This is a genomic window from Maricaulis maris, from assembly GCF_049116555.1.
Classification (GTDB): Bacteria; Pseudomonadota; Alphaproteobacteria; order Caulobacterales; family Maricaulaceae; genus Maricaulis; species Maricaulis maris_C.
The window spans coordinates 110,060-166,737 of the sequence record NZ_JAGDYT010000004.1 but is presented as its reverse complement, the minus strand read 5'-3'; the positions used below and the strand labels follow the sequence as shown (position 1 = coordinate 166,737).

The 56,678-nt window shown below is 61.7% G+C and carries 54 protein-coding genes and 1 tRNA gene (2 of these 55 running past the window's edge); 29 read left to right on the top strand and 26 right to left on the bottom strand.

The window, feature by feature from the left end:
- Positions 1-1,193: the 3' portion of a M1 family metallopeptidase gene (locus JXQ94_RS06695; protein ID WP_421923004.1), read on the top strand. It extends 1,243 nt beyond the left edge of the window; the window shows 1,193 of its 2,436 coding nt (coding positions 1,244-2,436); the start codon falls outside the window, past its left edge; its stop codon occupies positions 1,191-1,193.
- Between the two features lie 25 nt (positions 1,194-1,218).
- Positions 1,219-1,728, top strand: a complete 510-nt coding sequence (locus tag JXQ94_RS06690; protein ID WP_421923003.1) for a DUF6702 family protein — start codon at positions 1,219-1,221, stop codon at positions 1,726-1,728.
- A gap of 12 nt (positions 1,729-1,740) precedes the next feature.
- Here JXQ94_RS06690 and JXQ94_RS06685 read toward each other — a convergent pair whose 3' ends face one another.
- The 4 genes from JXQ94_RS06685 to JXQ94_RS06670 all read right to left on the bottom strand — a co-directional run bounded on the left by JXQ94_RS06685 (position 1,741) and on the right by JXQ94_RS06670 (position 5,542).
- Positions 1,741-2,499: an SET domain-containing protein-lysine N-methyltransferase gene (locus JXQ94_RS06685; protein ID WP_421923002.1), complete on the bottom strand. Its 759-nt coding sequence runs from the start codon at positions 2,497-2,499 to the stop codon at positions 1,741-1,743.
- A 116-nt stretch (positions 2,500-2,615) separates the two neighbouring features.
- The gene (locus tag JXQ94_RS06680; protein ID WP_421923001.1) at positions 2,616-3,347 is read right to left on the bottom strand and encodes a hypothetical protein; all 732 of its coding nucleotides are present in this window, start codon (positions 3,345-3,347) and stop codon (positions 2,616-2,618) included.
- 833 nt (positions 3,348-4,180) lie between these two features.
- Positions 4,181-5,152, bottom strand: a complete 972-nt coding sequence (locus JXQ94_RS06675; protein ID WP_421923000.1) for a caspase family protein — start codon at positions 5,150-5,152, stop codon at positions 4,181-4,183.
- Positions 5,153-5,170: 18 nt separating this feature from the next.
- Positions 5,171-5,542 carry a TIR domain-containing protein gene (locus JXQ94_RS06670; RefSeq protein ID WP_421922999.1) on the bottom strand — a complete coding sequence of 124 codons (372 nt, stop codon included), beginning with the start codon at positions 5,540-5,542 and terminating at the stop codon, positions 5,171-5,173.
- Positions 5,543-5,737: 195 nt separating this feature from the next.
- On the opposite strand from JXQ94_RS06670, the gene lipA reads away from it, so the two are divergent.
- Together lipA and JXQ94_RS06660 are read left to right on the top strand one after the other, a co-directional pair.
- Entirely contained in the window at positions 5,738-6,715 is a 978-nt protein-coding gene (lipA, locus tag JXQ94_RS06665) for a lipoyl synthase (RefSeq protein ID WP_421922998.1), read from the top strand.
- Between the two features lie 35 nt (positions 6,716-6,750).
- Positions 6,751-7,254, top strand: coding sequence for a type II toxin-antitoxin system RatA family toxin (locus tag JXQ94_RS06660; RefSeq protein ID WP_421922997.1), 504 nt, complete (start codon positions 6,751-6,753; stop codon positions 7,252-7,254).
- Here the strand turns inward: JXQ94_RS06660 and JXQ94_RS06655 are convergent.
- Together JXQ94_RS06655 and JXQ94_RS06650 are read right to left on the bottom strand one after the other, a co-directional pair.
- Complete coding sequence (locus JXQ94_RS06655) at positions 7,222-7,722, bottom strand: CinA family protein (RefSeq protein WP_421922996.1); 501 nt, start codon at positions 7,720-7,722, stop codon at positions 7,222-7,224. The two genes, JXQ94_RS06660 and JXQ94_RS06655, sit on opposite strands and share 33 nt — an antisense overlap.
- A complete protein-coding gene (locus tag JXQ94_RS06650; protein ID WP_421922995.1) occupies positions 7,719-8,873 on the bottom strand; it encodes a bifunctional 2-C-methyl-D-erythritol 4-phosphate cytidylyltransferase/2-C-methyl-D-erythritol 2,4-cyclodiphosphate synthase in 1,155 nt (384 codons plus the stop codon). The genes JXQ94_RS06655 and JXQ94_RS06650 overlap by 4 nt, the downstream gene beginning before the upstream one ends.
- Before the next feature lie 83 nt (positions 8,874-8,956).
- On the opposite strand from JXQ94_RS06650, the gene dusB reads away from it, so the two are divergent.
- From dusB to hflX, 10 genes are all read left to right on the top strand, one after another.
- Positions 8,957-9,955, top strand: a complete 999-nt coding sequence (gene dusB, locus JXQ94_RS06645) for a tRNA dihydrouridine synthase DusB (RefSeq protein ID WP_421922994.1) — start codon at positions 8,957-8,959, stop codon at positions 9,953-9,955.
- Positions 9,952-11,001 carry a two-component system sensor histidine kinase NtrB gene (locus JXQ94_RS06640; protein WP_421922993.1) on the top strand — a complete coding sequence of 350 codons (1,050 nt, stop codon included), beginning with the start codon at positions 9,952-9,954 and terminating at the stop codon, positions 10,999-11,001. Before dusB ends, JXQ94_RS06640 begins: the two co-directional genes overlap by 4 nt.
- Positions 10,998-12,263, top strand: a complete 1,266-nt coding sequence (locus JXQ94_RS06635; protein WP_421922992.1) for a sigma-54-dependent transcriptional regulator — start codon at positions 10,998-11,000, stop codon at positions 12,261-12,263. Before JXQ94_RS06640 ends, JXQ94_RS06635 begins: the two co-directional genes overlap by 4 nt.
- 61 nt (positions 12,264-12,324) lie before the next feature.
- A complete protein-coding gene (locus JXQ94_RS06630; RefSeq protein ID WP_421922991.1) occupies positions 12,325-14,556 on the top strand; it encodes an ATP-binding protein in 2,232 nt (743 codons plus the stop codon).
- 3 nt (positions 14,557-14,559) lie between these two features.
- Positions 14,560-15,948 (top strand): sigma-54-dependent transcriptional regulator, encoded by a 1,389-nt coding sequence (locus JXQ94_RS06625; protein WP_421922989.1) that lies wholly within the window; start codon positions 14,560-14,562, stop codon positions 15,946-15,948.
- Between the two features lie 21 nt (positions 15,949-15,969).
- Positions 15,970-17,343, top strand: coding sequence for a Trk system potassium transporter TrkA (trkA, locus tag JXQ94_RS06620; RefSeq protein WP_421922988.1), 1,374 nt, complete (start codon positions 15,970-15,972; stop codon positions 17,341-17,343).
- A gap of 3 nt (positions 17,344-17,346) precedes the next feature.
- A complete protein-coding gene (locus JXQ94_RS06615) occupies positions 17,347-18,750 on the top strand; it encodes a TrkH family potassium uptake protein (protein ID WP_421922987.1) in 1,404 nt (467 codons plus the stop codon).
- A 9-nt stretch (positions 18,751-18,759) separates the two neighbouring features.
- Positions 18,760-19,605, top strand: coding sequence for a D-amino-acid transaminase (locus tag JXQ94_RS06610; RefSeq protein ID WP_421922986.1), 846 nt, complete (start codon positions 18,760-18,762; stop codon positions 19,603-19,605).
- 106 nt (positions 19,606-19,711) lie between these two features.
- The gene (hfq, locus tag JXQ94_RS06605; RefSeq protein WP_075189826.1) at positions 19,712-19,984 is read left to right on the top strand and encodes an RNA chaperone Hfq; all 273 of its coding nucleotides are present in this window, start codon (positions 19,712-19,714) and stop codon (positions 19,982-19,984) included.
- Entirely contained in the window at positions 19,981-21,333 is a 1,353-nt protein-coding gene (gene hflX / locus JXQ94_RS06600) for a GTPase HflX (RefSeq protein ID WP_421922985.1), read from the top strand. The genes hfq and hflX overlap by 4 nt, the downstream gene beginning before the upstream one ends.
- A 38-nt stretch (positions 21,334-21,371) precedes the next feature.
- On the opposite strand, the gene mazG is transcribed toward hflX, so the two are convergent.
- The 7 genes from mazG to JXQ94_RS06565 form a co-directional block, all read right to left on the bottom strand.
- Positions 21,372-22,181, bottom strand: a complete 810-nt coding sequence (gene mazG, locus JXQ94_RS06595; RefSeq protein ID WP_421922984.1) for a nucleoside triphosphate pyrophosphohydrolase — start codon at positions 22,179-22,181, stop codon at positions 21,372-21,374.
- A 310-nt stretch (positions 22,182-22,491) separates the two neighbouring features.
- Positions 22,492-23,343 (bottom strand): MBL fold metallo-hydrolase, encoded by an 852-nt coding sequence (locus JXQ94_RS06590; RefSeq protein WP_421922983.1) that lies wholly within the window; start codon positions 23,341-23,343, stop codon positions 22,492-22,494.
- On the bottom strand, positions 23,340-24,122 hold the full coding sequence (locus JXQ94_RS06585) for a TatD family hydrolase (RefSeq protein ID WP_421922982.1): 783 nt from the start codon (positions 24,120-24,122) through the stop codon (positions 23,340-23,342). The genes JXQ94_RS06590 and JXQ94_RS06585 overlap by 4 nt, the downstream gene beginning before the upstream one ends.
- Before the next feature lie 2 nt (positions 24,123-24,124).
- On the bottom strand, positions 24,125-25,174 hold the full coding sequence (locus JXQ94_RS06580; protein WP_421922981.1) for a DNA polymerase III subunit delta': 1,050 nt from the start codon (positions 25,172-25,174) through the stop codon (positions 24,125-24,127).
- Entirely contained in the window at positions 25,171-25,806 is a 636-nt protein-coding gene (gene tmk, locus JXQ94_RS06575) for a dTMP kinase (RefSeq protein WP_421922980.1), read from the bottom strand. The genes JXQ94_RS06580 and tmk overlap by 4 nt, the downstream gene beginning before the upstream one ends.
- Positions 25,807-25,810: 4 nt before the next feature.
- A complete protein-coding gene (locus tag JXQ94_RS06570) occupies positions 25,811-26,956 on the bottom strand; it encodes a D-alanyl-D-alanine carboxypeptidase family protein (RefSeq protein WP_421922979.1) in 1,146 nt (381 codons plus the stop codon).
- 112 nt (positions 26,957-27,068) lie between these two features.
- Positions 27,069-27,971, bottom strand: coding sequence for a septal ring lytic transglycosylase RlpA family protein (locus JXQ94_RS06565; protein WP_421922978.1), 903 nt, complete (start codon positions 27,969-27,971; stop codon positions 27,069-27,071).
- 158 nt (positions 27,972-28,129) lie between these two features.
- Between JXQ94_RS06565 and JXQ94_RS06560 the strand changes: the two genes are divergently transcribed.
- The 3 genes from JXQ94_RS06560 to JXQ94_RS06550 all read left to right on the top strand — a co-directional run bounded on the left by JXQ94_RS06560 (position 28,130) and on the right by JXQ94_RS06550 (position 30,160).
- Positions 28,130-28,217, top strand: a tRNA-Ser gene (locus tag JXQ94_RS06560).
- Positions 28,218-28,478: 261 nt separating this feature from the next.
- The gene (gene msrP, locus JXQ94_RS06555) at positions 28,479-29,465 is read left to right on the top strand and encodes a protein-methionine-sulfoxide reductase catalytic subunit MsrP (protein WP_421922977.1); all 987 of its coding nucleotides are present in this window, start codon (positions 28,479-28,481) and stop codon (positions 29,463-29,465) included.
- A 20-nt stretch (positions 29,466-29,485) separates the two neighbouring features.
- Entirely contained in the window at positions 29,486-30,160 is a 675-nt protein-coding gene (locus JXQ94_RS06550; protein ID WP_421922976.1) for a sulfite oxidase heme-binding subunit YedZ, read from the top strand.
- Here JXQ94_RS06550 and JXQ94_RS06545 read toward each other — a convergent pair.
- Together JXQ94_RS06545 and JXQ94_RS06540 are read right to left on the bottom strand one after the other, a co-directional pair.
- Entirely contained in the window at positions 30,100-30,585 is a 486-nt protein-coding gene (locus tag JXQ94_RS06545; protein WP_421923170.1) for a hypothetical protein, read from the bottom strand. The two genes, JXQ94_RS06550 and JXQ94_RS06545, sit on opposite strands and share 61 nt — an antisense overlap.
- An 81-nt stretch (positions 30,586-30,666) precedes the next feature.
- Positions 30,667-31,002, bottom strand: coding sequence for a hypothetical protein (locus JXQ94_RS06540; protein WP_421922975.1), 336 nt, complete (start codon positions 31,000-31,002; stop codon positions 30,667-30,669).
- 61 nt (positions 31,003-31,063) lie between these two features.
- On the opposite strand from JXQ94_RS06540, the gene JXQ94_RS06535 reads away from it, so the two are divergent.
- From JXQ94_RS06535 to JXQ94_RS06525, 3 genes are all read left to right on the top strand, one after another.
- Positions 31,064-32,194 (top strand): M14 family metallopeptidase, encoded by a 1,131-nt coding sequence (locus JXQ94_RS06535; protein ID WP_421922974.1) that lies wholly within the window; start codon positions 31,064-31,066, stop codon positions 32,192-32,194.
- Between the two features lie 3 nt (positions 32,195-32,197).
- Positions 32,198-32,644 carry a YaiI/YqxD family protein gene (locus JXQ94_RS06530; protein ID WP_421922973.1) on the top strand — a complete coding sequence of 149 codons (447 nt, stop codon included), beginning with the start codon at positions 32,198-32,200 and terminating at the stop codon, positions 32,642-32,644.
- 122 nt (positions 32,645-32,766) lie between these two features.
- On the top strand, positions 32,767-34,629 hold the full coding sequence (locus JXQ94_RS06525; RefSeq protein WP_421922972.1) for a M2 family metallopeptidase: 1,863 nt from the start codon (positions 32,767-32,769) through the stop codon (positions 34,627-34,629).
- A gap of 58 nt (positions 34,630-34,687) precedes the next feature.
- Here JXQ94_RS06525 and JXQ94_RS06520 read toward each other — a convergent pair whose 3' ends face one another.
- Positions 34,688-35,272, bottom strand: coding sequence for a HupE/UreJ family protein (locus JXQ94_RS06520; RefSeq protein WP_421922971.1), 585 nt, complete (start codon positions 35,270-35,272; stop codon positions 34,688-34,690).
- 163 nt (positions 35,273-35,435) lie between these two features.
- Between JXQ94_RS06520 and kynA the strand changes: the two genes are divergently transcribed.
- The 5 genes from kynA (at position 35,436) to JXQ94_RS06495 (ending at position 39,987) form a co-directional block, all read left to right on the top strand.
- Positions 35,436-36,284: a tryptophan 2,3-dioxygenase gene (kynA, locus tag JXQ94_RS06515; protein WP_421922970.1), complete on the top strand. Its 849-nt coding sequence runs from the start codon at positions 35,436-35,438 to the stop codon at positions 36,282-36,284.
- Positions 36,285-36,289: 5 nt separating this feature from the next.
- The gene (kynB, locus tag JXQ94_RS06510) at positions 36,290-36,919 is read left to right on the top strand and encodes an arylformamidase (protein ID WP_421922969.1); all 630 of its coding nucleotides are present in this window, start codon (positions 36,290-36,292) and stop codon (positions 36,917-36,919) included.
- Positions 36,916-38,145 (top strand): kynureninase, encoded by a 1,230-nt coding sequence (kynU, locus tag JXQ94_RS06505; protein WP_421922968.1) that lies wholly within the window; start codon positions 36,916-36,918, stop codon positions 38,143-38,145. The genes kynB and kynU overlap by 4 nt, the downstream gene beginning before the upstream one ends.
- Positions 38,146-38,279: 134 nt before the next feature.
- Positions 38,280-38,546: an Lrp/AsnC ligand binding domain-containing protein gene (locus tag JXQ94_RS06500; protein WP_421922967.1), complete on the top strand. Its 267-nt coding sequence runs from the start codon at positions 38,280-38,282 to the stop codon at positions 38,544-38,546.
- A 55-nt stretch (positions 38,547-38,601) separates the two neighbouring features.
- A complete protein-coding gene (locus tag JXQ94_RS06495) occupies positions 38,602-39,987 on the top strand; it encodes an L-serine ammonia-lyase (RefSeq protein WP_421922966.1) in 1,386 nt (461 codons plus the stop codon).
- On the opposite strand, the gene JXQ94_RS06490 is transcribed toward JXQ94_RS06495, so the two are convergent.
- The 5 genes from JXQ94_RS06490 to JXQ94_RS06470 all read right to left on the bottom strand — a co-directional run bounded on the left by JXQ94_RS06490 (position 39,988) and on the right by JXQ94_RS06470 (position 46,649).
- A complete protein-coding gene (locus tag JXQ94_RS06490) occupies positions 39,988-41,049 on the bottom strand; it encodes an efflux RND transporter periplasmic adaptor subunit (RefSeq protein ID WP_421922965.1) in 1,062 nt (353 codons plus the stop codon).
- Between the two features lie 21 nt (positions 41,050-41,070).
- A complete protein-coding gene (locus JXQ94_RS06485; protein WP_421922964.1) occupies positions 41,071-44,157 on the bottom strand; it encodes an efflux RND transporter permease subunit in 3,087 nt (1,028 codons plus the stop codon).
- Positions 44,158-44,310: 153 nt separating this feature from the next.
- Complete coding sequence (locus JXQ94_RS06480) at positions 44,311-44,970, bottom strand: CoA transferase subunit B (RefSeq protein ID WP_421922963.1); 660 nt, start codon at positions 44,968-44,970, stop codon at positions 44,311-44,313.
- A complete protein-coding gene (locus JXQ94_RS06475; RefSeq protein ID WP_421922962.1) occupies positions 44,970-45,674 on the bottom strand; it encodes a CoA transferase subunit A in 705 nt (234 codons plus the stop codon). Before JXQ94_RS06475 ends, JXQ94_RS06480 begins: the two co-directional genes overlap by 1 nt.
- A 60-nt stretch (positions 45,675-45,734) precedes the next feature.
- Positions 45,735-46,649, bottom strand: a complete 915-nt coding sequence (locus tag JXQ94_RS06470) for a YihY/virulence factor BrkB family protein (protein ID WP_421922961.1) — start codon at positions 46,647-46,649, stop codon at positions 45,735-45,737.
- Positions 46,650-46,728: 79 nt separating this feature from the next.
- Here JXQ94_RS06470 and JXQ94_RS06465 point away from each other — a divergent pair, with 79 nt between their 5' ends.
- Positions 46,729-47,721 carry a helix-turn-helix transcriptional regulator gene (locus JXQ94_RS06465; RefSeq protein ID WP_421922960.1) on the top strand — a complete coding sequence of 331 codons (993 nt, stop codon included), beginning with the start codon at positions 46,729-46,731 and terminating at the stop codon, positions 47,719-47,721.
- A gap of 3 nt (positions 47,722-47,724) precedes the next feature.
- Here JXQ94_RS06465 and JXQ94_RS06460 read toward each other — a convergent pair whose 3' ends face one another.
- Positions 47,725-48,186, bottom strand: a complete 462-nt coding sequence (locus tag JXQ94_RS06460) for a hypothetical protein (RefSeq protein ID WP_421922959.1) — start codon at positions 48,184-48,186, stop codon at positions 47,725-47,727.
- A gap of 119 nt (positions 48,187-48,305) precedes the next feature.
- Positions 48,306-48,554: a hypothetical protein gene (locus JXQ94_RS06455; protein ID WP_295690856.1), complete on the bottom strand. Its 249-nt coding sequence runs from the start codon at positions 48,552-48,554 to the stop codon at positions 48,306-48,308.
- A 320-nt stretch (positions 48,555-48,874) separates the two neighbouring features.
- Here JXQ94_RS06455 and JXQ94_RS06450 point away from each other — a divergent pair, with 320 nt between their 5' ends.
- The gene (locus JXQ94_RS06450) at positions 48,875-50,041 is read left to right on the top strand and encodes a pentapeptide repeat-containing protein (protein WP_421922958.1); all 1,167 of its coding nucleotides are present in this window, start codon (positions 48,875-48,877) and stop codon (positions 50,039-50,041) included.
- A 9-nt stretch (positions 50,042-50,050) separates the two neighbouring features.
- Here JXQ94_RS06450 and JXQ94_RS06445 read toward each other — a convergent pair whose 3' ends face one another.
- The gene (locus JXQ94_RS06445) at positions 50,051-51,145 is read right to left on the bottom strand and encodes a CaiB/BaiF CoA transferase family protein (protein WP_421922957.1); all 1,095 of its coding nucleotides are present in this window, start codon (positions 51,143-51,145) and stop codon (positions 50,051-50,053) included.
- Between the two features lie 80 nt (positions 51,146-51,225).
- On the opposite strand from JXQ94_RS06445, the gene JXQ94_RS06440 reads away from it, so the two are divergent.
- On the top strand, positions 51,226-52,557 hold the full coding sequence (locus JXQ94_RS06440) for a hypothetical protein (RefSeq protein ID WP_421922956.1): 1,332 nt from the start codon (positions 51,226-51,228) through the stop codon (positions 52,555-52,557).
- Positions 52,558-52,620: 63 nt separating this feature from the next.
- Here JXQ94_RS06440 and mfd read toward each other — a convergent pair whose 3' ends face one another.
- Together mfd and JXQ94_RS06430 are read right to left on the bottom strand one after the other, a co-directional pair.
- Complete coding sequence (gene mfd / locus JXQ94_RS06435) at positions 52,621-56,136, bottom strand: transcription-repair coupling factor (protein ID WP_421923169.1); 3,516 nt, start codon at positions 56,134-56,136, stop codon at positions 52,621-52,623.
- Between the two features lie 26 nt (positions 56,137-56,162).
- Positions 56,163-56,456, bottom strand: coding sequence for a succinate dehydrogenase assembly factor 2 (locus JXQ94_RS06430; RefSeq protein ID WP_421922955.1), 294 nt, complete (start codon positions 56,454-56,456; stop codon positions 56,163-56,165).
- Positions 56,457-56,532: 76 nt separating this feature from the next.
- On the opposite strand from JXQ94_RS06430, the gene recG reads away from it, so the two are divergent.
- On the top strand, positions 56,533-56,678 hold the beginning of the coding sequence (gene recG / locus JXQ94_RS06425; RefSeq protein WP_421922954.1) for an ATP-dependent DNA helicase RecG. The gene runs 1,939 nt beyond the window's last position; 146 of the gene's 2,085 nt are visible here — the first part of the coding sequence; its start codon is at positions 56,533-56,535; its stop codon lies beyond the right edge, outside the window.

Genomic DNA, 56,678 nt, shown 5'->3' with positions numbered 1-56,678 from the left:
AGGGCGGGATGGAATACCCGATGATCACCTTCAATGGTGGCTCCTATGGCCGCCCGATGGTCGATGATGATGGTAATCTCAGCTATTCGCTGGGTTCCAAGCGCGGCCTGATCGGCGTGATCATTCACGAGATCGGCCACATCTACTTCCCGATGGTCGTCAATACCGATGAGCGCCAGTGGACCTGGATGGATGAAGGCGTGAACTCCTTCCTGCAATTCCAGGCCGAGCGTCAGTGGGAAGAAAACTACCCGGTTCGCCGCGGCGACCCGCACTCGATCACGTCCTACATGGCATCAACCAACCAGATGCCGATCATGACCCAGTCGGACTCCATCCTTCAGTTCGGACCGAACGCCTATTCCAAACCGACCATTGCGCTGGTGGTCCTGCGCGAGACGGTTCTGGGCCGCGAACTCTTCGACGAGGCCTTCCGGGCCTATTCCGAGCGCTGGCGCTTCCGGCGTCCGACGCCCTATGATTTCTTCCGCACGATGGAGGAGGTTTCCGGGGTGGATCTCGACTGGTTCTGGCGTGGCTGGTTCTACTCCACCGATCATGTCGACATCTCCCTTGATCGGGTGATCGAAGGGACGTTCGATACCGAGGACCCGGGCATTGAGAACATGCGGGCCCGTGAGCAGGCAGCCCGCGAACCGGAGAGCCTGACCCAGGTCTCCAACCGTGAGGCCGGTGTCGCGCTCTATGCCGACAGCAATCCGGAAGTGCTGGATTTCTACTCCGAGAATGATCGTCATACCGTCACCAATCGCGAGCGCGAAGCGTATGAAAGCATGCGCGAAGGGCTGGAAGACTGGGAAGCGGACATCCTCGATAGCGGTGACCGCGTCTACTATCTCGACTTCACCAATGAGGGCGGGGTGGTCATGCCGATCATCCTCGAATTCACCTTCGCGGATGGGTCCACCGAGATGGTGCGCATCCCGGCTGAAGTCTGGCGCTACAACCCGCGGAATGTAACCTGGACCTATGTCTCGGACCGCCAGGTCGTATCCGTGGAGCTGGATCCGCTGTGGGAAACGGCCGATGCCGATCGCACCGACAACTACTATCCGCCACGCATCGAACCGACCCGTCTCGAGCTCTATCGCTCGTCCAGCAACCCATCCAGCATGATGGACGATCTGGACTTGCGGGTGACCCGCGACAGCGTCGCCACGCGTCCGGAATAGGCTTGCAGGAGGGCCGCGAAACAGCATGCGCATCCGTTCAACCCTCCTGACCGCTCTGGCGGGGCTGTCCCTGGTGACAGCCCCGACCCTTGCCCACCGCATGCATGCCGGCGTCACCGAGATCGCTGTCAATGAACGCACGGGCGAGCTCGAAATCATCCACCGTGTCTATGGTCATGATCTGATGGAAGCGCTGGATCGGACCGATCTGGACGCCGACACCTTCCTGGCCACGCCCGAGGGCCTGGCTGCAGTCGGGGCTTATGCGGGCGAGTTCTTCCGCGTGGCCGATACCGATGGCGAGCTTCTCGAACTGTCCTATGTCGGCGCCGAAGCCGATGGTGAGTTCACCTGGATCTATTTCTCGTCCGCCATCCCGGCCGAACAAGCCAGTTTCATTGTCGATAATGACCTGCTAGCCGAGACCTTCGACGACCAGGTCATGATGACCAATCTGCGCTTCAATTCCGCCGTTCGCACGGCGATGCAGGGGCCGGGACGACGGGCGCCGGTTCGCGTGCGCTTCAGCGACTAGGTCATTTCACCGCTAGATCTTGTGCACCAGCGCCGGGCATCGACACGCGAATGCGCCGGCCAGATCGCCTTCCGTGCGCGTATAATCAAAGGTCACTTCCTCACCCTCTGCCAGATCACGCAGGGCCACCAGGGTGGGCAGGGCGGTCTCGGTGTCATAGATGATCTCGCAACTCGGCTCGCAGGCGTGATTGACGAAATGGCCATAGCCCGTGGGTTCGATATGGCGGCCATCATCGGTGCGGAAGGAATAGGGGGTCTGTCGGGCGCCGACGGGCCCGTAAATCCCCAGCACGGTCTCGCCCGCAGACACGGCCTCTTCCAGTACGGTGCCCCAGCCATGGGTGGGTGAGCGGTCCAGCCGCGCCGCCGGCGCATGGGCCATCACATAGGGTTGCGCCGCCGGCGCGCTGGCCTCGCCGGCCTGGGCACCGGGTATTGCCTGACCGGCAATCCGGCCGACCAGGGCAGCGCCATGGCGCCGCGCCTCAGGCGCCAGGTCGAGCATGACACCGGCCTCGGCAGGCGTTGTTCCTTCTGCAAATTCAAGCATCAAGGCGAGCTGATCGCCCATAAGGAGCCCGCGGGCCTCGGCCGGACGCGCCAGCCCGTCACGCTCGGCAATGCGGTCGACCCGGCCCGACACCCGACCATCCGCCTCGATCACCAGGGCCAGACGGTCATAGAGTCGCGTCCCGTCAGCCGCGACATGAAACCCGATCAGATGGACCGGCACAGATGCCGATCTGGTAGCCCCAAGAAACCCCACCATGCCCAAATCCCCCAACACAAACAATAAGGTGAGGCGAGGTTAGGGGATTTGCTTGGCGGAACAAGGCTGAAGGAAGAATTCTGACTATTCATGGCGGCGGTTCGGCCGGGCTCCCACTAAGGGACCGGCTCGCCGCGCTCCTCGGCCAGAAGCGCGAGGATTGTTTCGATCCGGGCCCGCAAGGCGATCATTACGAGGTGAGAATTGTCCTGGGTGATATAGGCACCCTGCAAGGCATCCATGATCTCGCCGTCTTCGAGCAGGACCGCACGATCAACGGACTCGACCCGGCCCAGTTGCTCAAAGGCCTCGGAGGGCTGGCCTGACAGCTCCAGGGTTTTCGCGCGGATAATGACCCGCCCCAGCTCGTCCACCGAGCTGGTGATTTGCGCATATTGAACGACCAGATAACTGACAATGCTGTCGTAGGCATAAAGCTGGTCCCGCAATTCCCCGCTTCTGATCAGACGCATCCGGCCCGTCGAGACCAGTTCCTGGAAAGCAACCGAGGTTCCGGGCATGGTCGCCACCGAATCCACCAGGGCGAGGTCGGACGCGAGGGTCTCCTCGTCCAGCTCGCCGTCCCTGATCCCGTTGATCAACCGACCGGTGACCTCCAGATACAATAATTGCCGCGCTATCCCGCGCTCGGTCAGGGCCAGCTGCTGCTCGAAATCACGCTCCAGCCGCTCCAGCAGGCTGTGCGCCTCGACCCGCTCCTGCCGGGTTTCATTCCAGTTGCTGACCTGCAGACCCATGAAGACACCAAACACCACGATCAGTGTCTCGATCAGCACGGTGAACCAGTCCTGTTTGCGCAGGGCGATAGCAAGACGACGCAGGATCATGAACTTCCCCCAGGGGCCAGACAGTCGGTCTCCCACAGAGCGCGTTGCAGGCCAGATGGCAAGCCCGGGTGGTCTCTACTTCCCGGGAAGTAGGACGCCAGCCCAACGGCTCGGCGAGTTCGGCGCCCATCCCCAAACATTTATCCCGGGCGAAGATCCGGGACCTACCGAGCGCCCCTGCAAGCAAAGCGTTTCCAGTAGGTCCCGGATCGCGCCGGAGCGCGCCCGGGAAAAATGCGCTTGTTGAAGCGTGCGCAGACCGGTTTTCCTCCCCATTCCAGGGGGAGGTGGATCGCCCGCCAGGGCGAGACGGAGGGGCCGCCGCAGGCGGAGTGCCCTGCACCCCTCGCCACGCTCGGCCCCATCGACCCGACGCTGCGCGCCGGCCCACTTCCCCACGAGTGGGGAAGAAAAGAGTGGCGCGTCTTAGCCTCTTTGGGGAAGTCGGAAAACAACACAGCGGTTCGGAGATTCCCGCGGCCATCCCCCACCATTTTTCCCGGGCGAAGACCCGGGACCAACTGACCCTGCCGGTCAGCGCTGAGTCCCCCGTCGGTCCCGGATCGCGCCGACGCGCGTCCGGGAAAAATGCTCTGTTGGGGGGAACGCGTGACCGGACTTCCCCGCCTTCAAACACGCGCCCCGGGCGCACACCGCACCCTAAACCCCTTGCCGGGAGATCGCCGTATCCGGTTCTTCAGCTCAAGGGGCATGCCCGCCACGCGGCCCGTCGGGGCGTTGAGCTGGAGAACCGGGTAGGCCTACTGTCTGGCATGGGGGGTATGGGGTGGGGTGGGCGCGAACGTGGTGGTAGCCATTTTTTGCCCAGATCCTCAGATAAGCGCTCCAGCAACGAGGCGACGATAGTGCTCACCTAGCACCGTAAGCTTGCATGATTTGCTTTGCATCGCAGCGTGCCACATATGCGGTGCATCGCACGGAACCACCAGATTCACCCGATTGAATTTTTGTAAAATTTGAAAAATTGCATTCTTCTTGGGGTCCGGTTCAACGTAGTCGGCCGCAGCCTTTTCGGCTTCTGATCGCTCTGGTTCGAAGGCTGGATCCAGCGCAAATTGATAGCCTGGATCAGGAAAAAACTCCCCAATTCGCCGCAATTCTTCGAGCGGAAGGACCGGATTTGCCTTTCGCAGCGATACGAATGACTTCACATTTGTTTTGAATACAGGTCGCTGGGCCCACGGCCCTAAAGACTGGTCAATATGAGCATACACGGCACCTGGTGTCACGTCGCCGACAAGATTGGCGGCCGCGCCGGCTAGACCGTCTACGAGCAGGTCAGTGAAAACCCCCGCTCCGTTCACCTCCGATGCATATTGCTCTGCTGTAGAAGCGGTCAGTATCGTAACTCCCTCACTTAATTCGGAAGTTGGCGAGAGAGCACTCTGACCGGCTATACCGCTATGGCAGCTATCAAGCAGAACGATTCTATTACGAGCATTGGACTTGTTCGCTAACGTCATGATCTCGCTGAGGGCAAGGCCGTCGTCGCCGCTTGCGCAGTCTGATGGGCACAGATACCCACCCGTAGATTCAACATAACCGTGCCCAGCAAAGTAAAATAGCGCGGTCTCACAATCGCCCTCGAAAAGCTGTTTTACCGCCTCCCTTAGCTCGGCGCGGTCAAGTCCGTCAGTGCCTGCAAGAAGATTAACCCCGAAATTCACGCTACCATCAGCGTGACGTTCAAGAATCCCCTTGACTTGGTGAGCATCGTTCACACATCCGTAGAGTGGGCCAATATTTTTGTAATGGTCAATGCCGACGATGAGTGCTTTTTTCATAGACTTGTTGATTCCGAGTTAGAGGCTATCAATAAACGCCGCGATGTTTGCCCAATTCCAAACTTTTGTATTTACACCCTCAATATTCGTCCGATCATCCGTGTAAGCCCAAATTCCGCGCACGGGAACGCCTTCCTCTTTTGCACACTTGATCTCCCACTTCTGCCCGCTTGATTTCAGAGAGTTTTTGCTAATAAGAGCAATAACACCGTTGGATCGCTTGATCCGCGTTCGAACTTTGTCTTTCCAGTCTTTATCATAGGCCTTTTTGACCGACATATCGATATACTCGAACGGGGATGAGGTATTGAGTGACTGCCCCTTCAGGAAATCTCTCTGCTTCTCATCTTCAATCGCAAACGCGATAAATACTGTTTTCTTGTCCGCCATAATTTTCGACCTTTCAGAAAATTTGCAAGCTTAGGTAGCCATCAGGCTAGGCTATTGCAAGGAGTATCAGACAAGTACGAACCCGTTTGTTGTACCAAGTTGTCCGCTAAGCAGTCTTGGGTGGGCGATACTCCGCCCCCCCCCACCACAGCCCCAAACCTTGCCACATCGCGCTTGTCATCATACATCGCCCCCATGGCCAATCTGATCGACACCACCACCCGTTCTGCCGCCTCTGACGCACGCGCGGCGCGGCATCCGGAGAAGCAGAAGCGGGCGGATACGCCGGTGCTTCGCAAGCCGGACTGGATCCGGGTGAAAGCGCCCCTGGGCAAGACGTTTTCCGAGACCCAGAAAATCGTCAAGGATGGCGGTCTGGTGACGGTGTGCGAGGAGGCGGGCTGCCCCAATATCGGTGAGTGCTGGGAGCAAAAGCACGCCACTTTCATGATCCTGGGCGATACCTGCACGCGGGCCTGTTCCTTTTGCAACGTCAAGACCGGCCTGCCGGCCGCCGTCGATACCGACGAGCCGCGCCGTGTGGCCGAGGCCGTCGCGCAGATGGGGCTCAACCATGTCGTGATCACCTCGGTGGACCGCGATGACCTGGATGATGGCGGGGCGCAGCATTTCGTCGATGTGATCGAGGCGATCCGCGCCGCGACGCCCTCGACGACGATCGAGATCCTCACCCCGGATTTCCTGCGCAAGCCGGGCGCCGCCGAAGCGGTGATCGACGCCAAGCCGGACGTGTTCAACCACAATCTGGAAACCGTGCCGCGGCTTTATCTCTCGATCCGTCCGGGCGCGCGCTATTTCCATTCCCTGCGGCTGCTGGAGCGCGTCAAGGATCGCGATCCGTCGCAATTCACCAAGTCGGGCATCATGGTCGGCCTGGGTGAGAGCAAGGAAGAGGTGATGCAGGTGATGGACGACATGCGCTCGGCCGGCATCGATTTTCTCACCATCGGCCAGTATCTGCAGCCGACCCGCAAGCATGCCGCCGTTGACCGCTTCGTTCACCCGGACGAGTTCAAGGCCTATGAGACCATCGCCCGTGCCAAGGGTTTCCTGATGGTCTCGGCAACGCCTTTGACCCGGTCCAGTCATCATGCCGGCGATGATTTCGCCAAGCTGCGCGCCGCGCGCGAGCAGATGATGGCACGCGGCTAGACGCCGTTTCGGTCGGGCGGAGCAGGGGGGCGAGCATGGTTGTTGAAGTCCGCGAACGCCTGCGTCTCTTTTATGCGCCCGACGATCTGTTCGCCCTGGTCAGCGATGTCCGGCGCTACCCCGAATTCATTCCCCAGATCACCGCCATGCGCCTGCTGGACGAGCGCGAGGTGGGCGATGTCCGCCACATGACCGCAGAAGCGCGCGTGCGGTATAAATTCGTCACCGAACGCTTCACCTCGCGCGCCATGGCCGATGCCGGAGCGCGTACGATCGCGGTCAGCTTTGTCGCCGGGCCGTTCCGCGTGCTGGAGAATAACTGGCGATTCATTGCGCTGTCGGACGGGTCCTGCCTGATCGATTTCTCGATCCGGGCCGCGTTCAGGAATGCGATCCTGCAAATGCTGCTGGAAAGCAATCGCGAGCGCGCCGGTCGGGTGCTGATCGAGAAATTCTCCGCCGAGGCCAAGCGTCGCTATAGCGCCACCGGCGACCCCGCGCTGGACCTAACCGAAGAGATCAACGCCCTCGGCCAGTAAATCGAGCGCCGTGGCGACACTGGCCAGGCGGACGGCATCACGGCCCCGATCGCCGAAACGGCTGACATGGGTCTTCGTCGTGCCGTCACGCCGGGCCATGGCAAAATGCACCAGGCCGGCCGGCTTGTGCTCGGATCCGCCCGGACCGGCAATGCCCGTGATCGACACCGTGATGTCGGCGTTCGAGCGCAGCAGGGCTTCTTCGGCCATCCGCCGGGCCACCTCGACCGAGACCGCGCCATTGGCCTCGATCACCCGGGCCGGAATGCCCAGCATCTCGGTCTTGGCAGCGTTGGAATAGGTCACGAAGCCACGATCGACGACATCGGAGGCGCCGGGTATTTCCGTCAGCAGGGCGCTGACCAGCCCGCCCGTACAGCTTTCCGCCGTCGCCACCATCACGCCGGCCGTGCGGGCCCGGTCGATGAGGGTTTCGGCCTGGTCAATCAGGGAATGGGTGAAGATCATGAGGTCAGTCTCGCTGTGATGATGGCCTGGGCTGCGAGGCCTTCGCCGCGTCCGGCAAAGCCGAGTTTTTCCGTCGTCGTCGCCTTGATATTGACCCGCTGCAACGGCAGGCCCAGCAATTCGGCGACGCGAGTTCGCATGGCGTCACGATGAGGGCCGATCTTGGGCCGTTCGGCGATCAGGGTCAGGTCGGCATGGACTATCTCGCCGCCGGCTTGCGCCAGGCGCGTCAGCGCGTGTTTCAGGAACGCATCCGAGCGGGCGCCCTTCCATTGCGGGTCGGAGGGCGGGAAATGCTGGCCTATATCGCCAGCCCCGGCCGCGCCGAGAACGGCATCCGTGAGAGCATGCAGACCGGCATCGGCATCGGAATGCCCGACCAGGCCCAGCCCGGCGCGGATCTCGATCCCGCACAGCCACATCACCTCCGCCGCTTCCAGCCGGTGGACGTCAAAACCCTGCCCGGTGACGGTGATTGACTCGCTCATCAACATCCTTTCCGCGCGGATGAAGTCCTCCGGCGTGGTCAGTTTGAAATTGTCCGCCTCACCGGCCACCAGCGCAACCTCACCACCCGCCGCGCGGACAACCGCCGCATCATCGGGCAGGGCCGTCGCGCCGAGTTGCGCATAGGCGTCGAGCAGCGGCGCGAGATGAAAGGCCTGCGGCGTCTGCGCGGCCTGGAGACCATCCCGCGATACCGGCGCATCCATCACGCCACCATCACCGACACGACAAAGCGCATCGCTGACCGGCAGGGCCGGGATGACCGCCGGGTGGCGTTCGAGCGCATCGACGAGCCGGTCGATGAGGGCGGGCGACACGAAGGGGCGGGCGGCGTCATGAATGAAAACCGCGTCGGCACCGGCCTGGGAAGCCGCTTCGAGCCCGGCGCGGACCGAGGCGGTCCGGGTGGCCCCGCCGGGGATCACATCCAATCTGAAGCCGAGTTCGCGCTCGACCGCGTCGATGTGCTCACGATCGAGCGGGTTGACCACGACGATGAGGCTCATGAAGACACCACAATGATGCAGACGATAAACACACCGTGCGAGCACGCGCCTTCCGGCCAGCTCGCGATACTGTTTGGGCACACCGCCGCCAGCGCGTTCCCCGCGTCCGGCAGCGACAATGACAGCAGCGATCTTCATCTACAGGCCTCGTGGATTGCCGCAGCGCAGCATACTCGCTAGCCTTCGGCCATACGACGCACACGAAGGATTTGTCCAGCCGCATGCGCTTCTCGATCGACACGCACAGCATTGAAATCCCGGCCATACTTGCACCCATGTCCGGGGTCACAGACCTGCCTTTCCGTCGCCAGGCCCAACGGTTTGGGGCTGGGATGGTCGTGTCCGAAATGGTCGCGTCAGATGCCCTGGCAGCCGGTCGTCGGGACATGATCCGCAAGGCGGCGCTGGACGCGTCACTCAAGCCCTGTGTGATCCAGCTCGCCGGCCGTGAAGCCCGCTGGATGTCCGAGGGCGCCCGGATCGCCGAGGATGCAGGCGCAGAAGTCATTGATATCAATATGGGGTGTCCGGCCCGCCAAGTGACCAGGGGCCTGTCCGGATCCGCCCTGATGCGGGATCTGGACCATGCGCTCACCCTGGTCGACGCCACGGTCGCCGGGACCAGCAAGCCGGTCACGCTGAAGATGCGCCTGGGCTGGGATCATGACAGTCTCAACGCGCCCGACCTCGCCCGCCGGGCCCGTGATGCCGGAATACGCCTCGTCACCGTGCATGGTCGAACCCGCCAGCAATTCTACAAGGGCGAGGCCGACTGGTCCGCCGTCAGGGCGGTGGTCGAGGCCGTGGATATCCCGGTCGTGGTCAATGGCGATATTCACACCATCACCCATGCCCGTGAAGCCCTGGAACAGTCCGGGGCGCACGCAGTGATGATCGGCCGTGCCGCCCAGGGTCGGCCCTGGCTGGTCGGAGAGATCGGCCGCGAACTCGCTGGATTGTCCCCGCTTGAAACCAGCTGGAATGACAAGATCAACGCTCTGTCGGATCAGTTCGAAGACAGTCTCGCCCACTATGGTCCCCACCTGGGCACCCGCATGATGCGCAAGCATTTTGCCAGCTTTTGTGATGTTGAATGTGGCGAGGGTGATCGCGACTGGGTCCGTGCCCAGCGCGCCAGCCTGTGCCGCTCGGATGAAGCCGCCGACGTCCATGCCGCACTCGATGGCCTGCGTCAGCTTGATGGACGCGCGGTCGCATGACGACGCTCGATCCCCCGGGCCCGGCCAATCTGGCGGCGGACCAAGCGGCCATCCCGATCCTGGTCTTCTGTGCCGAAGCTCGCTGTGTGTGGGCCAATACCCAGGCGGAAGAATGGCTGGGATTGTCGCTCCGGCACATGCGCAAGGGGCGCTTCGGGATTCTGTCCCCGGTCTGCGCTCATCTTGCCGACATTATCGAACAGGCCTGCGGCACCCACCGCACGGTGGTTGCGCTTGGCCGGATGCTGGGTGGGGACGGGCCATTTGACGTTCATGCACGCTGGTCTGACGAACAAGAACAGCTGACCCTGTCTGTCCTGCCGCACCAGGAGGTGGGCGCCAAGGCGTCCGAAGCGCCCGCACTCGGCTTTGGCCGCATGCTGGCGCACGAGCTCAAGAACCCGCTCGCCAGCGTCCGCGGCGCGGCGCAGCTCATCCGGCGCGAGACCGATATTGATGGGGCTCGCGACCTTGCCCGCCTGATCATCCAGGATGTCGACCGGATCACGCGTCTGGCGGATCACTGGAGTCGGGTCGGTGATATCCAGCTGGGACCGCGATCCGAGATCAATCTCAATCTGTTGGCCGTCAGTGCCATGGACAGTCTGCACCGCGCCGATACCGCGACGCGGGGCGTAATGCGTGACAATTTCGATCCATCCCTGCCAACGATAGCGGGCGATCCGGACCTGCTGATGCAGGCCGTACTCAATTTGCTGCAGAATGCCTTCGATGCCGTACGCACTGATCCATCGGCGGAAATCGTGGTAGAAACCCGCTTTGATGCCGGCCCCAAGAGCCGAACGGGCGGCAATCCGACGCCCCTTGTCCTGTCGGTGCGTGATAATGGTCCGGGCATTCCCGAAACGCTGGGATCGGGTATCTTCACCCCCTTCGTGACCACAAAGCCGGCCGGTGAGGGGCTCGGATTGGCCGTCTCAGCCCGGATTGCGGCCCTGCATGAGGGTCAGATTGATTTCGAAAGCCAGGCGGGTCGGACCGTCTTCAATATCCGATTGCCCATTGCCCGGAAGGATCCAAAGTGAGCGCCAGAATTCTGCTGCTGGAAGACGATGAAAGCCTGAAACTCATCCTGTCACGGGCACTTGGGTCGGCGGGATACCAGGTCCGGGCTACCGCCTCGCCGGACACGGCGCTGAACTGGATCCGGAATGGGGAAGGCGACCTTCTGCTGGCCGATGTGCTTCTGGACGGCTCGAACTTCCTGGAGAATCTGGGCCTTGTCGCGCGCCTGCGTCCGCAAATGCCGGTTATTGTGATGAGCGCGCAGGCGACGGCTTCGACGGCCATCAATGCGGCCAAGGGGGGCGTGTTCGAGTATCTCCCCAAGCCTTTTGACCTCGACGACATGATATCGGCCGTTGGCGCAGCCCTGGGTGATGAGGCCAAGACCGGGCGCTCGAAGGCAGCGGATGAGCCCACCGGTTTTATCGGTCAGTCCGCCGCCATGCAGTCGGCCTTCAAGGCGATTGCCCGCGCCGCCACCAGCCAGGCGCATGTGATGATCATGGGGGAACCCGGGGTCGGGAAGCGCCAGGCCGCCGAAGCCCTGCTTCGGGCGCGCGGCATCTCCGCTGATGACGCCGTCGTGGTAACGCCGTCGAACACCGCGACCGAGATTTTCGGTTCGACCAAGGCCGCCCGCCAGGTGGTCTGGCTGCGGCTTGAAGAATGGAATGCCGAGCAACAACGGGCGGCCCGCGACGCGCTGGATGCCGGGATTGGCCGCGTCATCGCCACTGCCTCCCATTCACCGGACGCCGGACTGGACACACGCCTGGTTGCGCGTTTGTCAGAGTGCGTCATCGCCGTACCGCCCTTGCGGGAGCGCCGCAGCGACATCCCGGCCTTGTGTGAAGCTTTCCTCGCCCAGTTTGCCCGGCGCGACAAACAGGACCGGGTCCGGCTCTCGAAAGACGCGGTCCAATACCTTCAGGGCTCCGCCTGGACCGGGAATGTCGTGGAGTTGCGATCGGTGTTGTCCCGGCTGTCGCTCGCAACGCGCGGTCGGGTTGCCGGTCTCGATGATGTCCTGGTGGCCTTCTCGGCCGATGCCGGGGATTCGCGCGAGGACCTGGATGTCCATGCCAATGCGATCGCAGCCCTCTCCCTGAGCCGAAAGAATGCCCGCAATGTTGCCATCGACGCCGTTGACCGTGCGCTTTTCAGCCAGGCGCTGGACCGCTGCGGTGGAAACCGGTCCCGGGCAGCAGAGATTTTGGGCCTGAACCGCAATACCCTGGCCCGGCGATTGGCCGAGCTGGACGGCGAACCGGACGACATGTGACCTGTGCATCACGGGTGTTGATTATTTGCAACAACAGGGTAATGATGCCGTTCTGCAACATGTGAGCTCACACTTGCCGAACACTCTATCGAAGCCCCTGATCCGCAACATCTCTCCGCGATCCGCCGCGCTTTTTGGCATCGGCTTCGTCACATCTGCGATCCTGCTCACCATCGCCGCTACCGGATTGCTGGGCGATAACGGGCTCATGCGCCTCAATGATCGCAATGCGATGGCGCTTCTGGTCGGCAATGCGGTTCTGATACTCGGTCTGGGCGGCGTGGTGGTTGTCCGCTTTGTCCGCCGGGTGAGGGCGCGCCGGTTTGGCGAGCCGACGCCGCGTCTACACCTGCGCTTTGTCGCCTTGTTCTCCCTCGCTGCGGCAGCGCCGGCAGTCCTCGCCGCCCTCTTTCTGGGCGCCGTCCTGAATCGCGGCGTCGACTATTGGTTCGGAGAGCGGATTGCGACCGTCGTCGACGGGACGGCCATCGTGGCGGGCGAAATCTATGAGCGCGAGGTCAACGCAGCCGGCAACCGATTGAGCGCGATGGTGGAAGCACTCAACCAGCCGGACGCGGTCGAGGCGTTCAGCTCGAGCCGGATCCAGTATGTCTGGGGGCTGAGCGCTCTTGCGGCACAGCAGAATTTTTCGGCGGCCTATGTGGTCGACGGTCGAGGCAATCTGCTGGCCCGTACGCGCTTTCAGGAGAATGAGCCCTATGTTGTGCCATCGCCGCGCCTCTACGAACTGGCCAATGAAGGCGGGGGCGGAGTTGCCGTATCCACCCCTGAATTCACGCCTGTCGGCACGGATGTGGTTCGCCTTCTGACACAACTCAGCGGGTATGAAGACGCCTTTCTCTACGCCTCCATTCCGATGAATGTGGACCTGTTTCGGCAAATGGAGGAGGCGCGGGTTGCCCTGCGTCGGGCGGACGAGCAGGAGACCTCGATCCGCCAGACTTTCTTCCTGCTCTATTTCGAGGTTGCTGCCCTGATCCTGATCGGCTCGGTCTGGCTGGGATTGAGTGCCGCGACGCGGGTCGTCACACCGATTTCGCGCCTCGTCGCTGCCGCAGAGCGGGTGCGGCGAGGGGATCTCGAAGCACGTGTCCAGATGGGGCGCGATGATGACGAGATTGCCGCCCTGGCACGCGCATTCAACCGGATGACTCGGCAATTGCGGAGCCAGCGTCGTGAGCTGATCGAGAGTCATGCGGAGAGTGAACAGCGCCGGGCCTTCATCGAGGCCATTCTGGCCGGCGTTCGCGCCGGCGTGATCGGCCTGGACAAGGACGACAAGGTCACCCTGATCAACCGCTCGGCCATCGGGATGCTGTCGGCGGGTTCGGATGATCAAATCGGCATGCAACTTAATGATATCACGCCCGCTCTGAGTGATTTGGTGACGGATGCGCGCCGTCGCCCCGGCGCCGTCGCCGAAGCCCAGATTGACCTGACCATGCCCGATGAGCAGATCCGCCATATTACCGCGCGCGCGTCGATGGATGAGGAGGCTGGCCTCGTGATCACCTTCGACGACGTCACCCGTCTGGTCACAGCCCAGCGCAATGCCGCATGGCGTGAGGTAGCTCGCCGCATCGCCCATGAAATCAAGAATCCGCTCACACCCATCCAGCTCTCCGCCGAGCGGATCCGTCGCAAATACCGCGACGAAATCGAGAGCGATCTGGAGACTTTTGATCGGTGCACCGAAACAATTATCCGACAGGTCAGTGATATCGGCCGCATGGTGGATGAATTCTCATCCTTTGCCCGCATGCCTCAGCCCAAGGTCGAGGAAGTTGAGCTGGGCGAATTGACGAAATCGGCGGTGTTCGCGCGACGGGTGGCCTCGGCCGCGATGGAGGTCCGCTTCGACAAGCCGGATCAACCAGTCATGGGTTTGTGTGACTCGCGGCTTTCCGGTCAGGCGCTCGCCAATATTCTCAAGAATGCCTCGGAAAGCGTTGAAGCGCGTATGGAAAAAGACGGTGAGGCGGGTGCGATATCGGTAGAGTTGACCGAAATCGACGGGTTCGCGGTGATCGAGGTAAGCGATAACGGGCTGGGTTGGCCGACTCCCAATCGGGAGCGCCTAACCGAGCCCTATATGACGACGCGCGAGAAAGGGACCGGTCTCGGCCTCGCCATCGTCAAACGTGTGATGGAAGACCATAAGGGGCGGCTCGAGCTCGATGTGCCCCGTGAGGGAAACGGTGCCGTCGTACGGCTGATTTTCCCGCTCGCAGACCAGACAGAACAAGACATTCAAAGCATACAGGAGGCCTGATCCATGGCTCGCGACATTCTGATCGTGGATGATGAGGCAGATATCCGTGAATTGATCGGGGGGCTGCTGGAAGATGACGGGTATGAAACCCGCGAAGCGGCGCACGCAGACGGTGCCCTCGACGAGATCAGGGCCCGCAAACCGTCCCTGGTCATTCTCGACGTCTGGCTGCAGGGTAGTCGCCTGGACGGGATCGAATTGCTCGATGAATTCCGGGCTATTGACCCGAACATGCCCGTCATCGTGATTTCCGGTCATGGCACGATCGAGACCGCCGTCGCGGCGATCCGGAAAGGTGCCTATGATTTTCTCGAGAAACCCTTCAAGAGCGACAAGCTGCTCCTGACCGTGACGCGCGCGCTGGAAACGAGCCGATTGCGGTCGGAGAATGCCGAACTGCGCGCTCGCAGTGAGGCGCAAAGCTCGTTGATCGGTGATTCCAGTGGCATCGTTCAGGTCCGCCAGCTGATTGATCGCGTCGCACCGACCAATAGCCGTGTCCTGATCCGCGGACCGTCGGGCGCCGGCAAGGAATTGGTGGCGCGTCTGATCCACGAAAGCTCGCCGCGCAATGAAGCTGATTTTGTGGCCGTGAGTGCCCCTGGCATGTCGCCGGAGGGGGTCGAAGAGGAGCTTTTCGGGCGCGAGAACGAGGATGGCAGCGTCAAGCATGTCGGCCTGCTCGAGCGGGCGCATGGCGGTACGCTCTATCTGGATGAAATCGCCGACATGCCGAAAGATACGCAGAGCAAATTGCTGCGTCTTCTTGTTGAGCAACGCTTCCGTCGGATTGGTGGCGCCGCAGATGTGCAGGTGAATGTCCGGGTGATCTCCTCGACCGCCCAGGACCTGGCCGGCCGGATCCAGGGCGGATTATTCCGCGAGGATCTCTATCACCGTCTGGCGGTCGTTCCGGTGCAGGTTCCGCCACTCGCCGATCGCCGCGAAGACATTCCCGCACTGGTCACCCATTTCGTCGAACGCCTGACCAATTCGGCCGGCTTGCCGCGCCGTCGGTTCGGCGATGATGTCATGGCGGCCTTGCAGGCACATGGCTGGCCGGGCAATGTCCGTCAATTGCGCAATAATATCGAGCGCCTGCTGATCCTGGCGACCGGCGCGATGGAAGAGCCGATCACCCTCGATTCTCTGCCATCGGAAGTCGTGACCCGGGAAAATCAGGAGGTCGGTTTTGATGCCGAAAAGATGATTGCCCTGTCGCTGCGCGAGGCCCGGGAGAATTTCGAGCGTGAATACCTCAAGGCCCAGATCGACCGTTTCGGTGGCAATATCTCGCGCACTGCCGCCTTCATTGGCATGGAGCGCTCGGCCTTGCACCGTAAACTCAAATCTCTCGGGGTTGGCAGCCCGCAACGCGAAGGCGCGGCCTGACGCCGGCGGGAGGGAACTGACATGAAAGCGATTGTCTGCGGAGCCGGACAGGTCGGTGTGGGTATCGCCCGCGCGCTCGCCCGTGAAGGAAATGCGGTCACAGTCGTCGACTGGTCGACCGAGCTGATCGACAATGTCGTCACCGACCTCGATGTCCAAGGCGTCGTCGGGCATGGCTCCCATCCGGATGTCCTGGAGCGCGCAGGAGCGCGCCAGGCCGATCTTCTGGTCGCCGTTACGCATTCGGACGAAACCAACATGGTGGCCTGCCAGGTCGCCCATTCGCTCTTTCAGACGCCGATGCGGATCGCGCGTGTCCGCGCCCAGAACTATCTCGACCCCGCCTGGGGTGATCTGTTCTCGACCGGGAATATGCCGGTTGATGTCGTCATCTCGCCGGAACTGGAAGTGGGCCGTGCGATCCTTCAGCGAGTGGAGACGCCGGGCGCTTTCAATACGGCTGTTTTCTCCGGCGGCCGGGTCCAGTTGCTCGGACTCCGTCTGGACGAAAATTCACCGGTCGCGGGCTCGACCACCGAACAGGTCATGGAGCTCTTCCCGGACCTGCGCCTGGCCGTGGTTGGCGTGCAGCGTGAGCAGACGCTTTTCATCCCCAAACTGCACGACCCGCTCCTGGCAGGGGATGATGTCTATATCGTCACCGAGAGTCGCCAGGTCCGCCGAATTCTCGACATTTTCGGGCGCAATGCCGAGCAGATCCGGCGCGTTGTTGTCGTCGGCGCTGGCAATATTGGCGTCTATGTCGCCCGTGCGCTTGAACGTGCCGGCGGCGTGAAGGTCCGGCTGATCGAGGCCAACAAGGCAAGGGCTGAGGCTGCCGCGGAGCGGTTGAAACGCACCGTCGTGCTGCACGGGGACGGGCTCGACGCACGCCTGTTGCACGAGGCCGGCGTCAGCGAGGCCGAGCTGGTCGTGTGTGTGACCAATGACGACAAGGTCAATATGCTTTCCGCCGTGATGGCCAAGCGGGAAGGGGCCGAGCGGGCGCTCTCCCTGATCAATGACCGGGCCTTCGAGAGCCTTCGTGACGCGCTGGATATCGACGTCCTGATCGATCCGCGCGCGACAACGGTCTCGACCATTCTTCAGCACATCCGGCGTGGTCGGATTACCGGGCTGCAGAGTCTGGGCGGCGGGCAAGCCGAGGCCGTGGAAGGCGTCGCGCTTTCGACCTCGCCCCTGGTCGGCAAGACGCTGGACGAGCTGGAATTGCCCGACGGCGTTGCATTGGGCGCTGTGGTCCGCGGCGACAAGGTCATCCTGCCTTGCGATGAAGGTCGCATCCGCGAGAATGATCGCGTCCTGCTCTTTTGCAATACGGCCCTCATTCCCAAGGTCGAGCACCTCTTCCGCGTCAGTCTCGAATACTTCTAGGCCATGACGCCCGTCGCCTTTCTCCGGCCGCTTGGCGCGCTCTGGGTCCTGTTCGCGGGCGTGGCCCTGTTTGCCGCATTTGTGGCGGCAGCGGTCGGTGAGCCGCATCTCGCACCCCTGTTCGGGACGACGGCATTGATCGCCTTCGTTCCGGGCATTTTCATCCTGACCGCGACCCGCGGGCTGAAATCAAGGGCCAGCGCTCTCGATGCCCTCGGCCTGGCGCTGCTGTCATGGATCACGGCACCAGCAATGGCGGCGCTGCCATTCTGGCTGACCGGGTATTTTGATCCGATCGATGCGGTCTTCGAAGCCTATTCGGCGGTGACCACGACCGGTGCGACACTTCTGCCCGCGGATGACCTGCCTCGGTCTCTCATTTTCTGGCGGGCCATTCTCGGCTGGCTGGGGGGCTATGCGACGCTCTTGCTGGCGATCGGCGTTTTCGCCGCGCTGGACAGGGATGTCCCGGCAATCCGCAAATCGGCCCTGCTGACCCTGCGCTCGGACAATGTGTTCTCGCATCTCCCGCTCGCCGCCAAACGCGTCGCAATCATCTATTCCGTGCTCACCTCTCTGGTCTGGCTGGGCCTGTTGTTTGCCGGCAACGGCCTGTTCAACGCCACCGTCCTGTCGATGAGCGCGATTTCCACCAGTGGCTATACGCCGACGGATGGCGGGCTGCTGGAGAGTATCGGGCCGATCTCAACCATCTGGGTCATGGTGGGCTGTCTCGTCGGTGCCCTGAACATCGCCCTGTTCTGGGATGTCCTCCGCGACCGGTCCGTCCTCCGTGATCCGGACATCCTGGGGATATTCGCGCTCATTGTCGGCCTGGGAGGCTTCTTTGTCCTTGCCCGACCGGGCACGCCGTTCTCGGATGTACTGGATGCGACCTTCATTGTGACAACCAGCGGGTTCTCGGCCGGAGGCGGGGTCATTCCGGCGCTGGCCGCGTCAATCTTCGTCGCCCTTATCGGCGGAGCGGCGGCATCGACGACAGGCGGGATCAAGGTCTCCCGCATCCTCTTGCTGTGGAAACGAATGGGCGCCGAGCTTGCCGTCCTGTCCGACCCGCGCAGCGTTGTGCCGGTCAGCTTCCGCGGTCGCCGCGTACGGGAAAGCGCGCTGGTTGGTATCTGGGCCTATGTCCTGGCTTTCGTGGCCGCGATCGGCGTCGGAACAATTGCCCTGGCCTCGGTCGGACTTGATTTCGAGACAGCCTTCCTCGCGATGACGGCCGCCCTTGCCAATATCGGTCCCTTGCTGGATCAGTCGGATGCATTGACCAGCTGGCGCCAGATACCCGACGAGGCCAAGCCGATCCTTATTTCAGCCATGATCCTCGGGCGTCTGGAAGTGTTGGCCGCGATCGCTGCCATCTGGGCCCTGTTCAAGAGGAAGTAACGGACGACGATGCGCTTTGCCTATGTAAATGGCCGGTTCTTCCCGCACGGCGAGGCCTCGATCCATGTTGAGGACCGTGGTTTCCAGTTTGCCGATGCCGTCTATGAAGTCTGGAGCGTCCGCAAGGGCGAACTGATGGACGCAGACGGACATTTTGCCCGGCTTGAACGCTCACTGGGCGAACTCCGGATAACCGCGCCAAGGAGCCGGGCGGCTCTGGAACACATCATTGGTGAATTGCTGCGACGGAACCGGATCCGCAACGGTCTTGTCTATCTCCAGATTTCCCGCGGCCAGGCGCGTCGGGACCATGCCTTCCCGAAACAGGCGGTGACACCCACCATCGTGCTGACCTGCAAGCGACTGGATCTCGCGGCGGCGGACGCACGAGCTCAGTGCGGAATTGCCGTTATCACCGTGCCGGATCAACGCTGGGCGCGCTGCGACATCAAAACCGTCAACCTGTTGCCAAATGTCCTCGCCAAGCAGGCGGCCCACGAAGCAGGGGCTGTCGAGGCCTGGCAGGTCGATCGGGACGGGCGCGTCACGGAAGGTAGCTCGACCAATGCCTGGATTGTTACCAAGGCCGGGAAACTGGTCACCCGGCAAGCCGATCAGGGCATCCTGCACGGCATCACGCGAGCTCGAATTATCAAATGTGCTCAAGATGTTGGACTGGAAATCGAGGAGAGGGGATTTACCCCGCAAGAGGCCTATGAGGCACGCGAGGCCTTTCTGACATCTGCCACATCCTTCGTGACCCCGGTTGTGTTGATTGACAATCATATCATCGCCAATGGGGAGCCGGGCTCGCTGACCCTGTCCCTGCGCCAGGCCTATCTGGGGGAGGCTTGAGCGCACGCTCCCGCTTCCCATGCAAAATGAAGTGGTTGCAGCCTCAGGCAAGGCCTGTATACCCTTGATACGAATCGCTGATCAAAGCGACGCATGCGGAGCCAACATGTCGCACGATAAAAAACAAAATCTCCAGGATGTCTTCCTCAACTCTGTGCGTAAAACGAAGACGCCCCTGACCATCTTCCTCGTCAATGGTGTGAAGCTGCAGGGTGTCGTCACCTGGTTTGACAATTTCTGTGTCCTGCTTCGTCGGGACGGGCTTTCGCAGCTCGTCTACAAGCACGCCATTTCGACCATCATGCCGGCCGCGCCGGTGTCCTTGTTCGAAGACGACAAGGCGGATGAGGATGCGGCGGAAGAGAGCGCCACGGATTGATTGAGCGCGAGGCGCCGGTTTCACGCGCCCTTGTCATTCATCCCGCCAGCCGAGACACGATGGGCCGCGCCGAGGCGCGCCTGGAAGAAGCCACCGGACTGGCTGAAGCCCTCGACCTTGTCGTCGGGGACGCTTTCATATTGCCCATGCGCAAGATCGATGCGGGTCGCTATTTCGGACGCGGCAAGCTGGATGAATTGCGTGACATGCTTGTCGAGCTTGAGGCCAATGTCGCGGTAATCGACGCAGCGTTATCGCCGGTCCAGCAACGTAATCTCGAAAAAGCCCTGAATGTGAAAGTGGTCGACCGGACGGGTCTGATCCTGGAAATCTTTGGGCAACGCGCCCGCACCAAGGAGGGCGTGCTGCAGGTCGAACTGGCCCGCCTGGCCTATGAACGCTCACGCCTGGTCAGGACCTGGACGCATCTCGAGCGCCAGCGGGGCGGTGGCGGCTTCCTCGCCGGTCCGGGTGAAACCCAGATCGAGACCGACCGTCGCTTGCTGAGCGAGAAGATGTCCAAATTGCGCCGCCAACTTGAAGACGTCCGGCGGACGCGCTCCCTTCACCGTTCCAAACGGCAGGATGTCCCGTTTCCCACGGTCGCACTCGTCGGCTATACAAATGCTGGAAAGTCCACGCTTTTCAATAAGCTGACTGGCGCCGGCGTTTTTGCGCAGGATATGCCTTTCGCGACACTGGATCCGACGGTGAGGGCGGTTGACCTGCCCGGCGGCACCCGAATTCTCCTGTCCGATACGGTGGGATTCATTACCGATTTGCCGACTGAGCTGATCGCGGCCTTCCGGGCCACGCTCGAAGAGGTTCGTGAGGCGGATCTGCTTGTCCATGTGATCGATTCCTCCGACCCGGACCGTGAGGGACGTATCGAGGATGTGGAAGGCGTGCTCGACGCGATCGAGGCCGGCCCGGTCCACGAGCAGGCCATGCTGGAAGCGTGGAACAAGGCAGACCAGTTGGACGAAGACGGTCGGGAGGATCTCGGAATCACCGTCCAGATGGCCAATCTCAAGGCAGGGCGACCGATCAAACTGGCCCTGTCAGCGGTGACAGGGGAAGGTGTTGAAATCCTCGTCGAAGCCATTGAACGCGCTCTGTCGCAAGAGAATGAGCGCCTGGAAATCACCATTCCGCCGCAGGACGCGCGCGCGCTCGCCTGGCTTCACGCGCATGGTGACGTTCTGGCCAGCAAGATGGACACCAGGACAGGCGCCAGCACACTTCAGGTCCGCTTGCACCCGGTCGAGGCTGGGCGGTTTCGGTCTCAATTCCCCGATCTGGCTATTCCCCAGGGGATTGGCGAGATTGAAGATGAGGATGATTTCTAGCCTTCGGACCTGTCCGGGGTAGACAATCAGGCCGGGTCCTACACGCCCTTTTCAATCTTCTTGGCTTCATCCCAGAGTGCTTCCATCTCGTCCAGTGTCGCGTCGGATGTTATCCGGCCCTGTGACGCAAGCGTTTGTTCTATATGCCGAAACCGGCGCTCGAATTTGGTGTTGGCGCTGCGCGTGGCTGCCTCAACATCGACCTTCATCTTGCGGCCCAGATTGGTGCAAACGAAAATCAGGTCGCCGATTTCCTCGGCTACAGCCTCCGCATCGCCCGCCGCCATCGCTTCACGGACTTCGGCCAACTCCTCGTCGACCTTGTCCAGGACCCGGTCCGCTGTCGGCCAGTCAAAGCCGACCGTCGCTGCCCGCTTTTGCAGCTTTTGCGCACGCTTCAGCGCGGGCAGGGCAATGGGGACGTCATCAAGCAGGCTTTCACCCTTGTTCGACTCCTTGCGTTCGGCGGCCTTTAGGGCCTCCCATTCGGCGGTTTGGGTCACACTGTCCCGCGTGCTGGCATCGCCAAACACATGCGGGTGCCGACGCACCATCTTGTTATTGATCGCCCGGGCGACGTCGTCAAAACCGAACAGGCCGGCCTCACGCGCCAACTGACTGTGAAACACGACCTGCAGGAGGAGATCGCCAAGCTCGTCCTTCAGCTCATCATAGCGTTTGCGCTCGATCGCGTCCGCGACCTCATAGGCCTCCTCGATCGTATAGGGCGCGATGCTCGCGAAATCCTGTTCCAAATCCCAGGGGCAGCCGCCGTCGGGATCACGCAGCTTCGCCATGATCGCGAGGAGGCGTTCGATCGGGGGCAGGGTTTCAGACGGCGCGGACATGTCGGGCTCCCGTGGCAGGCGCAAAACTGCGTAACCCGACCATAGTCCGATTTGCCGCTGTGTAAGCCCGCCCGAGATACTTAAAGCAGGATGGAAATCCCGACCTCTCATACCACGCGAACGAAAACCCCGATAATCCTGCACATGAAGCAGGGGCCGGAAGCTACTGCATTCAAACAAATTACTGGAGAAGTCGGTGGGCGAGGTCGCGACGAGCGGGCCCGCTACGCCATATCAATATCGCGCATAATAAATATTATGAGAAACAATGCGTGGGGAGATCTCGAAGCCGAGTGCCCGGCGTTACGCATCAATCACGGATAAGCACGGTCCCGTTTCGGGTTTCGATTGAGAGACCGTCATGGGCTGGACGAACACCATCCGGCAACCGGGCGGCAAGCGCTGCGTGATCGAGCGTGATGTGGAGATTGGTCAGAACCGCCTGCGGGACGCCGATCCGTTTGATCGCAGAAAGCGCGTCATCAACATTGAAATGTGTCGGGTGCGGTTCATCGCGCAAGGCATCAACGACCCAGCACTGGATTCCCTCGAGGATCGCAGCACTGTCATCGGGCAAAGCGTTGATGTCGGCCGAGTAAGCCAGCGCGCCAACCCGAAAACCCAATGAACGGATTCGGCCATGTTCCTGGTCAAAAGGAATGATCGCCACGGAACCGCCCGGCCCGTCGATTGTAACCGTCTCACCGCAAGCCGGCATCGGCTTGCGGTCAAGGATTGGAGGATATCCCGATCCCGGCGGTGCCTGGAAGGTGTAGCTGAAGCGGTTGGTGAGACTGTCAGCGGTCGGCTTGTCCATCCAGACGGGAATTCTCTGGCGTTGGAGATAGGCAAAGGCGCGCAGATCATCGATGCCATGCGTTTGGTCCGCATGATCATGGGTCATCACCACACCGTCGATCCGCCTGACGCCGGCAGACAGCATCTGTTCGCGGAAATCCGGCGAAGTATCGATGACAACCCGCGTGACCGCCTCACCGTCCGCCAGCGCAGACTCGGTGGCGGCCTGTTCGATCAGGGCGGCGCAGCGGCGGCGGCGATTCCGTGGATTTTCAGGATCGCAATCACCCCAGTCACCATTGGCCCGCGGCACGCCGCCTGACGAACCGGTCCCCAACAGGGTCAAACGCGCTACGCCGGTCATGGTCTCGTGACCCGGTCAAACAGGCGGAAAAAATTCTCGGTGGTGCGCTGCTCGCATTCCTCATCCGTCCAGCCCTTCACCTGGGCCAGGCCATGGGCAACATCCGGCAGGAAGGCCGGCTCACAACGCTTGCCGCGGTGCGGGACTGGCGCGAGATAAGGGCAATCGGTCTCGACGATCACCCGGTCATCGGCGACCTCATCGCGAAACACCGCGCGAACATCCTCGGCCTTTTTGAAGGTGATGATCCCGGACGCAGCGAAATAGGCGCCGAGTTTGGAGGCCCGATGGGCCAGTTCAGTCCCGCCAGTATAGCAGTGCAGCAAGGGACGGAAGGCCCCCTTCCCCATTTCGTCTTCCAGCACGTCCGCCATCGCCTTGTCGGCTTCGCGAGTGTGGAGAATGAGCGGAAGATCAGTCCGGCGCGCGGCGTCGATATGGGCAGCCAGGGACTGGAATTGTTCGTCCCTGGGTGAGTATCCGTAATGGAAATCGAGCCCGGTTTCCCCAATTCCCACGACTTTGGGGTGCCGCGCGATCTCGACCAGCTCATCGGCGGTAATGTCCGGGCGATCCTTGGCATGATGGGGATGCGCACCGATCGTGCACCAGATATCTTCATGAGCGTCAGCGATCGCGGAAACGGCTTCAAAATCAGAGAGCTGGCAACAAATCGTGATCATTCGGCCGACGCCAGCCGCACGGGCGCGATCGATGACGGCATCGAGATCCTCGGCAAATTGCTCGCCGTGCAGATTGACGTGACTGTCGATATACATGCTCAGGCGCCGGCCTTTTCCTTGCGCGCGACATCGCGGACCTGGCCGAGCGCGCTCAAGATGGTTTGTCTCGGGTCGAGATAGAGCGCGTTGGCGTCGCGGACAAGCGCATTGAGGGCACGCCAGCTGTCCAGCCAGGCGGTGGGATCGCGACCGGCTTCAGCGCGCTCGCGGGCCTGACCGCGAATGGCATTGGCAAGAACCTGGTAAAACAGGTCGCGCATCTCCTCCTGTCCTTTCAGGCTGAGACGTTCGGCAATCTTGCGAATATCGACATCACTGGCAGTCGCGCCGCGGTCGACGAGAAGATTGACCTCGGCCGCCAGCGCCACGCCGCCTCCGGAAATCAGCGCCAGGGCTCGGCCCGGTGCGCCGCCGGCAAGACGCGCCGCCGCAAGCGCTGCACCAGCATCCGCAGCCGCACCTGTCTGCTCCAGCCAGGTGGCAGTCGATTCTGCCGAAGGTGCGCGCAGATTCAAACGGCGGCAGCGGGACCGGATCGTGGCCGGAAGCCGACCCGGGGTATGGGCGACCAGAAACAGCACGCCACGATGCGGCGGTTCTTCCAGTGTTTTCAGCAGGGCGTTCGCGGCATTGTTATTCATGTCGTCAGCGCAATCCACGATACAGACGCGCCAGCCCCCGCCACCGGAACTCATTTCGAAGAAATGCGGCGCACGTCGGGCTTCCTCGACCGTGATCTCTGCCCGCCAGCGCTTGCGCTTGTCGTCCCAGGGGCGGCGCAGGAGCAGGAGATCCGGCGTGGCCTGGGACTCGATCAGTTTACAGACCGGGTCCTGGGCACTGGCGCCGAGCGGGCCGGCCTCCGGCATCGGTCGGGCCCCCAGCACACGCCGCGCCGCCCGCCAGGCGAGGCTCGCCTTCCCGACACCGCGGGGTCCGGTGATCATCCAGGCATGGTGCAGCTGCCCGCTCTCCCAGGCCGAGGCAAACGCCTGTTCTGCCGCGTCATGCCCGAACAAGTCATAGCGCTCACGCGGTGGCAGACAGCCCGGCTGAACATCAGACCCGATATCGGGATCCGTGCTCATGCCGTTGAAAACAAGCGGGTACGAACGGCGGCCAGGGCAGCGGTCAGGACGGCTTCGGTCGACTGACTGCCATCGAGAACAACACAGCGCTCCGGCTCTTCCTCGGCAATATCCAGAAAGGCCTGGCGCAGGCGCTCGTGATACTCGGCGTCGAATTTCTCGAAGCGGGTGATCTTCTCGCCGCGCTTGATCGTGCGCTCAAGACCGATCGCCGGCTCAAGGTCGACGATCAAGGTCAGGTCAGCATGGAAGTCATTGAGCGCGAAATGCTGAAGTTCGGCCAGGTCTGCGGCCCCCAGACCACCGCCGACGCCCTGATAGGCACGGGTGGAATCCGCGAAGCGGTCACACAAGACCCAGGCACCGCGATTCAGGGCCGGCTTGATGCAGCGTTCGACATGATCAACCCTGGCGGCATACATCAACAGCGCTTCGGTACGGGATGACCAGCGCTCGACATCACCATTCAAAAGCAGGTCGCGAAGAAGCTCTGCGCCGGGCGTTCCCCCGGGTTCGCGCGTCACAAGCGTAACAATGCCGAGATCGGCCAAGGCATGGGTCAGGCCGCGAATAAGGGTGGTCTTGCCTGCGCCCTCACCGCCTTCCAGCGTGATAAACTTTCCCCTGGTCATGCCTTCAGCCCCGCAGCATGTGGGCAATCGCCGCGCCAATTCGTCCCATCAGACCCTTCTCGGACACACTTTCCGCGGCCAGGAGGTCATATTCGCGGGCTTCATAGTCAGGAGCCTCGACGATCAATGTGCCAACCACATCACCTTCCTGGATCGGCGCAACCAGCGGTCCGTCATAGCTGACCGTGACAGTCAGGTCACGGCGCGCGCGGCGGTGCAGGCCGGCGGTGACATCATCGGCGACCCGCAAGCTGACCGTGTCGCTGTCGCCCATGAAGACTTCGGCCCGGTGATCGACATCATCGCCGGCGGCAAAGAGGTGATACAGGCTGTAATCGCTGAGCGCAGCGCGCATCATCCGCTCGGCTTCCGTCGCGCGCGCCGAGTTCGAGTCCATGCCATTGAAGACGATGATGCGGCGTTCGCCATCCCGTTCGGCCGACCCGACAAGGCCGTAGCCGCTCTCCTCGGTGTGACCTGTTTTAAGGCCATCGGCGCCGGAAAACACGCCCAGGAGCGGGTTGCGATTATACTGGCGGATCCCGTTATAGGTGAATTCGCGCTCGGCCCAGATCCCGTAATACTCGGGATGGTCCTCGATCAGGATGCGTGCCAGCCGCGCCAGATCAATGGCGCTGATCCGATGGTCGGGATCGGGCCAGCCGGTCGCATTGGCAAAACTGGCGGAAGTCAGACCGAGCTCGTGGGCACGGTCGGTCATCATGTCGGCGAAAGCCGCTTCCGTCCCGCCAATGGCTTCCGCCAGCACGATGCACGCATCATTGCCGGACTGGATGATCACCCCGCGCAGCAAATCCTCGACGCGGGCGCGCGAATTGACCTCCAGGAACATGGTCGAGGAGCCGGAGGCGGCGCCACCTGTGCGCCAGGCATGTTCGGAAACCGGCAGTTCATCGTCCAGAGACAAGGAGCCGGCTTCAAGCGCTTCAACCACCATCAGCACGGTCATCATCTTGCTCATGGATGCGGGCGGCATCGCCTCATCACCGTTGAGGGCGTAGAGGGTTTCCCCGGTTTCCACGTCCAGGATGGCCGCATGACTGGCCTCGGTCTGGTATGTGTTCTGCGCCTGGCTGGGCGCAGTGATCACAAGCGAGATGAAGAAGGCTAAAGCTGAAAATGCGCGCACGTCGAGACGCTCCCTGGCCGGAATCGGTAGTGGTTCGAGGCGAAGGAAGCATTGAAGCGCGGCAAGACGATGGCGTCCAGCGTCGCGGTCACGATGGGGGCAGTCTTTCTGCTCAGTCCGTGGTCACGATGCGGGCATCATAGACGCCCCAGTCCGCGAGCGTGCCCCGGGCCGCGTGGGCAGAATTGCGATCGGCCCATCGACCGACGAAGACGCGCCAGACCTGACCGGCCTGGGAGGCGCCGGGTTCAACCCAGACATCCCCGGCCCCGTCCAGACGCCGTGCGAAATCCTGAGCATTGCCCGGATCGGAAAAGGCGCCAACTTGCAAGGAGAATTGCCCGCCCGGAGCAGAGCTTGGCTGCCATGCCGGCGTCGGTTCAATCGTGGCCGGTTCAGCAACCGCGAGCTGGGCAGGCTGCGTCCGAACGGCAGGCGTTGGCGACGCATCGGCCTGATAGACCCGCTCCGGCGGAGCACCGTGCTCGTGTGCCGGTCCGAGATAACGTACCCGTACATGGGCCAGACCCGCGCCGATGTAATCGAGTTCGGTTGCTGCCGCGCGGCTGAGATCGATCAGTCGATTAGCCACGAAGGGCCCGCGATCATTGATCCGCACGATGACGGAGCGGCCATTCTCGAGATTGGTGACCTCGGCGATCGAGGGAATCGGCAGCGTCGTGTGGGCCGCAGTCATCGTATGTTGGTCAAAGACCTCACCATTGGCGGTCGGACGCCCGTGAAAATTCGGGCCATACCAGGAGGCAATCCCGGTTTCGTCATAATTATCATCGCGTTGAGGGCGATATGTCCGGCCGGCAACTGTGTAGGTTCTGCCTATTTTCTGGTGCTCGCTGGATGCGGCGATCAATCCGCGCGCATCAACCGGACGTGCGGCGCGCGTGGAATCGCTCGAGGCCGGCGCCCAGCCCCCAGAACGGCTCGGCGCAGAACCGCTGCCGGAATAATGGCGCATCTGATCCGGGGTCGAGGAACAGGCCGCAACTAGGCTCAAAGCCAGTCCTGCCAGTATTAGTCGCCAGTTCTGCACGCCGTTTCCACTCCTGTCCGGCCCCCCGACCTTCACCCTGTTTAGCGCAGAATGGTGAAAGGAGGGTAAGCTGCAAGTAGACAGTTGCGCTGACCGGTCATTGCCCGCTAAGTGAAGCGGACGGAGGGGTGGCAGAGTGGTCGATTGCGGCGGTCTTGAAAACCGTTGAGCCGCGAGGTTCCGGGGGTTCGAATCCCTCCCCCTCCGCCATCATTCTTCCGGACTACACAATCTTCAGTGTGCCAGGCTTCAGAGTGCCGGGCTTCAGAGTTCCGGGCTTCAGAGCGCCGGGCCGGCTGGAACCGCCAGGCTGGACAAGCCTGGCAGGACTGATCGCCTCACACCCGGCCTCCGAGACCGGCTCAAGCGAGGGTCACTTCATCCCGCTATTTCATCACGAAACCGTTGAAGGGGCAGACGTCCCGGAAAATTGCCCTAGGTTCTGTCCAGAGCAGGCACGGATATCGACACATGTTCATTCCCAAAAATCGCCCCTGGCAAAGTCCCGAAGCCGATGTGACCCCCAAGGGTCTCTATCTCAACCGCCGCAAGATCATCGCCTCGGGCGGGGCGCTTGCCCTCACGGGCTTGAGCGCCTGCGAGGCACAATCGGGGCAGGACAGCTCCGCGGCGGCGGCAACGGGATCGAGGCCAACCAGTGGCGAACTCGCGCATCGGACGACAGACTATCAAGTCGCCGACCCCCTGACGCCTTATCCCGCTGTGACCGGCTACAATAATTTCTATGAATTCGGCATCGGCAAGGATGATCCGGCTCGCTATGCCAGCGCGCTCACAACTGATCCCTGGTCGATCGAAGTCGAAGGCCATGCGGCTCGAACAGGCCTTTTTGCGCTGGAAGATGTGGTCGACTTTTCGAATCTGGAAGAGCGCATCTATCGCCTGCGGTGTGTCGAGGCCTGGTCGATGGTCATCCCATGGATCGGCGTCTCGCTCGCGTCTGTCCTCGCGAGTTTCGAGCCGACATCCGATGCCCGCTATGTCCAGTTTGTCACGGATCTGGACCGCGACGAGATGCGCGGCACGCGTTTCCCGGTGCTAAACTGGCCGTATGTTGAGGGTTTGCGCATGGATGAGGCGATGAATGAGCTCGCCTTTCTCGCAGTCGGCCTTTATGGCGAGGTCCTGCCGAACCAGAACGGCGCCCCGATCCGCCTCGTCGTGCCGTGGAAATATGGCTACAAATCGATCAAGTCGATCGTGAAAATACGCTTTGTATCCGAGGAACCCGAGACCAGCTGGAACCGCTCCGCCCCGCACGAATACGGCTTCTATTCCAACGTCAATCCGAACCGCGCGCATCCCCGCTGGAGTCAGCGTTCGGAGCGTGTGATTGGCGGCAATGTCTTCGCGCGCCGGGATACCGAGATGTTCAATGGCTATTCCGAGCAAGTCGCGCACATGTATGCCGGCATGGATCTGATCGAGAACCACTAGCCGGCATCGAGCTCCAACCCATGGCCCGCAATCCGCTGCTGCGCACCGTCAGCCGTCACTTCCTGAAGCCGCTCACCTTCTGGCTCCTCGCCCTGCCGGGGCTTTGGCTCGGCTGGCAGTGGGCCATGCTGCTCAATGGACAGGCGCACGGCCTTGGCTTCAATCCGATCGAGGCCACGCATCGCTTTCTCGGCGACACTGCGATCCGGGTCCTGTTGATCTCATTGGCTGTAACGCCCATCCGGGATCTGACCAAATGGGGTCCGATCATGATGGTCCGCAGACGGATCGGCCTGGCGGCCTTCTGGTACGCCCTGCTGCACATCCTCGCCTATCTCGGGCTCGACCTCTTCATTGAGACGGGCACGGTAACCGGCGCCCTGGCCGGCTTGTGGCGGGATGTCACCGACCGAATCTACATCACGCTGGGCATGAGCGCCTTTGTCTTGCTCATTCCGTTGGCGATTACCTCATTCAACCGGATGCAGCGCTGGCTGGGCGCGCGTCGCTGGCAGGGCCTCCATCGTATCGTCTACCCGTTGGCCATTCTGGCTGTCCTCCATCATGGCTTCATGGTGAAAGGATTCCAGCTTGCCCCGTGGATCCATGGCGCCATCCTCGCCGTGCTTCTGGCCTATCGGTTGGTCGGGATGAAAGCGCGAAAAACACCACAACCCAGCGCCAGCAAGTCCTGACGCTTGATCGCCAGCAGGATCACGCAAGACAGCCAGACCAGGCAGGCCGCGACGAAAAGGCCACCACCATCCGCGTTCGGATCAATCCCAAGCGGCGTGAAGAGATGAAAGCTGATTGCCCCGGTCATGATTGCGAGTCCGAGTGCGCTTCCGGCGACCTGAAAACGCCGCAGAGCAGGCACAAACCCAATCAATAGCATTGCAGAAGCAATGAGTTCTGCGGAACCTATCATGTATTGGCTGAAGAGGCCGCTGTGGTCGAACAGGCCCGCCGCGCCGAAACTGGCCGCCCAGCCATCAAGCCTGCCGAAGATTTCCTGTGTCTCCGGTGCGTCGGTGAACTTGTATCGTAGCGAGTCCAGGAAAATCGCTGAAACAAAGAGTGGCAGTCCGAACCGGACGATACGCGATAGCCAGATCATCATGGTATTCAACCTTTATTCCAGTGGGCTTGATGCCCGACGCCATTCTGGCCGGAAAAGGGGACATCCCTCGCCGCAGCCTCGTCAGCAAAAACACCGGCTCGAATGCCCGGAATCCAGCCCCCGGTCACGGTCACCATTTCCAGGATCGTGGCGTTCGGGGTCGAGCGCGTAAACCGTAACGCCAATCATTGGCGCCTGTCGCTGCATGTCATCAATCGAACGGATAAGGTCCTGCGCCTGGAAAAGCGCATCACTTTCGCTGACAAGCGCGAGACTATGCGTGGCCTCGTTGGTCCTCGCCTGCTCGACGGGCTTCTGACTTGCCTTGATCAACATTTCACCTGATGTCGCGCCCCAGTGGCGTTGGATCCCCAGCTTGTTTGGTGCATCGACGTGTGTTTCATACCCGTCACCCATGTCATTCCCACGGCCCGAGCGCGCAGTATTGCAGTCGCCACGGATTTGAAAAGGTCGCTTCATGCCACTTCACATCACAGACGCCTTCGACAGCGGCAATATCGAGGTTCTGGACGCGGCCGCCCCGGGACGGGTCCGGCTGGAGATTCGCCCGGACAAGGACTCTGACTTCTATCAATGGTTCCATTTCCGGGTGACCGGCGCGATGGGCGAACAACTCACCATGGCGATCGAGAATGCCGGTGGCGCGGCCTATCTGGAAGGCTGGCCAGACTATCAGGCCTGCGCCTCTTATGACCGCGAGACCTGGTTCCGGATCGACACTGACTATGCCGACGGCATCCTCACCCTCCACCATATCCCCGAAGCCGACACAGTCTGGTTTGCCTATTTCGCACCCTTCTCCATGGAGCGTCATCAGGATTTGATCGCCTGGGCCCAGCTGCATCACGCGGTTGAATTGGAGGTGATTGGCGAGACGCTGGATGGCCAGACCATGGACTTGCTGACGGTGGGCGAGGCCGACAGCGCGACGCGGACGATCTGGGTCACGGCGCGACAGCACCCCGGCGAGACCATGGCAGAGTGGTGGATGGAGGGCTTTCTCGCCCGCCTGCTCGACGATGATGATCCGGTCGCCCGCAAGCTGCGCGAACACGCCGTTTTCCATATCGTGCCCAACATGAATCCCGATGGCTCGAAGCGCGGCCACCTGCGCACCAATGCCAAGGGCGTCAATCTGAATCGGGAGTGGGACAAGGCTTCGCTGGAGAATTCACCGGAGGTCTTCCACGTCCTCAATCGCATGCGCGAGACTGGTATTGACCTGGCGCTCGATGTCCATGGCGATGAGGCCCTACCCTATAACTTCATCGCCGGTGGCGAAGGGGCTCCGAATTTCGATACACGTGGCCAGGAATTGCTGGACAGCTACAAGGACGCGCTCTGCCTCGCCAGCCCGGATTTCCAGACCGAGCATGGTTATGATGTTGATGCGCCGGGCACGGCTAACCTGTCCGTCTGTACGAATTATCTCGCCAATGAATTCAAATGCCTGGCGATGACGCTGGAAATGCCCTTCAAGGACAATGCCGACCTTCCCGATCCGGAGTTCGGCTGGTCGCCAGAGCGGTGCCGCAAGCTGGGCGCCGCCAATCTGGATGCCATGCTGGCGCTGGTTCTCGAGCTTTAGATCATGACCATCTATGTCGATGCCGATGCCTGCCCGGTGAAGGAAGAAATCATCCGTGTTGGTGAGCGTCACCGATGCGAGATGCTCTTTGTCTGCGATGGCGGACTGAGACGTCCCAATTCGCAGTGGGCGCGCCTGGTGATCGTCGAAGGCAAGCTTGATGCCGCCGATGACTGGATCGCCGAGCATATCGGGCCGGGCGATGTCTTTGTGACAGCTGATATCCCGCTGGCTGATCGTTGCATCAAGGCTGGCGGGATCGGCATCGATCCGCGCGGCAAGCTGTGGACAGAGGACAATATCGGCGCCTCGCTGGCGACTCGAAATCTGATGACTGATCTCCGGGAAACCGGTGCCGTAACCTCTGGCGCCAAGCCCTTTGGCCCGAGAGACCGCTCCGCCTTTCTTGACGGGATGGAACGCGTCATGCGCTCAGCGGCAGCTCGATAGCCGCCAAGGCCCCGTTATGCGCACACATTTGCGTAGGAACGTCTTGACGTGCACGGGAGGGCCCTCAGGATAGCAAACGATAGCCAATCCTGCCTTGAGAAGGCAGATGGGGAGAAATGATCATGAAACGATTGATGGCAGGCGTCGCATCCGGCGCCGTTTTGGCCGTACTGGCCGGTTGCAGCGCGCCGACAGACACTCCAGCCGGGGGCGATGAGAGCCAGGCTGCGAGTACACCGAGTGAGACGGCCGTGACCGTGGCCGATGCCGCCCGCTTTCTGACCGATGCTGAAAGCGAGCTGCGGGAGTTCAGCGAATTCGGTGCCCGCACGGCCTGGGTGCAAAATAACTTCATCACCTATGACACCAACTGGCTGCTCGAACGCATGTCGACCGAGGGCACGGAAATGGCTGTTCGTCTGGCCACCGAGACCGCGCGCTACAATGAGCTCGAGCTGTCAACCGAGATGGCGCGCAAGATGAATGTTCTCCGGGCCGGCATCACCCTGCCCGCCCCGTCGGACAGCGCCGCCGCAGCCCGCCTGTCCGAGCTGACGACACGCATGGGCTCGGCCTATTCGACCGGCTTGATGGAGATCGACGGCGAGATGGTCGATCACAATGAGCTGGAAAACATCATGCGGACCAGCCGGGACCCTGAATTCCTGTCCCACGTCTGGGCTGGCTGGCGGGACAGCTATGCGCCTGATCAGATGGCGACGGATTATGCCGAAATGGTTGAAATCGCCAATGCTGGCGCCCGCGATCTGGGCTTCTCCGACCTCGCGGAAATGTGGCTTTCCAACTACGACATGCCGGCCGCCGAGATGGAAGCTGAAGTCGAGCGTCTCTGGGGTCAGGTTGAACCGCTTTATGAGCAGCTTCACTGCTATGTCCGAGACGATCTCAGCGAGCTTTATGGCGAAGAGGTCCAGTCGGCAGAAGGCCCGATCCGGGCAGACCTGCTCGGGAATATGTGGGCCCAGTCCTGGGCGTCGCTCAGCGATGTTGCCTCGGTCAGCGATGCGGGTCCGGCTTATGACCTGACCCAGCTTCTGGTCGATGCCGAGTATGATCCGATCCGGATGACGGAAACCGCTGAGACCTTCTTCACGTCACTGGGAATGGAAGCGCTTCCGGACACGTTCTGGGACCGTTCCTTGATCGTCCAGCCGCGCGATCGCCAGGTCGCCTGCCACGCCTCGGCCTGGAATCTGGACAGCGAGGAAGATCTGCGCATCAAGATGTGCACCCGCGTCAATGCGGACGATTTCGTTACTGTGCACCACGAGCTGGGCCATAATTTCTACCAGCGTGCCTACAATGATCAGGACTTCCTGTTCCAGGGCGGCGCCCATGACGGCTTCCACGAGGCGATTGGTGATTTCATCGCCCTGTCGGTGACGCCGGATTATCTGGTTCAGATCGGGCTGCTTGATGCCGCTGATGTCCCGGACGCCTCCGCCGACCTCGGCCTGCTGATGGATACGGCGCTCGACAAGATCGCCTTCCTGCCCTTCGCGGTGATGATGGATCAGTGGCGCTGGCGTGTGCTGCGCGGCGAGATCCAGCCGGAAAACTACAATGAAGCCTGGTGGGAATTGCGCGAAAGCTATCAGGGCATCGTCCCGCCGGTGGATCGTGGCGCCAACGCCTTCGATCCGGGTTCGAAATACCACATCGCCAATAACGTGCCCTATCTGCGTTATTTCCTGAGCTTCATCATGCAGTTCCAGTTCCACGAAGCAGCCTGTGAAATGGCTGGCTGGGAAGGGCCTCTGCATCGTTGCTCGATCTACGGGAATGAAGAAGTCGGCGCGCGCTTCAATGCAATGATGGAAATGGGCGCCAGCCAGCCCTGGCCGGACGCGCTGGAGGCCTTTACCGGCACCCGCGAGATGGATGGCTCCGCCATCATCGCCTACTTCCAGCCTCTGATGACGCATCTGGAAGAACAAAACGCCACGCGCGATTGCGGCTGGTAAACGACTTCCATCGACACGCTGAAAGGCGGCTCCTCCCGGGGCCGCCTTTTTGCGTGGGCTATCCGCCCAGGAAGACTCGTTCGATGCTCCACCACAGGGCCATCAGGGCAATGGCCCCGGAAGTGATCCGTACCAGCCATGGATACCAGGCGGCGTCGGCAAACCGGTGCAGTGCCAGCCAGCACGCGGCAATGATTGACAATTGCCCGGCTTCAACGCCGACATTGAAGCTCAGCAGCGAGGGAAGGATCTGATCTTGCGGCAGGCCGTAATCGGTCAGCACCCCGGCGAAACCCAACCCATGAAACAGGCCGAAGGCAAAAACGATCGCCGGGCGCCAGCGAGGCATGTCCTTGAAGACCAGATTCTCGATCGCCACAAAGGCGATGGATAGGGCAATGATCGGCTCGACGATCGCGGCATCGAGGCTGACATAGCCTAGGACGGCAAGGCCCAGCGTGATCGTGTGCGCGAGGGTGAAAGCCGATATTTGCCAGATCAGCGGCTTCATGCGTGTTGAGGCAAAAAAGAGCGCGAGCACAAAAAGGATATGGTCCAGTCCGCGCGGCAGTATGTGGATATAGCCCTGCTGCAGATAGAGACCGATAACATCCCAGACTGTCTGTTCACTTGCGGCTTCCATCGCCACCTCCCCGGCAGTTCCGCGGCAAGCTAGGCAAGCCAAGCGTCGGCTTCAAGCGTCGCGCGCGGTTGCCAGTACGCCGACTTAACCCCTACACCTTCGGCAACGACGACGGTGCCGGTGAGTCGCTCGGGCTTGCGGCCGGAGAACGGGGAGTATCGGTATGAGCGAGACGTTTTCGTCCCGTGTAGACGTGTCCGGCGAGGACATTCACTGGGACTTCAAGGACGAGATGTCCTATGGCGGCTATCTCGCGCTGGACACCCTGCTCGCCGCGCAAAAGCCGATGACCGATGAGCATGATGAAATGCTGTTCGTGGTCATCCATCATGTCGCCGAGCTCTGGATGAAACTCGTGCTCCACGAGACCGAAGCCGCGCTGGGCGATCTGTGCCGGGATGATGCGGGGCCCGCGCTGAAGAAATTTGCCCGCGTCAGCCGTATCCAGGAGCAATTGATCCAGGCCTGGGACGTTCTCGCGACCATGACGCCAGCCGATTATCTGGCCTTCCGGGACAAGCTTGGCGCATCGTCGGGTTTCCAGTCCTTCCAGTATCGAACGCTGGAATACCGGCTCGGCAACAAGAACGCCGCCCTTGCCCGGGTCCATGCCAGCAATCCGCCCGCGCGCGCGATGGTGGAAGGCGCCCTGAACGCGCCGAGCCTGTGGGATGAAACCCTGCGCTGGCTCAGCCGCAAGGGTTATGACATCCCCGCTGACAAGCTCGAGCGTGACTGGTCAGAACCCTATGAGGCAAGTGAGGACGTCGAAGACATCTGGCGCACCATCTACCGGGATAGCGACACCCATTGGGAGGCCTATGAGCTGGGCGAAAAACTCGTCGACCTCGAGCATAAATTCCAGCAATGGCGTTTCAACCACATGAAAACCGTTGAACGGATCATCGGCTATCGCCGCGGAACGGGCGGGACAGGCGGCGTGTCCTACCTTGTAAAGGCGCTCGATCTCCGCTTCTTCCCGGAAATCTGGACCGTCCGGACCTCGCTCTGATCGCCATGGCCAAACTCTGGGACATCTCTCAAACCCTGCGCGCCGGTTTGCCCGTCTGGCCCGGCGACACCGCTTTTGCCTGCGATGAAGTCTGGACGATTGGCCCTGATTGCCCGGTCAGGGTCTCGCGCCTGACCTTGTCGACTCACAGCGGTGCCCATGCCGATGCCCCCAGCCATTACGACCCTGACGGGGATGACATGGCGGCGGCGGACATCGCCCTCTATGTCGGGCCCTGCCGCCTGATCACGGCGCAAGGCAGCAGCGCCCATGTCCGTCCGGAGGATATTGATTGGGCCGCTATCGGCGCGGCGGAACGCGTACTGATACGCACCTATTCGCTATTCCCCCATGAGACATGGGACAGCCGGTTTCGGGCCATCCACGCGGACACGATCATGGCACTGGCCGCCGCCGGCTGCCGGCTCGTCGGATTGGACTCTGCGTCGCTGGACCCTGAAGCCTCCAAGACAATGGATGCCCACCATGCGGTGAAGCGGCATGGCATGCGGATATTGGAAGGGCTCGTCCTCGACGGCGTGCCGGACGGCACCTATGAATTGATCGCCCTGCCCCTGAAAATCGCCGGCGCCGATGCCGCGCCGGTCCGGGCTGTGCTGAGAGAGCTGACATGAAAACACGTGACGACATCCAGGCCCTCGACGCCGCCGACCCTCTGACCAGCTTCAAATCCCGTTTCGACCTGCCCGATGGTGTCATCTATCTGGACGGCAACTCGCTCGGCGCGCGACCTGCCAGTGTCCCGGCCCGCATGGAACAAGTTTTGCGACAGGAATGGGGCGAGGACCTCATCCGGTCCTGGAATACGCATGACTGGATCAATGCCCCGCGCCGGCTGGGTGCCAAAATTGCCAGACTGATCGGCGCCAGCGACGATGAAGTCCTTGCCGGCGAGTCTACTTCCGTAAATATATTCAAGGCTTTGTGCGCCTGCCTTCAACTCGCGCCGCAGCGATCCGTCATCCTCTCGGAAACCGGAAATTTCCCGACGGACGCCTATATGATGGAGGGGCTGGCAACTCTCTCGGGCGGCCGCATCCGGCAGCGCCTGGTCGAAACATCCGAGCTCGCCAACGCCTTCAACAACGACGTCGCTGCGTTGCTTTTGACGCACACGAATTACAAGTCGGGACGCCTTCACGACATGAAGGCATTGACCCGTCTTGCCCAGGCCAAAGGTATTCCGGTGATCTGGGATCTCAGCCATTCAGCCGGCGCCCTTCCCGTTGAACTCAATGATTGCGGTGCCGATTTCGCCGTGGGCTGCGGCTATAAATACCTCAATGGAGGCCCGGGTGCGCCAGCCTTTCTCTTCGTGGCCAAACGCCATCAGGAAACCGTGTCGCCCGTTCTGTCCGGATGGCTGGGCCATGCCCGCCCCTTTGCGTTCGAGGAGCATTACGCGCCCGCACCGGGTATTGACCGCTTCCAGTGCGGAACACCGGCCATTCTCGGCATGGCAGCGCTGGAGTGCGGCCTCGACATCATGCTGGAAGCCGACATGGACGCGATCCGGGGCAAATCGCAGGCGCTGGGCGATCTTTTCATTGAGCAGGTCGAAGGCAGGCTGGACGGGTTCGAGCTGCGCAGCCCGCGGGACCCGAAGCAGCGCGGGTCACAGGTCTCCTTCGCCCATCCCGACGGTTATCCGATCATGCAGGCCCTGATCGCGCGCGGCGTGATCGGTGACTTCCGCGCGCCGGATATTCTGCGCTTCGGATTCACGCCCCTCTATGTGGGCTATGAGGATGTTGCCCGGGCGGTGGATCATCTTGTCGAGGTCATGACGGCGCAGGAGTGGCGAGAACCGCGCTTCAACCAGCGAGCCGCGGTCACCTGAGTCCAGCCGAGTTTCGCACTGGCGAAGGCTCGTCGAGCCTGTCACACAGGCGCTTCAACCGGCCTCGACTTGCCGATACTGTCCCACCTGCCATGCCGCTTTGATCGCGGCCGCTTGAGCCCGAGGAGATTTCCATGCGCCAATTCTACGTCTTCATCAAATGCGAGCTCGGACACACCTATGACGTCGCGGCCAAACTCGTCGACAATCTCGACGAGGCCCCCATGGTCCACTCGATCTCCGGCGCGTTCGACTTGCTGGCCCGCTTCACGCTTCAGGACGAGACCGATATCGGTCGGTTTGTGAATCAGAAGGTGCAGACCATCGAGGGCATCAAGGATACGCAGACCATTATCTGCTTCAACGCTTTCACGCGTGATCAGGGTCTGGGTGACGACTAGTCGAACCTCAACGACGCGGCCCTGCCGTCTTCATCGCAACTCAGCGAGTACCGCCATGCATTTCGGTGTTTTCGACCTTTTCAAGATCGGCGTCGGCCCATCCAGCTCGCACACTGTCGGGCCGATGAAGGCCGGCAAGGTTTTCGTTGAGCGCGTGATGGCGGAAGAGGCGCAGCGCCCGATTGCTCGCCTGCAGACCGAACTCTATGGATCCCTGGCCCTGACCGGGCTGGGCCATGGCACAGACACGGCGGTCCTACTGGGACTGGAAGGCCATGATCCGGCGCGCATCAATCCGGACACCATCCCCGATCGGTTGGCGCGTATCCGCTCCGAACACACACTCCGCCTGAGCGATGGTCGCCAGATTGCGTTCGAGGAACGCAAGGATCTCGATTTCCGCGGGGATATCCGGCTTCCCTTCCACTCCAATGCGCTCAAATTCCGGGCGCTGGATGAAACCGGTGAAATCATACGCGAGGAGATCTGGTATTCGATCGGCGGTGGCTTCGTGATCGACGAGCACGAGGCGGGGCGCAATTCCGCCGCTGATGTGAAGGAAGGCGAACCCTATCCGTTCAACTCGGCCGCGGAACTGCTGGAGATCGGCGAACGCACAGGCCTGTCCATCTACCGCATCATGCTGGCCAATGAACGGACATTCCTGCCCGACGACACGATCCGTGCCGGTATTGAAGGCCTTTGGCGAGCCATGGAGGACTGCATTGATCGCGGTCTCAAGCAGGATGGCGTCCTGCCTGGCGGCCTCAATGTGAAGCGTCGCGCGCCCAAGATGAATCGCGACCTGATTGCCGAGCCGGTCGATCCCAAGACGGACCCGCTCGCCGCCATGGACTGGATCAATCTGTGGGCCATGGCCGTGAACGAGGAAAACGCCGCCGGAGGTCGTGTGGTGACCGCCCCCACCAATGGCGCCGCCGGGATCATCCCGGCCGTCGCGCGCTATTTCGACAAATATCACCGGGACCAGGATGATGAAGAGGCGCTGCAGCGCTTCTTCCTGACCGCCGCGGCGATCGGGTCTCTTTACAAGAAGAACGCCTCCATCTCCGGTGCTGAGGCCGGCTGTCAGGGCGAAGTTGGCGTCGCCTGTTCCATGGCCGCTGCCGCGCTCGCGGCTGCCATGGGGGCCGATAACGCCCAGATCGAGGACGCCGCCGAGATCGGCATGGAGCACAATCTCGGCCTGACCTGCGACCCGGTCGGCGGTCTGGTGCAAATCCCCTGCATTGAACGCAATGCCATTGGCGCCATCAAGGCCATCGATGCCGCGCGCCTTGCGCTTCGAGCGACCTCATCGGACATGAAGGTTTCGCTCGATCAGGTCATCGAAACGATGCGCCAGACCGGTGTCGACATGCAGGAAAAGTACAAGGAAACGAGCCAAGGCGGACTGGCCGTGAACGTGGTCGCGTGTTGATCAGGCGTCTTCACCCAGCTCGCTGACCGTGCGGCCTTCGGACAGCGTTTCCGCGCCTGAGACCACGACACGCTGGCCAATCTCAACCTCGCCATCGATCGCAATATACCCGTCTGTCCGAACGCCGGGCTCGACCGCTACCTGGTGCGCAATATCCTCCTCATCAACGACAAAGACGAAATTCCCGTTTGCTCGCAGGATAACCGCATCATATGGCGCGGCAAGTTGTGTACGGGGCGTCTCGGTGGGCAAGGCGACCCGGGCCGCCGATCCGATGATCCAGTCGGAGCCCTCCAGATCTATGCGAACTTCAAAAGTGCGAGAGACGGCATCGCCGACCGGGATGATTGCGCGGATCGGCGCACGCACTGACGTGCTGTCCGACAAGGACAGTGTCACATCCATCCCGACCTGGAGATACGGCGCGACAGCCACCGGGACCTGCGCCACGGCTTCCTTGTGCTCGATATCCACCAGGCGAGCGATATCACGCCCTGGCGCCGACAATTCACCGACCTGGATCAGGCGCTCTGCCACCCGTCCGGCGAAGGGCGCACGGATCTGTGTGCGCTCCAGAGCCAGTTCGGCGCGATCGAGCGCCGAACGCGACTCGCGAGCGTCCTGGACCGCCAGATCACGGGCCAGCTCGACCTCACGCAAGCGCGTGGCCGGAACTGTGCCGTTTTCTGCCAATTGTTGGTAACGCGACGCCTCGGCATTCTGGTAGCTCGCATTGGCCGCGGCGCGGGTATGGCGCGCGCGTGCGGATTCAAGCTCGATGCGGGCCTGGCGATCGTCCATCTGGGCGATCAATCCCCCCTCACCGACCTCATCACCTGGTTCGGCAATGAAGGTGATCCGGCCGGACGCCTCCGCGGCGATCTGGGCATCATTGCGCGACATGACGCTCGCCGGCGTATTGATCGTCCGCGCCATGTCGAGCGAAACGACCTCCGAGGTTCGAACGACGGCCGGTGGAGGTGCCTGTTGTGCCAGAGCAGCCGGGCTGGCCAGGGCCAGGGTCAGCGGCGCGAGCGCCAGGGTGAGAGTACGAGCCAGCATGGTGTGTCTCCGCTGATCAGCCTATTCGGCCGGTTGGATTTGAGGGTCAGCTTGTGTCAGGCGCGCTTTTGCACCCTCGCCAAGCCTGAGAAGGCAGGGGATCAGGATCAGGGTGAAAACGAGGCTGATACTCATCCCGCCCACAATTGCCGCGGCCAGACCGCGATAGATCGCACTGCCGACTCCGGGAACAAGCAATAGCGGGAGCATTCCCAGAAGGCTCGTCATGGTCGACATGAAGATCGGCCGCAAACGCATGCGCAGCGCGGCCTCGACCGCGTCGCGGCGCCCAAGCCCCTCACGTTCGCCCTGACGCGTCTGATCGACCAGGAGAATGGCATTGTTGATCACCAGGCCAAGAAGGATCACGAAGCCCATCATGGTCAGTAGGTCGAGCGGCTGTGTGACGAAGAGGTTGAGAATTTGCAGCATTGCAATCCCGCCCACTCCGGCCAGCGGGATCGAGACCAGGACGAGCACCGCGTCCCGCAAGGAGCGGAACATGCCGGCGAGGATCAGGAAGAGGATCACCATCGCCATGCCCATATTCATCAGCATGGTGTTGATCGCACGATCCAGACTGTCCGCACTGCCCCCGTAAACAACAGACCCGTCTGCCGGCAGCTCGGCGCGGATGGCCGGTTCAACCTCTTCCTGGACAACGGTCAGGATTTCCTCGAGCGAGACGCCATCCGGCTGATTGATGTTGATGGTCACCGTCCGGCGACGGTTGAGGCGTTGAATGCCTCCCACACCCACCTCCTCGCGGATCTGAACCAGATCGCCCAGCGGCACGACGGCACCAGTCGGCGTAGCGATCGGCAGGCCGGCCAGCTGATCCGGCGTGTCCCAGCCCTCCGAGCGGAGAATGATATTCATCCGGCTCTCACCGTCGAAATACTCGCCAATGAACTGGCCGTCCCCCAGCATGGAGATCATGCCTGCCACATTGCGCCGGGCCCAGCCAGCCTCCTGGATCCGACGATCATCGGGTACCAGGGTCAGGCGCGGCTGGGTCGATTGCGGCGGCGGATTGGCATTGATGTTCACGCCGGGGAAGCGCTCCCTCAGCATTTCCAGGCCGACCTGGGTCGCCCGGGCACGGGCGCCCTCATCCGAAGACTGGATATTGACCTGGATATTGCCACCCTGGGCGAAGCCGCCGAAGAGATTGCCCTGCTGGGCAAAGCCGATAACGTCCGGAATCCCGGTGATGATTTCCTCGCGGACGATACGTTCCAGTTCGCCGACACGTGACTGGTCCTGCACACGAATACCCGCAGTCGCGCCGCCGCCACCCGGGAAGGTCCCGAAATAGTAATTCCGCAAGGCCGGTTCGCGCTCGCCGGTCATATAGGGCTCAAGCCGTTCGATGACCGTCGCCGCCACTTCCTCCTCGACCCAATCGAGATTGGAACCGGGCGGGAACATGAAAAAGGCGTCGACCGCATCGCGGCGAACCGGTGGGAGATAATCCATGTCCGGACGCTGGAACCAGCTGAACACCATCGGCAGGACGATCAAAGCGGTGACCATACCGATCCGGCGACGCGGACTATCGCTGACCATAAGGACAAAATCAGCAACCCGATTGAGGATGGGCTGGGCGGTGACCGTCTTGCGGTCCCTCACCCAATGCTTCACTGCAACCGGCAGGACCGTCACCGCCACGACCATCGAAATGGCGACCCCCACCGCAATGGTGACCGCGAGATCCGCGAAGATCTGCCCCTCTGCGCTGCGCGTGAAGATGATGGGCAGGAAAATGGCCACGGTCGTTGTCGTTGACGCAAGCAAGGCGCCCCAGACTTGTCTGGCGCCCTTGTCGGAGGCGGTATCGGGGTCTTCGCCCGCCTCCCTTCGCCGGATTATGTTTTCCAGCACAATGATCGCGGCATCCATGACCATGCCGGTGGCAAAGGCGAGACCCGCCAGTGAAATGACATTGAGCGAGCGGCCAAGGAGGAAGAGGACGATCAAGGTTGAAAGCAGCGAGACCGGGATGGCGAGCGAGATGATCAGCGTCGCCCGCGCCCGGCGCAGAAAGAGCCAGAGACCGAAGATTGCCAGCACCACGCCCAGAAGCAGATTGGTCCGCAAAAGATCGATCGCCCGCATGATGAAGACGGAGGCATCAAAGGATGGCGCCATGACCAGCTGTCGTTCGGCCAGCAGGGTTTCGTTGATCTCGGCAACTTCCGCCTTCACGGCATCAAGCGCGGAGAGAACATTCGCGCCGGGTTGCCGACGCACTTCAATCCCCATGGCCGGATTGCCGTTTTGGTAGGTGAAATTATTGCGCTCGCCGTAATTGACCTCGACGGTCGCCACATCGCCCAACCGGACCGGGGTCCCGTCACGCCAGACAATGACAAGCTCATCGAGTTCCTCCGGTTCGAACTCGCCTTCAAAACGCATTTGGTAGGAGCGCCTGCCGATCTCGGCATTACCGCCCGAGACGTCGGAATTATTGACAATGGCGCCTGAGATCTGCGGCAGGGTCACACCCAGCGCGGCGGCGCGGTAGGGGTCAATCGTGACTTGCAATTCCTCTGGACGCTGGCCCCAGCCGATCTGCACGCTGGCCACCCCGGGAATGGCCTCCAGGCGGGGAATGACGGTATCCTCGACGAAGGCGGAATAGTCGTGGATCTCGTTCGGATTGCCCGGCAGGGCCTGCATGAAGAACCAGATCAGGCTCTGCTGCGCGTCGCCGCCGAAGCCGCCGATATTGGGCCCGACAGCATCGCGCGGCAGAGGCGGTAATTGCGACAGGCGGTTCGAGATATCGATCGCCGTCTGCGTCATGTCGGTTTCGAGCGCGAAGGTCAGATTGATGAAAGCTGAGCCCTCACCCACAAAGACCCGCATTTCCTCGAGCCCGGGCAGACCGGTGAGCAATTGCTCCTGCGGCTCGATGATCTCGCTTTCCATCTCCAGCGGTGAGGCCGAGCGCCAGAAAGTCGCAATATTGACTTGCGGTCGCTCCGTATCCGGGAAGAGCTGGATCGGCAGTCGAGTGAAGGCGACCACGCCCATGAGCGCGATCAGCGCGATACCGACAAAAACGGCGGCCGGATTATTCAGCGACAAGCGTGTTAGTGGCATGTGAGTCTCCCTCGCATGCCGGTCCTAACCGACCCGACCTGTCCGCCATGATGAAACCCAGATTAAACAATGCTAAGGCGGCTCACGCATTGGTGAACCGCCTCAGAAATTCTCAACATTCAGGCGGCTGCCCGCCCCTGTTTGTTAGCTGTATCAGGCCGCTTCGTGCGCGATTAGATTGTCGGCAACGGTATACTTCGCCTCGGTCTGCTCGGCGACGAGCTCCAGAGTGGCACCCGGTGCGAGCTCGAGCAGCTTGAGACCATCCTCGACAACATCGAACACACCCAACGTGGTGATGATGCGGTGGACACAGGCCTGACCGGTCAAAGGCAGCGAACAGGCCTTCAGCAACTTGGGCTCCCCCTTCTTGTTGGCGTGATCCATGATCACCACCACCCGTTTGACGCCGGCAACAAGGTCCATCGCGCCGCCCATGCCTTTGACCAACTTGCCCGGAATCATCCAGTTGGCGATATCGCCACTCTCGGAGATCTCCATGGCGCCCAGGATGGACAGGTCGATATGGCCGCCGCGGATCATGGCGAAACTGTCAGCCGATGAGAAATAGCTGGTCCGGCGCAGCTCGGTGATCGTCTGTTTGCCAGCATTGATCAGGTCTGCATCAACATCATCGTCATAGGGAAAAGGCCCCATACCCAGCATGCCGTTTTCCGACTGCAGGGTGACGTCGATATCATCGGCAATGTGATTGGCGACCAGAGTCGGGATGCCAATGCCCAGATTGACGTAGAAACCATCCTCAAGTTCCCGGGCAGCGCGGGCTGCCATTTCATCACGTGTCCAGGCCATTATGCGACCTCCCTTTCACGAATGGTGCGTTGTTCAATGCGCTTCTCGAAACTGCCGACAAACAGGCGCTGGACAAAAATGCCAGGCGTGTGGATTTCGTCCGGATTGAGCGCACCGAGTTCGACGATTTCTTCGACTTCGGCCACGGTCACCTTGCCGGCAGTCGCCATCATCGGATTGAAATTACGAGCAGTTTTCCGGAAGATGAGATTGCCTTGCGGGTCAGCCTTCCAAGCCTTGACGATGGCGACATCCGCTTTCAGGCCGGTCTCCATGATATAGGTCTCGCCGTCAAATTCGCGATGCTCCTTGCCCTCGGCGATCAGGGTGCCGACTCCGGTCTTGGTGAAGAAGCCCGGAATGCCTGCACCACCCGCACGGATACGCTCGGCCAGTGTGCCCTGCGGATTGAATTCCAGCTCAAGCTCGCCGGACAGGAATTGGCGCTCGAACTCCTTGTTCTCACCGACATAGGAGGAGACCATTTTCTTGATCTGCTTGGCATCAAGCAGAACGCCGAGGCCGAAACCGTCGACGCCGCAATTATTGGAAATCACGGTCAGGTCCTTGACGCCGGCCTTGTGCAAGGCGGCGATGGAATTTTCCGGAATGCCACACAGGCCGAACCCGCCAGCCATCAGCGTCATCCCGTCGAAGACCAGGCCATCCAGTGCGGCCCGGGCGTCGGCAAATACCTTTTTCATGCGAACCCCGTCTCGAAATTGATATTCGGTTCATGTTTATATCGCGCACGCAGCAAATAGCTAGCCCGCGGCTGAAGTCCCCTCGCCATCATCGCGCGCGGCGCGCACACGATTGTCGATCTCGATGGCAAGTGCACCACCGAAGAAGACGGCATAGGCGGACCAATAAATCCACAGAAGGAAGACGACAAGTGCACCTAGCGAGCCATAGACGCTAAAATCTATCACTTCTCCGACATAGGTTGAAAATCCCTTCGACAAGCCCAGCCAGAGTGATGTGGCAACAAGGGCGGCCACGGTCGAGGCTCGCCAGCTAACGGCCCGTTTCCGCTTGCGCATGGTCACACGGTAGAGCAGCTCAAGCGCCACGAACATGAAAGCGGCGGCCACACTCCATTCATTGATCAGGGAATCGAGATTGAGCGCGTCCAGACCGAGCGCGTGGAACAGACGCGCCAGCAAGACCGGAATCAAGAGAACAGCGAGGTTGGCCGCAGTCAGCAGCGCGCCACCGACCAGAACGCTCATCATGGCCAGAATGTTGAACTGCAGGATATTGCGGATATCCCGATCTTCAGCGAGATGATTGAGCCCGGCGATCATCGCCTTGGCCCCGCGCGAGGCGGCGAACAGCGCAATAATCAGGGCGATGAATCCATTGAGCGACAGGGCGGCGATCGGCGCGTCGGCAAGACGGCCCATCTGCCCCAGCACAAAATCCTGGGCGCCGGCCGGCATGATCTCGGCGAAACGGGCAATCTGCTGTTCGGCATCGGAGGCGGAAAAAATCAGTCCATAGACCGACATGGCGAGCGCGATTGCCGGAAACAGGGCAAGCATGCCGAAAAAAGAAGCCCCTCCCGCAAACAACATCACATCCCGCGCCATTGAGCGTGAGATGGCGGCGATGATGACACCGATGACCCGCAAGAGCGGATGGCGGTGCGGCGGGTCCGGCTTGAGTGCGTCGTCCATGTCCTGTCGAATGCAATTCACACGCCGCTGAGTCTATCAGATCGAGAGCTGTCGCGGCGAAGGAATTCAGGAAAGAACCATGTCCTTCTCGAAAGCGGTCGACCTACTTCGCCTGGCCCGGCTTGCCAGCAATTATGGCGGCGTCTCGCTGACTGAGATCGAGCGCGAGTTCGAATGTGTCCGTCGAACCGCGCAGCGGATGACCCAGGCGCTGGAGCAAGTCTTCCCGGACACCGAGGATTACGTCGATGGAGATGGGATAAAGCGGTGGCGGGTTCCGCGTCGGCGTGTCGGAGAATTCTTCGCGCCGCAAGCCGATGAAGTCGCGGCGCTGGAACTCGCGATCTCGGCGCTCGAGCGCGAGGGCCTGAAGCGTGAAGTCAGCCAGCTGCGCAGCTTGCGTCAGACCATTGACTTGCTGATGCCGGACAAGCGGCGGGCCGGCCTGGAGGCCGATGAAGAAGCCCTCCTTGAAGCGATGGGACATGCGGCGCGACCCGGACCGCAACCCGCGTCGAATCCAACCGTCGATGCCGCCATAGCGCAAGCGCTCAAAGGCCCCTTTGTGCTGAAAATCCGGTATCGCGGTCGCCGGGACGAGGCGTCCCGCGAGCGCTGGATTGAGCCCTATGGGCTACTCTTGGGCGCTCGCCGCTATCTGGTCGGACGTGACCGCGATCGCGACGACGGGCATATGCGCCATTTCCGCGTGGAGGATATCGAGGCCGCCGAAACCACCGAGGACTGGTTCGCGCGCGCTTCGGGCTTCGATTTCGACGACTATGCCCAACGCGCATTTGGTGTGTTTCAGAATGATCGGGAGTTCGGCGAGGTCGTCTGGCGCTTTACGGCAGACGCCGCCCCTCACGCCGCGCGCTACCGCTTCCATCCTGGTCAGACCAGCGAGACCGGCCCCGATGGCAGCCTCACAATTCGCTTCGAGGCCTGTGGCTGGCTGGAAATGTGCTGGCATCTCTATGCCTGGGGTGACCAGGTTGAGGTCCTGGCTCCCGCCGAACTGGCCGACATGGTTCGCGATCACCGCCGCAGCGATTTCCCGGGCCTGCCCTAGGCTCTAGCTGTCAGGCGTGAACTCAAGCGCGACAACGTTCGGGAGCAACAGATCGTGAACCGCATCACCGGTCACACGAGTCCAGATGATACGTACGGTGTGGACCCGCTGCCCGTCGAAAACACCCGTCCACCGGACCTGCCCGCCAGAATCCAGTGTGTATTCGGCGATGAAGATACACTCATCGCGCTCGACAAATATCCGGTAAGCACCGCTCTCGGTTTCACCTTGCGTGCTCCAAACAAGGTCACCACCCACAAAAGACAGCGTCCCGCGCACCCGCACCAGCCCGAACAGTCCGCGCGCTCGAACGGTTCCAGGGTAGCTGGAAGCATCCAGCAGGTCGGCTTGGTGACACTGGGAGGATTGCGTTCCATGGGTGACATCGAGTTCATCCTGCGCACCCACATGAGGGCCTGATGACACACAGGCAGCGCATACGACGGCGATCAGGGCGCCAAACATGCTGAACGCCTCCGGACCGCGTCTCATTGACTGGCTGCAGCCTGGCAGTGAATCCCGTTCAGTCAACGGGCCCATTTGCAGCAATCACCTCCCGGTAGCGATCACGCGATCAGCCCGGCTTAGCGAATGGCGATACGGACGCTCTCAGGCTTCTGCCAAGACGGCATGGAATGGCCGTCCGCCGTGCTCATGGCGAGCTGGTAACCCTTGTTGAGATAGCGACAAACCGAGCGCAGATCTTCGACATGAAGGCAGTCGATCTCGTCGCCGGGGCGCTGCATGCGGTAGAAGCCGTCCCGAAACCGGTGAGGCACCACATTGCGCAGGCCGCTGACACCGTCGACATAAGCATTGATTGCAATCGCCATCCTGATTTCTCCATCGCGCATCGCTTCGTTGATGATCACAATGACGGCCCGACAGGACAAAACCTGTCACCCCCAAAATTCGCTGGCCTGAGCCGCAAAAAGAAACGCCGGTCATTGGGGGTGACCGGCGTTTCGGGGGCTATCTTTACGATATTGAGTCCAGCGTACGAGCGAGGGACTAAAAAAGTTGTCCGCTGACCTCGAGATTGAAGATGCGGTATACGCCCTGAACCCGACATGAACGCTTTCCTGAACGGCCCCCACTCGTCTATTCTGTGCGGAAATCTCCCTGTATTCCTCTATTCCGAACCGGTCCGCGCTTGTCTCAATCTGCCTCGTCCCCGATCGACCAAACTGCGCTTGATCGCATTTGCGACGCGCATCGTCGCCTGCTTGAAGGCAAGAATGGCGGGCATCTGGCCAACCTGGCCGGCGCCGATCTGTCAGGTCTGAGCCTGTCCGAACGCGATTTGCGTGACGCCGATCTCAGCGAGGCGCGCCTCGATGCGTGTGATCTGACCGATGCCGACTTGCGAGGGGCTCGTTTGTCCGGTGCATCGCTGACCGGCGCGACACTCGTCCGCTGCCAGCTTGATGGCGCAGACCTTCGCGGCTGCGACCTCACGGATGCAGACATGAGCGCCGCCCGATGCGCGGGCGCGGACTTCCGGGAATACGCCCTGCCCGCACCACCGGGTAGTGGCGGAAACGCCGCGTCGAAAATCACGCGCCTGGACAAGGCCAGCCTTGCCGGATCTGTCCTCGACCGGGCGCGCCTCGCGGGCGTCAGCGCCCGCGGCGCGCGGTTTGATGAAACCAGCCTGTCCGCCGCCCGTTTCAACCGGGCCGATCTCGAAGGCGCGGTTTTCGTCAACGCGATCTTCAGCGGGACCGGGTTTGGCAGCGCAAATCTGACCGATGCCGACTTCCGCAATTGCGACGAATTGGCCGCGGACACCGCGATGGCCACGACAAAAGGTCTGCTGACCGGCATCCTGCCGGACGAGACCGACTTTCCAGCCCTGGAGCCCGACACGGATCCACGTACGCCGCAGCAGCGCTTGGACGACCATGCGAAACGGGTCAGGACTGGCGGCAAGGAGGGCCAGCCGGCCCGGCTGGACGGGCTCGATCTTCGGGGTGTTGAACCACTGACAGGCGCTGCACTGACCGCGCTTCAGGCTGTGCGCGCCAGTTTTGCCGGGCTCGACATGCGCGAAGTCGAGTTGCAGGGCGCCCGCCTGACCGGCGCCGATCTGCGTCGATGCGACCTGCGGGGTGCCGATTTGCGCGGAGCCGACCTGACGCGTGCCAATCTCGCCCATGCCGACATGCGAGGCGCCATTCTCGGGCCACTCAGCCTGGGCGCGGATCGCCAGATTCCGGTCAATCTCGCCGGCGCACGATTGCGCTATGCTGATCTACGCGATTGCGACCTCTCGACCGCGAGAACAGACGGGCTCGACACAGAGCATGCCCGACGCTGAATCGATCGGTCAGGTCTCGCTTAGCCAGTCGCTCAGAACCGCATCCTGATCGGCACCAGGCACCGCCGCAGGCCCCTGAATCGCACCCGGGGTGACCGAGAATCTGGGTGCAGGAGCCGGCTGTCGGACGCCATCCAGTTCTGCGTGCACCGCGCGTTCGACCATGTGCGGGTGTCGCGCCGATTCCTCATAGTCCAGCACCGGCGCGAAACAGGCATCCGACCCTTCCAGCAGCGTGCACCAATGGTCGCGAGTCTGACTCTTGAACATGCCTGCCATGGCGGCCTTGGCTTCAGGCCAACCCTTGCCGCTCCAGTCAGCTGGCCAGGTCTGCCCGTCAAACCCGGTCTTCTCGCACAGAAGCGCGTAGAACTCCGGCTCGAGCGGCCCCACGGATATGAAGCCGCCATCGGCGCACTCATAGACGCTGTAAAAATGTGCCGCGCCATCGAGCAGGTTTGTACCCCGCTCCGGCGACCAAAGGCCGAAGGCGGCAAGCTGATATTGGGAGGCCATCAGGGAGGTCGCGCCGTCGACTATGGCCGCGTCCACAACCTGCCCCTCACCGCTCGCCCGAGCATGATGAAGAGCCGCCAGGACACCGAAGCCGAGATACATGGCCCCGCCCCCGAAATCGCCCACGAGATTGAGAGGGATGGCCGGTTTCTCGCGATCACCGATTGCGCCCAATGCCCCGGTCAGGGCGATATAATTGAGGTCATGGCCAGCGGCATGGGCGAGCGGGCCATACTGACCCCAGCCGGTCATGCGGCCATAAACGAGCGCCGGGTTTCGCGTCAGCGCGATGTCCGGCCCCAGGCCCAGACGCTCCATGACACCCGGGCGATAGCCCTCCAGCAAGATGTCTGCGCTTGCGATCAGGCGGCGTGCCGTTTCCAGGTCCGCCTCATCCTTCAGATTGAGGGCGATGGATCGTCGACCGCGCGCGAGGACATCGGCCGCGCCGCCACCCAGCGCACCCGGTCGGTCAATGCGGACAACATCTGCACCCATATCAGACAGCATCATGCCGCAGAATGGCGCGGGTCCCAGGCCAACAAACTCGAGCACTTTAACGCCTTTTAGAGGACCTTGGGCTTTCATGGGGGCTCACCTCGCGAATCAATCTTCGTGAAAGCGTGGCACTTGTGGCAATCTCACGGAATACCGGAGGACCGGCGACGATGACTGGGGGACGAATGGGACGCGAACTGGACGTGCTCGTATTTGGCTTGTCCGAACGCGTGGAATCCCTGACCGAACAGCTCGGGAAGCTGTCGTTGAAGTCCCGTCTCGTCCGCGCCGACAGCCCGCCTGCCCGTCGCCATCACGACTGGGCGGTGGGCATCATCCTCGCGGAATGTGACCGCGATGTCGAAGACGGCATAAAGGCCTTTCAGCGCTTCGCGCCCGGCGAACGGCCTCTGCTCGTCGTGGGGCCCGACAATTTTGGCTCGCCCAACCAGGTGGACGCATGGATCCGCGAGCCCGCACCGGCGGTCCAGATCGCGGCCCGGATACGCGCCCTATTTCGACTCCACACCATGGAAATCATCGCCCGCCGCCGAACTGAGGTCAGCGCGCTCTACGGCCAGAAACCCGGTCTTGTGGAACGCCAGGATCAGCCACCCTGCGTGCTCTATGTCGGGGACGCTTCGCCTCGCTTCATGGCCCTGCAACACACCCTGGCGTCAGTCGGTGCTGATATTGTTGCGGCCTTTTCATCCTATTCTGCCTTCGACTACCTGCACGAGCGCCCATTTGACGCGGTCGTCCTGAACGCAGCCGGCAAGCGCGATATCGCCTTCACGATTTCTTCGGCCATGCGCCGCAATGCACGGCTCTATCATACGCCGGTCTTGTTGCTGACCGATGATGTCGACGCGACCGCGGCCGAAGAGGCCTTCGCACGCGGGGTCTCCGATCTACTGCCGCCGGGTACCGATGATGACGAACTGCGTGAACGGGTCCTGACGCTGACAGACGAACGTCGTCGTCGCCGTGAAGCGAAGGCAATCCTGGAGTCCTGCCGCGATACGCGGTCGCTGGACATCGAAACCGGCCTCTTTCATGCGGCCTTTCTCACAGCTCATGTCGAGGACCTGCTTCAGGCGAGCGCGCGGGACGAGCTGAGTTTTTCGATGATTGCGCTACAGGTCTTGCTGCCCGAAGGCAGTGAGCGCCCTGACGACGTCTCAGCCGAGAAGGCCCGCCGGCAATTTGCCGCCATGCTGCGTCATCTGCTGCGCACCGAGGATGCGGCCGCCCGTTTCGATGAGGACGTCTTTCTGGCAGTCCTCCCCTTCACCAATGCGGTCGGGATCGATTGCGTGGCAGCCCGCGTGGCTGCGATAGCGGAATGCACGGCCTTCGAGAGCGATGACCCGCTTCGCCCCTTCCGCCTGAGCGTACGGGCCGCACCGGTTCAGACCCGACCGGGCGAAACGGCCGATGCGCTCATCGAGCGTGCGCGCCGCTGCCTGATACGGCCAACGCCGGTGATCGCCAGCGCCTGATCGGCACCGCTTTTAGCTGAACTTCCGCAAGATACCCGTAGTCCGCAAGGGTTAAAGGCCCGGCTAGGACGTTCCCGGGTTTGCCGCCTTTGCCTTCACGGAAAGATCGGCCAGGGGAGCCATGGCACGTTCGATGGCGCGCAGGCGGTCTTCCGGTTCATCCCATTCCGCACGCAGCACCAGCTTGTGATCCGGGCGCACCTTGAACAGGGCCGGATTGGCGGAAATGTGCGCAATCAAGCCTGGTGGGTCCGCGAACCTGTCATTGCGGAAGTGGATGACGGCCCCTTTGGGACCCGCATCCACTTTCTCGACGCCGGCGCGTTTGCACAGCGCTTTGACCGCGACCACACGAAGCAGTGTCTCCACTTCGCTCGGGAGCGGACCGAACCGATCGATCAGCTCGGCAGCATAAGCTTCGCGCTCAGTCTTGCTGTCCAGCGATGAAAGGCGGCGATAGAGCTGTAGGCGGACATCCAGATCCGGGACGTAATGGTCGGGGATCAGCACGGCACCGCCGGCATTGATCTGCGGTGACCATTCGCCTTCGTCTTCCTCGCTGCCCCCGGAGCGCAGGGACGCGACCGCTTCTTCCAGCATGGACTGGTAGAGCTCGACGCCGACATCCTTGATATGACCGGATTGTTCTTCGCCAAGCAGATTGCCGCCACCACGCAAGTCCAGGTCATGGGACGCCAGGGTGAAGCCGGCTCCCAGGGAATCCAGCGACTGCATGACCTTCAAGCGCTTGTCCGCACTGTCCGTAATCTTCTGCCGCATGGGCGTGGTGAGATAGGCGTATGCGCGTGACTTCGAACGACCGACCCGCCCACGCAACTGATAGAGCTGGGACAGGCCGAAACGATCGGCGCGATGCACGATGAGCGTATTGGCGGTGGGGATGTCGATCCCCGACTCAACGATGGTGGTCGACAGGAGCACATCATATCGGCCCTCATAGAAAGCCGTCATTATGTCTTCGAGTTGTGACGCCGCCATCTGGCCATGAGCCGAAACGAAGGTCACCTCCGGCACGCTTTCACGCAGGAAAGAGATGGTTTCTTCCAAATCCGTGATCCGGGGCACGACAAAGAAAGCCTGTCCGCCGCGATACTTCTCTCGCAGCAAAGCCTCCCGGACACTGACCGGGTCGAAGGGGGCGACATAGGTGCGGACGGCCAGCCGATCGACCGGCGGCGTCGCGATGATGGAGAGGTCCCGGATGCCCGTCAGGGCCAGCTGGAGTGTCCGCGGGATAGGTGTCGCCGTGAGGGTCAGCACATGCACGTCCGACCGCAGCTCCTTGAGACGCTCTTTGTGCTTCACCCCGAAATGCTGCTCCTCATCGACCACAAGCAGACCGAGATCCGAGAATTTGACGGTCTTGGCCAATAGTGCGTGAGTCCCCACAACGATTTCGACTTTGCCGTCAGCAAGCTCCTCGCGCGTCGCCTTGGCTTCCTTCGCAGAGACCAGGCGGGACAGCAGCCGAACCTTGACCGGCCAGCCTCTGAAACGGTCCGTGAAAGTCTTGTAGTGTTGACGAGCCAGCAAGGTCGTCGGCGCAACAATTGCCACCTGCTGGCCACTCATCGCGACCACAAAGGCCGAGCGCAGCGCGACTTCAGTCTTGCCGAAACCGACATCACCGCAGATCAGGCGGTCCATCGGCCGACCCTTGGCGAGGTCGGAGAAGACATCATCGATCGCGTTCAACTGGTCATCGGTTTCCGGATAGGGAAAGGCGGAGCAGAATTCGTCATAAATCCCGCTCGATGCTTCGATCGGGTCCGCCTTGCGCGCCAGACGCTCGGCCGCAATCTTGATCAACTGGTCCGCCATATCGCGCAGGCGCTTTTTGGCCTTGGCCTTGCGCGCCTGCCAGGCCACGCCGCCCAGCTTGTCGAGCTGCGCCGTCTCGGACTCAGCGCCATAGCGTGACAGCAGCTCGATATTCTCGACCGGCAAGTAGAGCTTGGCCTGACCGGCATATTCCAACTCGATACAGTCGTGCGGCGCATCCTGGACCGGCAGCGTTTTCAGTCCGATGAACCGGCCGAGCCCATGATCGGCATGTATGACCAGATCGCCCGGCGAAAGCGACCCGGCTTCGACGATGATGTCGGCGGATCGACGCTTCTTGCGGGGACGGGCGAGCCGGTCGCCCAGTATGTCCTGCTCGGACAGCACCGCCAGCGTCTCGGTTTCGAACCCGCGCTCAAGCGGCAGGATCGCGCGACAAATACCGCCTTTCCCGTCCGCAGGTACCGCCGTCCAGCTGTCCATCAGCGGAATGCTGTTCAAGCCGTGCTCACCGAGAACACTGGCCAGGCGGTCCGACGCGCCACCGGTCCAGGAGGCCAGCATGACTGTCTTGCCCCCTCGGGTCAGGGCCTTGATATGACTGGCAACCGCATCGAAGACATTGGTGTTCTCGGCCGTGCGTTCCGCTGCGAAGCCGCGCCCCTGCTTGCCGCCGATATCAATCGTTTGCGGGCCTGGCTCGCGAAAAGCGGTAAAGCGGCGAACCGGGCGATCAGCCAGCGCGCCTTTCCAGTCAGCCTCGGTGAAATAAAGCGCATCGGCTGGCAGCGCGCGATAGGTTGGCGCTGACAGCGCGGATTCATGACGCGCCTCGCCCGCCGCGATCCGGGCTTCATAATAGTCCGCGACCTGACTCAGCCGCTCATCCAGCGCTTCATCGGCAAGATGATCGATCGCGACCAGCGCACCAGCGGGCAGATAATCAAAGGGGGTGTCCAGCTGTTCATAGAAGAGCGGCATCCAGTGTTCGACCCCGGCCGGGCGGGCCCCGGCACTGACAGCCTCGTATACCGGGTCTCCGCCCTGCACGGCGCCGAAGGTTTTCACGAAACCGGCGCGGAAGCGCGAAATACTTGCCTCGTCGAGCAGGACTTCACTCACAGGCGTGAACTCGATCGCCTTGAGCTGCCGCAAGGAGCGCTGGGTCTCCGGGTCAAAGGCCCGGATGGATTCAAGCGTGTCACCAAAGAAGTCGAGGCGAACCGGCTCTTCTGCGCCAGGCGGATAGACATCGACCACACCGCCACGAACGGCGAAGTCACCCGGCTCCATGACGGTTGCCGTGCGGGCGTACCCATTGACCGTGAAATGTTGGATGAGATCATCCAGATCGACACTTCGGCCAGGCTTCACGGCGACCCCGGCGCTTTCGAGAACCGCGCGCGGCGGGCAGCGCTGCGCCATCGCGTTTATGGTCGTGACGACGAGTGTGGCGGTGCCCAGGTCTCCCGAAGACAATCTTGCCAGAGTCGCCGCCCGACGCGCGGCCACCCGAGGGCTGGGCGAAATCCGGTCATAGGGCTGACAATCCCAAGCCGGCAGACGCAGGAGTTCGATATCGGGCGCGAAGAATTGCAGGGCCGAAACGAAAGCCGCCGCGCGGGAATCATCGCGGGCAATGAAGACATTCACACCGCCGCGCAAGCGGGCCGTGTCGGCAAAGACGAGCGCATCAAGTCCTTCCGGCGCCCCGCAGACAGTCGCCTGACCGTGAACTGCCGCAATCATTTCGGTCTCAGACACGCCGGTCGTCATCGCTGCCACAGGGCCTGTCCTTGCGTTTACTGCTTGGGGCCGTCGCCGAACGCGGCATCCGCATCCACGCGGAAGCCCTTCAGGGCGGTCATGACGGAGGTATCGAACTGGGGCGGTGTCGGCTGTTTGCCAATGATCCAAGCGTAGATATCCGCGTCCGGCTCATCCAGCAGAACCTCAAAATCATTCAGCGCCTGTGGACCGAGCTCGGCCAGATGGGAGTCGGCAAAACGCCCGAGGATCAGATCGGCTTCCTTGAAGCCGCGGCGCCAGGCACGAATGCGCAATTTCTTGCGCTGTGTTTCAATGTCATCACTCATAACCCGGGCATATAGTCCCCCCTATCGCCGCCGTCGACCGGTGGCAGCCGCACAACTTACCGATAAGGTGCAAATCATGCGCCCAGAGATTCTCTTTCCACTCTTCCAGGATGTCACCAAACTGCCCGGAATCGGTCCGCGGCTCGCGACCCTGGTTGAGAAAGTTTGCGGCAGTCGGATCCGTGATGTCCTGTTCACACCGCCAACCGGGCTGGTCGATCG

Bases quoted from the DNA above. Each gene is read 5' to 3' on its own strand.
- JXQ94_RS06660 (WP_421922997.1), top strand. From the start codon at position 6,751: ATGGTTGTTGAAGTCCGCGAACGCCTGCGTCTCTTTTATGCGCCCGAC.
- kynB (WP_421922969.1), top strand. From the start codon at position 36,290: ATGGCCAAACTCTGGGACATCTCTCAAACCCTGCGCGCCGGTTTGCCC.
- lipA (WP_421922998.1), top strand. From the start codon at position 5,738: ATGGCCAATCTGATCGACACCACCACCCGTTCTGCCGCCTCTGACGCA.
- JXQ94_RS06495 (WP_421922966.1), top strand. From the start codon at position 38,602: ATGCATTTCGGTGTTTTCGACCTTTTCAAGATCGGCGTCGGCCCATCC.
- JXQ94_RS06470 (WP_421922961.1), bottom strand. From the start codon at position 46,649: ATGGACGACGCACTCAAGCCGGACCCGCCGCACCGCCATCCGCTCTTG.
- JXQ94_RS06580 (WP_421922981.1), bottom strand. From the start codon at position 25,174: ATGAGCACGGATCCCGATATCGGGTCTGATGTTCAGCCGGGCTGTCTG.
- JXQ94_RS06690 (WP_421923003.1), top strand. From the start codon at position 1,219: ATGCGCATCCGTTCAACCCTCCTGACCGCTCTGGCGGGGCTGTCCCTG.
- JXQ94_RS06685 (WP_421923002.1), bottom strand. From the start codon at position 2,499: ATGGTGGGGTTTCTTGGGGCTACCAGATCGGCATCTGTGCCGGTCCAT.
- tmk (WP_421922980.1), bottom strand. From the start codon at position 25,806: ATGACCAGGGGAAAGTTTATCACGCTGGAAGGCGGTGAGGGCGCAGGC.
- JXQ94_RS06615 (WP_421922987.1), top strand. From the start codon at position 17,347: ATGACGCCCGTCGCCTTTCTCCGGCCGCTTGGCGCGCTCTGGGTCCTG.
- JXQ94_RS06465 (WP_421922960.1), top strand. From the start codon at position 46,729: ATGTCCTTCTCGAAAGCGGTCGACCTACTTCGCCTGGCCCGGCTTGCC.
- JXQ94_RS06535 (WP_421922974.1), top strand. From the start codon at position 31,064: ATGCCACTTCACATCACAGACGCCTTCGACAGCGGCAATATCGAGGTT.
- JXQ94_RS06675 (WP_421923000.1), bottom strand. From the start codon at position 5,152: ATGAAAAAAGCACTCATCGTCGGCATTGACCATTACAAAAATATTGGC.
- JXQ94_RS06430 (WP_421922955.1), bottom strand. From the start codon at position 56,456: ATGAGTGATGACATTGAAACACAGCGCAAGAAATTGCGCATTCGTGCC.
- msrP (WP_421922977.1), top strand. From the start codon at position 28,479: ATGTTCATTCCCAAAAATCGCCCCTGGCAAAGTCCCGAAGCCGATGTG.
- JXQ94_RS06525 (WP_421922972.1), top strand. From the start codon at position 32,767: ATGAAACGATTGATGGCAGGCGTCGCATCCGGCGCCGTTTTGGCCGTA.
- kynA (WP_421922970.1), top strand. From the start codon at position 35,436: ATGAGCGAGACGTTTTCGTCCCGTGTAGACGTGTCCGGCGAGGACATT.
- JXQ94_RS06680 (WP_421923001.1), bottom strand. From the start codon at position 3,347: ATGATCCTGCGTCGTCTTGCTATCGCCCTGCGCAAACAGGACTGGTTC.
- JXQ94_RS06655 (WP_421922996.1), bottom strand. From the start codon at position 7,722: ATGATCTTCACCCATTCCCTGATTGACCAGGCCGAAACCCTCATCGAC.
- JXQ94_RS06520 (WP_421922971.1), bottom strand. From the start codon at position 35,272: ATGGAAGCCGCAAGTGAACAGACAGTCTGGGATGTTATCGGTCTCTAT.
- JXQ94_RS06640 (WP_421922993.1), top strand. From the start codon at position 9,952: ATGACGACGCTCGATCCCCCGGGCCCGGCCAATCTGGCGGCGGACCAA.
- dusB (WP_421922994.1), top strand. From the start codon at position 8,957: ATGCGCTTCTCGATCGACACGCACAGCATTGAAATCCCGGCCATACTT.
- JXQ94_RS06625 (WP_421922989.1), top strand. From the start codon at position 14,560: ATGGCTCGCGACATTCTGATCGTGGATGATGAGGCAGATATCCGTGAA.
- JXQ94_RS06500 (WP_421922967.1), top strand. From the start codon at position 38,280: ATGCGCCAATTCTACGTCTTCATCAAATGCGAGCTCGGACACACCTAT.
- JXQ94_RS06460 (WP_421922959.1), bottom strand. From the start codon at position 48,186: ATGTTTGGCGCCCTGATCGCCGTCGTATGCGCTGCCTGTGTGTCATCA.
- kynU (WP_421922968.1), top strand. From the start codon at position 36,916: ATGAAAACACGTGACGACATCCAGGCCCTCGACGCCGCCGACCCTCTG.
- JXQ94_RS06455 (WP_295690856.1), bottom strand. From the start codon at position 48,554: ATGGCGATTGCAATCAATGCTTATGTCGACGGTGTCAGCGGCCTGCGC.
- hfq (WP_075189826.1), top strand. From the start codon at position 19,712: ATGTCGCACGATAAAAAACAAAATCTCCAGGATGTCTTCCTCAACTCT.
- JXQ94_RS06485 (WP_421922964.1), bottom strand. From the start codon at position 44,157: ATGCCACTAACACGCTTGTCGCTGAATAATCCGGCCGCCGTTTTTGTC.
- JXQ94_RS06590 (WP_421922983.1), bottom strand. From the start codon at position 23,343: ATGACCGGCGTAGCGCGTTTGACCCTGTTGGGGACCGGTTCGTCAGGC.
- JXQ94_RS06650 (WP_421922995.1), bottom strand. From the start codon at position 8,873: ATGAAGATCGCTGCTGTCATTGTCGCTGCCGGACGCGGGGAACGCGCT.
- JXQ94_RS06550 (WP_421922976.1), top strand. From the start codon at position 29,486: ATGGCCCGCAATCCGCTGCTGCGCACCGTCAGCCGTCACTTCCTGAAG.
- mazG (WP_421922984.1), bottom strand. From the start codon at position 22,181: ATGTCCGCGCCGTCTGAAACCCTGCCCCCGATCGAACGCCTCCTCGCG.
- JXQ94_RS06475 (WP_421922962.1), bottom strand. From the start codon at position 45,674: ATGAAAAAGGTATTTGCCGACGCCCGGGCCGCACTGGATGGCCTGGTC.
- JXQ94_RS06445 (WP_421922957.1), bottom strand. From the start codon at position 51,145: ATGAAAGCCCAAGGTCCTCTAAAAGGCGTTAAAGTGCTCGAGTTTGTT.
- JXQ94_RS06585 (WP_421922982.1), bottom strand. From the start codon at position 24,122: ATGTATATCGACAGTCACGTCAATCTGCACGGCGAGCAATTTGCCGAG.
- JXQ94_RS06610 (WP_421922986.1), top strand. From the start codon at position 18,760: ATGCGCTTTGCCTATGTAAATGGCCGGTTCTTCCCGCACGGCGAGGCC.
- JXQ94_RS06490 (WP_421922965.1), bottom strand. From the start codon at position 41,049: ATGCTGGCTCGTACTCTCACCCTGGCGCTCGCGCCGCTGACCCTGGCC.
- JXQ94_RS06530 (WP_421922973.1), top strand. From the start codon at position 32,198: ATGACCATCTATGTCGATGCCGATGCCTGCCCGGTGAAGGAAGAAATC.
- JXQ94_RS06670 (WP_421922999.1), bottom strand. From the start codon at position 5,542: ATGGCGGACAAGAAAACAGTATTTATCGCGTTTGCGATTGAAGATGAG.
- JXQ94_RS06540 (WP_421922975.1), bottom strand. From the start codon at position 31,002: ATGGGTGACGGGTATGAAACACACGTCGATGCACCAAACAAGCTGGGG.
- trkA (WP_421922988.1), top strand. From the start codon at position 15,970: ATGAAAGCGATTGTCTGCGGAGCCGGACAGGTCGGTGTGGGTATCGCC.
- mfd (WP_421923169.1), bottom strand. From the start codon at position 56,136: ATGACGACCGGCGTGTCTGAGACCGAAATGATTGCGGCAGTTCACGGT.
- JXQ94_RS06440 (WP_421922956.1), top strand. From the start codon at position 51,226: ATGACTGGGGGACGAATGGGACGCGAACTGGACGTGCTCGTATTTGGC.
- JXQ94_RS06480 (WP_421922963.1), bottom strand. From the start codon at position 44,970: ATGGCCTGGACACGTGATGAAATGGCAGCCCGCGCTGCCCGGGAACTT.
- JXQ94_RS06545 (WP_421923170.1), bottom strand. From the start codon at position 30,585: ATGATGATCTGGCTATCGCGTATCGTCCGGTTCGGACTGCCACTCTTT.